Origin of the sequence: Motilimonas thetidivivens (assembly GCF_046452435.1) — a bacterium.
Taxonomy (GTDB): domain Bacteria; phylum Pseudomonadota; class Gammaproteobacteria; order Enterobacterales; family CBDFNC01; genus Motilimonas.
The window spans coordinates 115344-173014 of record NZ_JBKFDK010000004.1; the positions used below are offsets into that span (position 1 = coordinate 115344).

Annotated in this window: 56 protein-coding genes, 12 tRNA genes and 1 riboswitch (2 of these 69 cut by a window edge); of the genes, 26 read left to right on the top strand and 42 right to left on the bottom strand. The window is 44.8% G+C overall.

Features of this window, described 5'->3' with window-relative positions; genetic code table 11:
* The 4 genes from glgC to ACK8OT_RS04780 form a co-directional block, all read left to right on the top strand.
* Positions 1 to 429, top strand: partial view of a glucose-1-phosphate adenylyltransferase gene (gene glgC, locus ACK8OT_RS04765; RefSeq protein ID WP_410195369.1) — the 3' portion only. The gene continues 792 nt to the left of window position 1, outside the view; only the last 429 of its 1221 coding nucleotides appear in the window; the start codon falls outside the window, past its left edge; the stop codon is at positions 427 to 429.
* Between the two features lie 79 nt (positions 430 to 508).
* Complete coding sequence (glgA, locus tag ACK8OT_RS04770; protein WP_410195370.1) at positions 509 to 1978, top strand: glycogen synthase GlgA; 1470 nt, start codon at positions 509 to 511, stop codon at positions 1976 to 1978.
* Positions 1979 to 2072: 94 nt separating this feature from the next.
* Positions 2073 to 2366 (top strand): late competence development ComFB family protein, encoded by a 294-nt coding sequence (locus ACK8OT_RS04775; protein WP_410195371.1) that lies wholly within the window; start codon positions 2073 to 2075, stop codon positions 2364 to 2366.
* A 285-nt stretch (positions 2367 to 2651) separates the two neighbouring features.
* Positions 2652 to 2978 carry an antibiotic biosynthesis monooxygenase family protein gene (locus tag ACK8OT_RS04780; RefSeq protein ID WP_410195372.1) on the top strand — a complete coding sequence of 109 codons (327 nt, stop codon included), beginning with the start codon at positions 2652 to 2654 and terminating at the stop codon, positions 2976 to 2978.
* A gap of 46 nt (positions 2979 to 3024) precedes the next feature.
* On the opposite strand, the gene ACK8OT_RS04785 is transcribed toward ACK8OT_RS04780, so the two are convergent.
* Positions 3025 to 3109 (bottom strand) — tRNA-Leu (locus tag ACK8OT_RS04785).
* A 209-nt stretch (positions 3110 to 3318) separates the two neighbouring features.
* On the opposite strand from ACK8OT_RS04785, the gene ACK8OT_RS04790 reads away from it, so the two are divergent.
* Entirely contained in the window at positions 3319 to 3870 is a 552-nt protein-coding gene (locus ACK8OT_RS04790; protein WP_410195373.1) for an RDD family protein, read from the top strand.
* Positions 3871 to 3927: 57 nt separating this feature from the next.
* Here the strand turns inward: ACK8OT_RS04790 and lptG are convergent, their stop codons facing one another.
* Both lptG and lptF read right to left on the bottom strand, forming a co-directional pair.
* A complete protein-coding gene (gene lptG, locus ACK8OT_RS04795; protein WP_410195374.1) occupies positions 3928 to 4992 on the bottom strand; it encodes an LPS export ABC transporter permease LptG in 1065 nt (354 codons plus the stop codon).
* 2 nt (positions 4993 to 4994) lie between these two features.
* Complete coding sequence (lptF, locus tag ACK8OT_RS04800) at positions 4995 to 6101, bottom strand: LPS export ABC transporter permease LptF (protein WP_410195375.1); 1107 nt, start codon at positions 6099 to 6101, stop codon at positions 4995 to 4997.
* 313 nt (positions 6102 to 6414) lie between these two features.
* On the opposite strand from lptF, the gene pepA reads away from it, so the two are divergent.
* The 4 genes from pepA (at position 6415) to ACK8OT_RS04820 (ending at position 12059) form a co-directional block, all read left to right on the top strand.
* On the top strand, positions 6415 to 7923 hold the full coding sequence (pepA, locus tag ACK8OT_RS04805; RefSeq protein WP_410195376.1) for a leucyl aminopeptidase: 1509 nt from the start codon (positions 6415 to 6417) through the stop codon (positions 7921 to 7923).
* 11 nt (positions 7924 to 7934) lie between these two features.
* Positions 7935 to 8363, top strand: a complete 429-nt coding sequence (locus ACK8OT_RS04810) for a DNA polymerase III subunit chi (protein ID WP_410195377.1) — start codon at positions 7935 to 7937, stop codon at positions 8361 to 8363.
* Between the two features lie 96 nt (positions 8364 to 8459).
* Positions 8460 to 11306, top strand: a complete 2847-nt coding sequence (locus tag ACK8OT_RS04815) for a valine--tRNA ligase (RefSeq protein ID WP_410195378.1) — start codon at positions 8460 to 8462, stop codon at positions 11304 to 11306.
* A 234-nt stretch (positions 11307 to 11540) separates the two neighbouring features.
* A complete protein-coding gene (locus ACK8OT_RS04820) occupies positions 11541 to 12059 on the top strand; it encodes a 2TM domain-containing protein (protein WP_410195379.1) in 519 nt (172 codons plus the stop codon).
* 54 nt (positions 12060 to 12113) lie between these two features.
* Here ACK8OT_RS04820 and yaaA read toward each other — a convergent pair whose 3' ends face one another.
* The 3 genes from yaaA to ACK8OT_RS04835 all read right to left on the bottom strand — a co-directional run bounded on the left by yaaA (position 12114) and on the right by ACK8OT_RS04835 (position 15207).
* Entirely contained in the window at positions 12114 to 12890 is a 777-nt protein-coding gene (gene yaaA / locus ACK8OT_RS04825; protein WP_410195380.1) for a peroxide stress protein YaaA, read from the bottom strand.
* Between the two features lie 104 nt (positions 12891 to 12994).
* Complete coding sequence (locus ACK8OT_RS04830; protein WP_410195381.1) at positions 12995 to 14104, bottom strand: PilT/PilU family type 4a pilus ATPase; 1110 nt, start codon at positions 14102 to 14104, stop codon at positions 12995 to 12997.
* Positions 14105 to 14172: 68 nt separating this feature from the next.
* The gene (locus tag ACK8OT_RS04835; RefSeq protein WP_410195382.1) at positions 14173 to 15207 is read right to left on the bottom strand and encodes a type IV pilus twitching motility protein PilT; all 1035 of its coding nucleotides are present in this window, start codon (positions 15205 to 15207) and stop codon (positions 14173 to 14175) included.
* A 27-nt stretch (positions 15208 to 15234) separates the two neighbouring features.
* Here ACK8OT_RS04835 and ACK8OT_RS04840 point away from each other — a divergent pair, with 27 nt between their 5' ends.
* From ACK8OT_RS04840 to hemW, 7 genes are read left to right on the top strand one after another with little or no spacing between them, the layout of a single operon-like run.
* A complete protein-coding gene (locus ACK8OT_RS04840) occupies positions 15235 to 15942 on the top strand; it encodes a YggS family pyridoxal phosphate-dependent enzyme (RefSeq protein WP_410195383.1) in 708 nt (235 codons plus the stop codon).
* Between the two features lie 40 nt (positions 15943 to 15982).
* Positions 15983 to 16804, top strand: a complete 822-nt coding sequence (gene proC, locus ACK8OT_RS04845; protein ID WP_410195384.1) for a pyrroline-5-carboxylate reductase — start codon at positions 15983 to 15985, stop codon at positions 16802 to 16804.
* A gap of 8 nt (positions 16805 to 16812) precedes the next feature.
* Positions 16813 to 17391, top strand: coding sequence for a YggT family protein (locus tag ACK8OT_RS04850; RefSeq protein WP_410195385.1), 579 nt, complete (start codon positions 16813 to 16815; stop codon positions 17389 to 17391).
* Between the two features lie 6 nt (positions 17392 to 17397).
* Positions 17398 to 17754, top strand: coding sequence for a DUF167 family protein YggU (yggU, locus tag ACK8OT_RS04855; protein WP_410195386.1), 357 nt, complete (start codon positions 17398 to 17400; stop codon positions 17752 to 17754).
* A 40-nt stretch (positions 17755 to 17794) separates the two neighbouring features.
* Positions 17795 to 18244, top strand: a complete 450-nt coding sequence (locus ACK8OT_RS04860; protein WP_410195387.1) for a DUF4426 domain-containing protein — start codon at positions 17795 to 17797, stop codon at positions 18242 to 18244.
* A gap of 16 nt (positions 18245 to 18260) precedes the next feature.
* Positions 18261 to 18866 carry an XTP/dITP diphosphatase gene (locus tag ACK8OT_RS04865; RefSeq protein WP_410195388.1) on the top strand — a complete coding sequence of 202 codons (606 nt, stop codon included), beginning with the start codon at positions 18261 to 18263 and terminating at the stop codon, positions 18864 to 18866.
* The gene (gene hemW / locus ACK8OT_RS04870) at positions 18866 to 20014 is read left to right on the top strand and encodes a radical SAM family heme chaperone HemW (protein ID WP_410195389.1); all 1149 of its coding nucleotides are present in this window, start codon (positions 18866 to 18868) and stop codon (positions 20012 to 20014) included. Before ACK8OT_RS04865 ends, hemW begins: the two co-directional genes overlap by 1 nt.
* A 59-nt stretch (positions 20015 to 20073) precedes the next feature.
* On the opposite strand, the gene ACK8OT_RS04875 is transcribed toward hemW, so the two are convergent.
* Positions 20074 to 21870: a TonB-dependent receptor domain-containing protein gene (locus tag ACK8OT_RS04875; protein WP_410195390.1), complete on the bottom strand. Its 1797-nt coding sequence runs from the start codon at positions 21868 to 21870 to the stop codon at positions 20074 to 20076.
* A 35-nt stretch (positions 21871 to 21905) separates the two neighbouring features.
* Positions 21906 to 22105, bottom strand: a riboswitch (cobalamin riboswitch).
* Positions 22106 to 22348: 243 nt separating this feature from the next.
* Between ACK8OT_RS04875 and ACK8OT_RS04880 the strand changes: the two genes are divergently transcribed.
* The 4 genes from ACK8OT_RS04880 to ACK8OT_RS04895 all read left to right on the top strand — a co-directional run bounded on the left by ACK8OT_RS04880 (position 22349) and on the right by ACK8OT_RS04895 (position 26062).
* A complete protein-coding gene (locus ACK8OT_RS04880; protein WP_410195391.1) occupies positions 22349 to 22675 on the top strand; it encodes a DUF3302 domain-containing protein in 327 nt (108 codons plus the stop codon).
* Complete coding sequence (locus ACK8OT_RS04885) at positions 22675 to 23637, top strand: HlyD family secretion protein (RefSeq protein ID WP_410195392.1); 963 nt, start codon at positions 22675 to 22677, stop codon at positions 23635 to 23637. The genes ACK8OT_RS04880 and ACK8OT_RS04885 overlap by 1 nt, the downstream gene beginning before the upstream one ends.
* Before the next feature lie 40 nt (positions 23638 to 23677).
* Positions 23678 to 24256, top strand: coding sequence for a DNA-J related domain-containing protein (locus tag ACK8OT_RS04890; RefSeq protein WP_410195393.1), 579 nt, complete (start codon positions 23678 to 23680; stop codon positions 24254 to 24256).
* A gap of 168 nt (positions 24257 to 24424) precedes the next feature.
* Positions 24425 to 26062, top strand: coding sequence for a methyl-accepting chemotaxis protein (locus tag ACK8OT_RS04895; RefSeq protein ID WP_410195394.1), 1638 nt, complete (start codon positions 24425 to 24427; stop codon positions 26060 to 26062).
* 151 nt (positions 26063 to 26213) lie between these two features.
* Here ACK8OT_RS04895 and ACK8OT_RS04900 read toward each other — a convergent pair.
* The 9 genes from ACK8OT_RS04900 to ACK8OT_RS04940 all read right to left on the bottom strand — a co-directional run bounded on the left by ACK8OT_RS04900 (position 26214) and on the right by ACK8OT_RS04940 (position 29484).
* Positions 26214 to 26289, bottom strand: a tRNA-Phe gene (locus ACK8OT_RS04900).
* Positions 26290 to 26297: 8 nt separating this feature from the next.
* Positions 26298 to 26373, bottom strand: a tRNA-Thr gene (locus ACK8OT_RS04905).
* Positions 26374 to 26409: 36 nt separating this feature from the next.
* Positions 26410 to 26485: transfer RNA gene (locus ACK8OT_RS04910), tRNA-Phe, on the bottom strand.
* Between the two features lie 8 nt (positions 26486 to 26493).
* Positions 26494 to 26569, bottom strand: a tRNA-Thr gene (locus ACK8OT_RS04915).
* A 35-nt stretch (positions 26570 to 26604) separates the two neighbouring features.
* Positions 26605 to 26680 (bottom strand) — tRNA-Phe (locus tag ACK8OT_RS04920).
* Positions 26681 to 26818: 138 nt separating this feature from the next.
* Positions 26819 to 27958, bottom strand: a complete 1140-nt coding sequence (mltC, locus tag ACK8OT_RS04925) for a membrane-bound lytic murein transglycosylase MltC (protein ID WP_410195395.1) — start codon at positions 27956 to 27958, stop codon at positions 26819 to 26821.
* A 7-nt stretch (positions 27959 to 27965) separates the two neighbouring features.
* Positions 27966 to 28238 carry an oxidative damage protection protein gene (locus tag ACK8OT_RS04930; RefSeq protein WP_410195396.1) on the bottom strand — a complete coding sequence of 91 codons (273 nt, stop codon included), beginning with the start codon at positions 28236 to 28238 and terminating at the stop codon, positions 27966 to 27968.
* A complete protein-coding gene (gene mutY, locus ACK8OT_RS04935; RefSeq protein ID WP_410195397.1) occupies positions 28231 to 29310 on the bottom strand; it encodes an A/G-specific adenine glycosylase in 1080 nt (359 codons plus the stop codon). Before mutY ends, ACK8OT_RS04930 begins: the two co-directional genes overlap by 8 nt.
* A 45-nt stretch (positions 29311 to 29355) precedes the next feature.
* Complete coding sequence (locus tag ACK8OT_RS04940) at positions 29356 to 29484, bottom strand: hypothetical protein (RefSeq protein WP_410195398.1); 129 nt, start codon at positions 29482 to 29484, stop codon at positions 29356 to 29358.
* Between the two features lie 67 nt (positions 29485 to 29551).
* On the opposite strand from ACK8OT_RS04940, the gene trmB reads away from it, so the two are divergent.
* Positions 29552 to 30268 carry a tRNA (guanosine(46)-N7)-methyltransferase TrmB gene (gene trmB, locus ACK8OT_RS04945; protein WP_410195456.1) on the top strand — a complete coding sequence of 239 codons (717 nt, stop codon included), beginning with the start codon at positions 29552 to 29554 and terminating at the stop codon, positions 30266 to 30268.
* Between the two features lie 56 nt (positions 30269 to 30324).
* Here the strand turns inward: trmB and ACK8OT_RS04950 are convergent, their stop codons facing one another.
* Positions 30325 to 30825, bottom strand: coding sequence for a hypothetical protein (locus ACK8OT_RS04950; protein WP_410195399.1), 501 nt, complete (start codon positions 30823 to 30825; stop codon positions 30325 to 30327).
* 97 nt (positions 30826 to 30922) lie between these two features.
* Positions 30923 to 32563: a methyl-accepting chemotaxis protein gene (locus tag ACK8OT_RS04955; RefSeq protein WP_410195400.1), complete on the bottom strand. Its 1641-nt coding sequence runs from the start codon at positions 32561 to 32563 to the stop codon at positions 30923 to 30925.
* Between the two features lie 558 nt (positions 32564 to 33121).
* On the opposite strand from ACK8OT_RS04955, the gene ACK8OT_RS04960 reads away from it, so the two are divergent.
* Positions 33122 to 33973 (top strand): thymidylate synthase, encoded by an 852-nt coding sequence (locus tag ACK8OT_RS04960; RefSeq protein WP_410195401.1) that lies wholly within the window; start codon positions 33122 to 33124, stop codon positions 33971 to 33973.
* 372 nt (positions 33974 to 34345) lie between these two features.
* Here the strand turns inward: ACK8OT_RS04960 and lgt are convergent, their stop codons facing one another.
* The 3 genes from lgt to rppH form a co-directional block, all read right to left on the bottom strand.
* Positions 34346 to 35152: a prolipoprotein diacylglyceryl transferase gene (gene lgt, locus ACK8OT_RS04965; RefSeq protein ID WP_410195402.1), complete on the bottom strand. Its 807-nt coding sequence runs from the start codon at positions 35150 to 35152 to the stop codon at positions 34346 to 34348.
* An 83-nt stretch (positions 35153 to 35235) separates the two neighbouring features.
* Positions 35236 to 37503 (bottom strand): phosphoenolpyruvate--protein phosphotransferase, encoded by a 2268-nt coding sequence (gene ptsP, locus ACK8OT_RS04970; RefSeq protein WP_410195403.1) that lies wholly within the window; start codon positions 37501 to 37503, stop codon positions 35236 to 35238.
* Between the two features lie 19 nt (positions 37504 to 37522).
* Entirely contained in the window at positions 37523 to 38077 is a 555-nt protein-coding gene (gene rppH, locus ACK8OT_RS04975) for an RNA pyrophosphohydrolase (RefSeq protein WP_410195404.1), read from the bottom strand.
* A gap of 830 nt (positions 38078 to 38907) precedes the next feature.
* Between rppH and mutH the strand changes: the two genes are divergently transcribed.
* Together mutH and ACK8OT_RS04985 are read left to right on the top strand one after the other, a co-directional pair.
* Entirely contained in the window at positions 38908 to 39573 is a 666-nt protein-coding gene (gene mutH / locus ACK8OT_RS04980; protein WP_410195405.1) for a DNA mismatch repair endonuclease MutH, read from the top strand.
* Between the two features lie 88 nt (positions 39574 to 39661).
* Positions 39662 to 39988 (top strand): isoamylase early set domain-containing protein, encoded by a 327-nt coding sequence (locus ACK8OT_RS04985; protein ID WP_410195406.1) that lies wholly within the window; start codon positions 39662 to 39664, stop codon positions 39986 to 39988.
* Positions 39989 to 40048: 60 nt separating this feature from the next.
* On the opposite strand, the gene rplS is transcribed toward ACK8OT_RS04985, so the two are convergent.
* The 5 genes from rplS to ffh all read right to left on the bottom strand — a co-directional run bounded on the left by rplS (position 40049) and on the right by ffh (position 43600).
* Positions 40049 to 40402 carry a 50S ribosomal protein L19 gene (gene rplS, locus ACK8OT_RS04990; protein ID WP_410195407.1) on the bottom strand — a complete coding sequence of 118 codons (354 nt, stop codon included), beginning with the start codon at positions 40400 to 40402 and terminating at the stop codon, positions 40049 to 40051.
* Positions 40403 to 40440: 38 nt separating this feature from the next.
* Positions 40441 to 41187, bottom strand: a complete 747-nt coding sequence (gene trmD / locus ACK8OT_RS04995; protein WP_410195408.1) for a tRNA (guanosine(37)-N1)-methyltransferase TrmD — start codon at positions 41185 to 41187, stop codon at positions 40441 to 40443.
* A 21-nt stretch (positions 41188 to 41208) separates the two neighbouring features.
* Positions 41209 to 41736 carry a ribosome maturation factor RimM gene (rimM, locus tag ACK8OT_RS05000; protein ID WP_410195409.1) on the bottom strand — a complete coding sequence of 176 codons (528 nt, stop codon included), beginning with the start codon at positions 41734 to 41736 and terminating at the stop codon, positions 41209 to 41211.
* A gap of 23 nt (positions 41737 to 41759) precedes the next feature.
* Positions 41760 to 42008 (bottom strand): 30S ribosomal protein S16, encoded by a 249-nt coding sequence (gene rpsP / locus ACK8OT_RS05005; RefSeq protein WP_410195410.1) that lies wholly within the window; start codon positions 42006 to 42008, stop codon positions 41760 to 41762.
* 215 nt (positions 42009 to 42223) lie between these two features.
* Entirely contained in the window at positions 42224 to 43600 is a 1377-nt protein-coding gene (gene ffh, locus ACK8OT_RS05010) for a signal recognition particle protein (RefSeq protein ID WP_410195411.1), read from the bottom strand.
* A 216-nt stretch (positions 43601 to 43816) separates the two neighbouring features.
* On the opposite strand from ffh, the gene ACK8OT_RS05015 reads away from it, so the two are divergent.
* Positions 43817 to 44608, top strand: a complete 792-nt coding sequence (locus ACK8OT_RS05015; protein ID WP_410195412.1) for a cytochrome C assembly family protein — start codon at positions 43817 to 43819, stop codon at positions 44606 to 44608.
* Between the two features lie 45 nt (positions 44609 to 44653).
* On the top strand, positions 44654 to 45928 hold the full coding sequence (locus tag ACK8OT_RS05020) for an HlyC/CorC family transporter (protein ID WP_410195413.1): 1275 nt from the start codon (positions 44654 to 44656) through the stop codon (positions 45926 to 45928).
* Between the two features lie 225 nt (positions 45929 to 46153).
* Here the strand turns inward: ACK8OT_RS05020 and luxS are convergent, their stop codons facing one another.
* The 16 genes from luxS to alaS all read right to left on the bottom strand — a co-directional run.
* Entirely contained in the window at positions 46154 to 46663 is a 510-nt protein-coding gene (luxS, locus tag ACK8OT_RS05025) for an S-ribosylhomocysteine lyase (RefSeq protein WP_410195414.1), read from the bottom strand.
* 359 nt (positions 46664 to 47022) lie between these two features.
* Positions 47023 to 47646 carry a transglycosylase SLT domain-containing protein gene (locus ACK8OT_RS05030; protein ID WP_410195415.1) on the bottom strand — a complete coding sequence of 208 codons (624 nt, stop codon included), beginning with the start codon at positions 47644 to 47646 and terminating at the stop codon, positions 47023 to 47025.
* 88 nt (positions 47647 to 47734) lie between these two features.
* On the bottom strand, positions 47735 to 49306 hold the full coding sequence (gene gshA / locus ACK8OT_RS05035; protein ID WP_410195416.1) for a glutamate--cysteine ligase: 1572 nt from the start codon (positions 49304 to 49306) through the stop codon (positions 47735 to 47737).
* 250 nt (positions 49307 to 49556) lie between these two features.
* The gene (locus ACK8OT_RS05040; protein ID WP_410195417.1) at positions 49557 to 49997 is read right to left on the bottom strand and encodes a YqaA family protein; all 441 of its coding nucleotides are present in this window, start codon (positions 49995 to 49997) and stop codon (positions 49557 to 49559) included.
* A 445-nt stretch (positions 49998 to 50442) separates the two neighbouring features.
* Positions 50443 to 51573, bottom strand: a complete 1131-nt coding sequence (locus ACK8OT_RS05045) for a sodium ion-translocating decarboxylase subunit beta (protein ID WP_410195418.1) — start codon at positions 51571 to 51573, stop codon at positions 50443 to 50445.
* A 9-nt stretch (positions 51574 to 51582) separates the two neighbouring features.
* A complete protein-coding gene (gene oadA, locus ACK8OT_RS05050; RefSeq protein ID WP_410195419.1) occupies positions 51583 to 53370 on the bottom strand; it encodes a sodium-extruding oxaloacetate decarboxylase subunit alpha in 1788 nt (595 codons plus the stop codon).
* Between the two features lie 37 nt (positions 53371 to 53407).
* Positions 53408 to 53659 (bottom strand): oxaloacetate decarboxylase subunit gamma, encoded by a 252-nt coding sequence (locus tag ACK8OT_RS05055; protein WP_410195420.1) that lies wholly within the window; start codon positions 53657 to 53659, stop codon positions 53408 to 53410.
* Positions 53660 to 54292: 633 nt separating this feature from the next.
* A tRNA-Arg gene (locus ACK8OT_RS05060) sits at positions 54293 to 54369 on the bottom strand.
* Between the two features lie 40 nt (positions 54370 to 54409).
* A tRNA-Arg gene (locus ACK8OT_RS05065) sits at positions 54410 to 54486 on the bottom strand.
* 60 nt (positions 54487 to 54546) lie between these two features.
* Positions 54547 to 54623, bottom strand: a tRNA-Arg gene (locus ACK8OT_RS05070).
* A 58-nt stretch (positions 54624 to 54681) separates the two neighbouring features.
* Positions 54682 to 54758 (bottom strand) — tRNA-Arg (locus ACK8OT_RS05075).
* A gap of 59 nt (positions 54759 to 54817) precedes the next feature.
* A tRNA-Arg gene (locus ACK8OT_RS05080) sits at positions 54818 to 54894 on the bottom strand.
* A gap of 18 nt (positions 54895 to 54912) precedes the next feature.
* A tRNA-Ser gene (locus ACK8OT_RS05085) sits at positions 54913 to 55005 on the bottom strand.
* Positions 55006 to 55184: 179 nt separating this feature from the next.
* Positions 55185 to 55367 carry a carbon storage regulator CsrA gene (gene csrA, locus ACK8OT_RS05090; RefSeq protein ID WP_233071318.1) on the bottom strand — a complete coding sequence of 61 codons (183 nt, stop codon included), beginning with the start codon at positions 55365 to 55367 and terminating at the stop codon, positions 55185 to 55187.
* 102 nt (positions 55368 to 55469) lie between these two features.
* Positions 55470 to 56702 carry an aspartate kinase gene (locus ACK8OT_RS05095; RefSeq protein WP_410195421.1) on the bottom strand — a complete coding sequence of 411 codons (1233 nt, stop codon included), beginning with the start codon at positions 56700 to 56702 and terminating at the stop codon, positions 55470 to 55472.
* Between the two features lie 13 nt (positions 56703 to 56715).
* Positions 56716 to 57671: the 3' end of an alanine--tRNA ligase gene (gene alaS, locus ACK8OT_RS05100; RefSeq protein WP_410195422.1), read on the bottom strand. It continues 1645 nt past the right edge of the window; only the last 956 of its 2601 coding nucleotides appear in the window; its start codon lies beyond the right edge, outside the window; the stop codon is at positions 56716 to 56718.

Below are 57671 nucleotides of genomic sequence, written 5' to 3' on the forward strand. Positions count from 1 at the left end.
TATTGGCAAGCTCATATGGACTTATTGGAAGAAGAGCCTCCCTTCTCACTTTATAACCGCAAATGGCCGCTGCATACCTACTACCCGCCGCTGCCACCGGCCACCTTCACTGATTCCGATGTTCATGAATCAGAGATCAGTCAATCTTTGGTTTCCGATGGCTGCTATGTTTTAGGCTCAAGGATCCAAAAAAGTGTATTAGGTTTTCGTTGTCACATTCGTGCGGGCTCGCAAATTTCTGGCACCATCATGCTAGGAAATACCAAAGTCGGTGAAAACTGTACTATTCGTAACACCATCATAGATAAGGGCGTTGAAATTGCCCCTGGTACCGTGATTGGTGAGGATTTAGAGTTAGATCGTCGCCGCTTTACCGTATCCGAAGACGGCATAGTCGTGATCCCAAAAGGCGCCAAGGTTGGCTTCTAAAATGTCATAATTAAAGCGGCTCACGAGCCGCTTTTTCAATTACAATAAAAACAAAAGTCGTATCCACAAGGAACCCATTTTGACCAATAATAAACTAAAAATTCTGTTTGTTGCCTCTGAGGTTGAGGGCTTCGCCAAAACAGGAGGCTTAGCGGATGTTGCCAAAGCGCTGCCTTTAGCACTTCATGAAAGGGGCCATGATGTTCGCGTCATGATGCCACTGTATCGCACTGTTAAAGGTGCTGAGCAAGCTGAGTTTGTCTGTAACCAAACCATACGCCCGCAAAGTGGCTTGCCTGAAATTCCTTATACCATCAAACGATTGAAGCAAGGCAATGTGACTGTTTATGGCATAGACAGTGCCCATTATTTTGACCGAGCAGGTTTATACGGTGAAGATGATCACGCCTACAATGATAACGGCGAGCGTTTCGCATTCTTTTCGTTAGCCATCATTCAAAGTTGTGAAGCAATTGATTTTACTCCGGATATTATCCACTGTAATGATTGGCATACGGCACTGGTGCCATTTTTATTAAAAACCCGCTTTCACGATCACGGTCGTTTTGTCCATACCAAAACCGTGTTGACCTGTCACAATGCTGCCTACCAGGGCATCTTTGATAAATCTCAGCTGAAACTAATTCCTGAGATCAACAGCTGTATGGATCATCGTGTTCTTGAGAATTATAGCTATATCAACTATTTGAAAGCAGGGGTTTTATTTGCAGATAAAATCAATGCGGTCAGCCCCAATTACGCCTCAGAGTTACTTACCCCACTGGGCTCTCACGGCATGTCTCATTGTTTTGTTGATCGTATTCGCGACTTTGAAGGTATTATTAATGGCTGTGATTACAATGACTGGAATCCAGAAACGGATCCTCACCTACCACAAAATTATTCTGCCAATGACTTAAGTGGTAAAGCAGTCTGTAAAGCCAAGCTACAACAAGACGTAGGCCTACCCACTGAAAATAAAGCCCTGTTTGGCATGGTCTGTCGTCTTACAGAACAAAAAGGCTTCAATATTTTATTGCCAGCACTTGAAGCATTATTGTTGCACGATGTTCAATTAGTTATTGTCGGTACCGGCGATCCCGCCATTACAGGCCACCTAAAATCACTAGAGCAGCATCACGGCGACAAATTTAGATTCATGAATACCTATAGTGATTATTTATCACATATGGTTGAGGCCGGAGCAGACTTCTTCCTGATGCCGTCACTGTTTGAACCTTGCGGTCTAAATCAGCTGTATAGCCTAGCTTATGGCACCTTGCCAATTGTACGTGGCGTTGGCGGCCTCAAAGATACCGTGAATGACTATGATCAAGACCACGAAAATGGTAATGGCTTTATGTTCTATGAGCCAGAGCCGGTTGACCTTACCAACTTACTGCGTCGAGTATTATTATTATACCTAGAGCAGCCAGATGAGATCGCGCGTTTGCAAAAGCAAGCCATGCTATCTCACTTTTACTGGTCGGAGTCCGTCATCCAGTACGAACGTCTCTATGCCAAGGCATTAGAGCGTTATGCTTTATAGCTCACATGATGGCAAAGGGCTAAGCTTGCTTTAGCCCTTCAAGACAAATTTAGGTATATACTGAATTAACTACTTATCTCTTCTAGGAGACACTATGGCACTGGGCATTGATGTACATAATTTTACCGAAAAATTTGTCAGTGAACGCTTTGCGCAATTAGATCTTTATCGTCGCTTTGATAATGAGTTTTTAGAAGATCTGGCATGTATTGTGCTCAACAAGCTACCGGTTCATTACATTCGCTATGATGTTGACATGTATAACTATATGAAAGATGAAGATAAAGTAGCGTTGAAACAAAAGGTAGAAAAGGCCGTTGATGAGTCCATCGAGTTTTTATTTGATGAAAAGCGGATAAAATTTACCCGAGATGAGCAAGCCGAATAACCTTTCTTAGGCTATACCATCCCCTCAAATGACAACAATATCGCCAATGCAAACAGCGTAAACATTGGCGATATCATTATAAATGGACGCATGGCAGGAACTAACAGCATCACTGGCGCAATCAAGATACATATAGCCATTACCAAATTCATCGCCCACCTCTAAAAAACTAAGATAAAAAACCATAAAGACAAACACTTAGTTTCGTCTATGCTTAAATAAAACAAGTTGAAATACACTTTAATGATAATGATTACCATTAGCAAGTAAAATTTGGAGGTGGTTATGTTTGTTGTCTTATACCAATGGCAATTACGACCGGAGCGGGTTAAAGAATTCAAGGAAGGTTGGAGTGAAATAGTGCATCGTAATATAGAAAAATACGGTGCTCTGGGCTCTATCCTGCACCAAAGCAATGACAATACTTGGTATTCATACAGCCAGTGGACTAGCAAAGCCTGCTGGGAAAGTGCGTTTAATATGGATGACTCTCATCAAGAAGCGCGAAAAAAAATGCTCTCAGCCATTTTAAGAACACATACCCCCATCGCCATGACGCCGGTATTAGACCACCTCGTCAGTGATGAAATGTTAACTCAGCCATATCCATAAAGCAGGCATAAAAAAAGCCCCAACCTAGGTTGGGGCTTTTTAAAATTGGTGCCCGAGGGCGGACTTGAACCGCCACTTCCGAAGAAACCTGATTTTGAATCAGGCGTGTCTACCAATTTCACCACTCGGGCTAAATTTTATTACAGCTGTCGCTGTAGAACTGTTGCCGATTATACTCAAGGCATACACCTTGGCAAGCGCTTTTATACAGATCTCCGCTAGATCTAAATCAAGTGCTCACTAATTCATCAATTTCATATTTTTATGCGTCATTGCACTACTAAAAACCCCATCTTTGGTACAATCCCAACCTATCTTTATTTGCCTGATCAAAACAACCATGAAGAAAAACAAAAAACGTAACGCAGCGGCGAGTGCTGCTCCCCAAGTAAACCCTTTTGTAAATTTACCCTCAGCAGGCCTAGCTAGACGCTTAGGCGCGCTCGTCTATGATAGCTTGGTAGTCGCTGCGGTATTGATGTTTACAGCAGGCTTAGGTGCAGGCGTTGCCATGGTAATAGAAGCCATGGGATTTATCTCAACCCAAGGTTATGTCGATATGGCCGATTACCTAAGTAAAAACCTGGTCTATCAACTCTGGATCTGGTTTATTTTTGTTGGTTTTTATGTGTTTTTTTGGACGCGAGGTGGTCAAACCATTGGCATGCGCGCTTGGCGACTAAGGATTCAAAATGAAGATGGCACGGCCATTAACAAAACTCAAGCCGTGATCCGCCTTGCCACCGCTTGTTGTGGTTTAGGTAACTTATTCGTGCCGTTTAACAAACCCAAACATCGCAGCTTTCAAGACCATTGGGCCGACTGCGAAATGGTGGTGTTAACTAAAGAGCTCAACAATCGCGTGACCATTAAAGGCATCAAGTGGTACTAACGCTTAGTCATTAGTAACAGGGCTGTTGCCCTGTTACTGAGTCAATAATGTGCGGTATTAGCTTTGTCGTTTCAACAGCAATGCTGATAGCACCACAAAGCATAAGCTAGGTGTTATCGCTCCCACTAAAGGCGGCAGATTAAACACCAAACTTACCGGCCCAAACATTTCGTTGGACACATAAAAAGTAAAGCCAACCACTATCCCCATCATCAATCTTGCGCCCATGGTGACGGTACGCAGTGGACCAAAGATAAATGAAATAGCCAACAACATGGTTACCAGCACCGTAAATGGCACCATCACTGCACGCCAAAAGGCTAGCTGATAGCGCGCCGCATCTTGTTTATTGGCCTGCAGGTAATCAATGTAATCCCACAAATTACGCATCGACATATCTTCTGGTTTTATGGTCACCACACTTAACTTGTCAGGTGTTAACCCCGAAACCCACTCTTGTTGAGCAATATGCTCCGCGCTAACCTGCTTGTGGGTGAAAACCATTTTGGTAATGTCATATGCCTGCCATGCTTGATTTTTGTATTCTGCCTGAGCAGCATGTAAAGAATGAGTGAGTTCCAACTCATCATTAAAAACGAACACGCTAACATCATAAAGCTGAGTCTTATTACGCACTTCACCTATGCTGACAAAGTTCTCCCCGTCCTTTGCCCAAACACCATATTGAGAGCTGATAACATCCCCCCCATAGGTAGCCCCTCTCCTTAGCTCTTTTGCAGCCTGCTCCGAGATAGGTGAAACAAACTCGCCCATCACCATCACCAATACCATAATTGGAATGGCGGTTTTCAATACCGCAAAGGCAATTCGTAGCTTAGAAATACCCGCCGCTTGCATCACCACCAACTCACTGCTGCTCGCAAGTGAACCAAGCCCAATCAGCGAGCCAATTAAAGCTGCCATAGGGAAAAACAGCTCAATTTCTTTAGGCATTTTCAACAGCACATAAAGTGCCGCCGTCATCACATCGTAATCCCCTTGCCCGACTTTGCCTAACTGCTCAACGAACTTAATGATGGCACTCAAACCCACTAGCGTCAGTAAACAAAGTAAGGTTGCAGCTATGATAGTGCGGCCAATATAACGATCAAGAATTCCCATGATTAACTCCCTTTTTGACCACTAGCCGCAGCATTACGTTTAAATAAGCGTACAAAATTTATCCGCTCATGAAGGTTTAGATAAATCCCCACCAGCAAGAACGTAATTTGCACCAACCACATACTCATCAGAGGCAAAGAGCCTTCTTCGATACCACTGCGACAAGCACTAAGGAGCAAGAAATAAGATAAGTAAATGAGTAAAGCGGGCAATAACTTAGCATAACGCCCTTGGCGAGGGTTTACCGCCGCCATCGGCACGACAATAAAGGTTAAAATTAAAATCGAAACGGGTAAAGCAATGCGCCATTGCAATTCGACTTGATAGGCTAGTTCATTAGAGTCTAATAATTCTATGGTTGGAATTGTATCCACCTTACGTCGACCATCTTTTGCTTCACGGCTTTCTAACACCATCGAAAAGCTGTCGAAATAGGTAACCTGATAATCTTTAGAGCCGGACATCCCCTCAACGCGCTGGCCGTCATACAGGGTTAATATTTCAGCGCCATCTTGCTCTGTGACCTTACCCGATTTAGCCGATATCACAGAAGGACGAGTCCCTTCTTCTTTAGGCCAATGGGCAGCAAAGATTTTGTTTAGTTGAAACCCTTTTTCGTAATTTTCCACATACACCACACCCGCATCTCCGGGCACCGAGTGAAAACGCCCTTCAACTAGAGTTGCAAGACCCGCATCGGCTTGAGCCGATTCAATCACTTCTCGTTCTTTTTCATTTGCACTAGGCGCAAGGTAAAAGGTAATAGATGCCGCGGCTGCAGCCGTCAAAAAGGCCAAAATCATAGTGGATTTCAATACATTGCGCGGACTATAACCACACGCTGTCATCACCACCATTTCACTTTCTGCATATAACCGACCATGGGCCAGCAACACAGCAATAAATAAGCTAATCGGGATCATTAAAGAGCCCAAAGACGGGAGATTTAACCATAAAATAGTCATCACCAGATCCGCCGGAATATTGCCATTGACCGCATCAGCCAACACGCGCACAAATTTTTGGCTGATAAAAATCAGCAACAAAATAAACAACACCGCAAATTGGGTCTTAACGGTTTCTCGCAACAGATAACGAAACAGAATCACAGCAGTTTCCTAAGAATCATCGGCACTTTTGCCCCAAATAAGCCCATATATTATTAAACTTATTATCCAAAACAGATTAATTAACTCATATCGCTCTACATTCTAAGTAGCGGTAAAGTATCACAAAAATTAGCTGAAATAGGCCAAAACAGGCTAACTAAACTTGTGTTTTTGCTGGCGTGAGCCAGTATTTTAGGTAAACTTATTATTTTTAGCACTTACCAAATTAAACACAATGTTAGGAAGTCGCATCATCAGCTTTATCTAGTATGCGAAAAATAGCAGCTTTTGACCTTATTATGAAGGAGAGTCCATGGAGTTTAGTGTAAAAAGTGGCAGCCCAGAAAAACAACGCAGCGCTTGTATTGTTGTGGGGGTATTCGAGCCGAGGCGCTTAACTCCGGTGGCCGAGCAACTAGATAAGGTCAGCGATGGTTATTTAAGCGCACTTTTACGCCGCGGCGATTTAGAAGGCAAAGCAGGTCAAATGCTGCTATTGCACCATGTACCCAATATGCTTAGCGAGCGTGTGCTATTGGTTGGCTGCGGTAAAGAGCGTGAACTCGACGAGCGTCAATATAAGCAAATCATCCGTAAGACCATCAGCACCCTGAATGAAACCGGCTCGATGGAAGCGGTATGCTTTTTAACCGAGCTGCACGTAAAAGGCCGTGACACCTATTGGAAAGTGCGCCAAGCGGTAGAGGCTGCCGACGATAGCCTGTACACCTTTAACCAGCTAAAAAGCAACCCAGGTGAAACGCGACGCCCACTGCGCAAATTAGTCTTTAATGTACCCACCCGTAAAGAGCTAAGCTTGAGTGAAGCCGCCATTAATCATGGTTTAGCAGTCGCGAAAGGGGTTAAACAATGTAAAGATTTGGGCAACTTACCGCCTAACATCTGCAACCCACAATACCTTGCCGAGCAAGCGCTGCAGTTGGCCGAAAAATACGACACCATCACCACATCTGTGGTTGGCGAAGCCGAGATGGCTGAGCTAGGGATGAATTCCTACCTTGCGGTGGGCCGCGGCTCTCACAATGAATCGAAGATGTCGATCATTGAATACAAGCAAGGTGAAACCAGCGGCAAACCTATTGTTCTAGTCGGTAAAGGTCTCACCTTTGATGCGGGTGGCATTTCCCTAAAACCTGGCGCAGGCATGGACGAAATGAAGTACGACATGGGTGGCGCTGCCAGCGTATTTGGTACCATGGTTGCCCTAGCCAAACTGAACCTGCCAATTCATGTTATCGGCGTGCTAGCCGCTGCTGAAAACATGCCCGATGCCAACGCTTATCGCCCTGGTGATATTTTAACCACCATGTCGGGACAAACCGTTGAAGTGCTCAACACCGATGCCGAAGGCCGTTTGGTATTGTGTGATGCTCTGACCTATGTTGAGCGTTTTGACCCTGAACTGGTGATTGACGTAGCCACCCTCACTGGCGCTTGTGTGGTTGCCTTAGGCCATCATATCTCTGGTCTAATGAGCAACCACAATCCATTAGCCCATGAATTAATCAACGCATCAGAGCAAGCGGGCGACAGAGCTTGGCGTTTACCGATGGGCGATGAATATCAAGAGCAGTTAGAAAGCCCGTTTGCGGATATGGCCAATATCGGCGGCAAATCAGCAGGCACCATCACTGCGGCTTGTTTCTTGTCACGCTTTACCAAAAAGTATCACTGGGCACACCTAGATATCGCGGGCACCGCATGGCGCAGTGGCGGCAAAGATAAAGGCTCAACCGGACGACCTGTGCCCATGTTGACCCAGTTTTTAATTAACAAAAGCGGCGTCAACGTCGAAGAATAATGACTCAAGGGATGTTTTACCTCATGAGTCAAACCAATGAGCCGCAAGTTAACCTTCCGGCTCATTTTGCTTTTGCTTGCCAATTAGCAGCTCATCATTACCAGCAAGGACAAAAGGTTTTTATCGCCACCGATAATCAAGCCGATGCCTTTTTGATTGATGAACACCTTTGGCAGTTTAATGGTGATAGCTTTGTGCCTCACCAACTGACGGGAGAGCCTCCTTTTTATGGTGTCGCCGTCGAAATTGGCTGGCAAAGAGCAAAACAAAGACGACAAGTACTGATTAACTTGCGTACAATAGCACCAGAATTTGCAACCGAGTTTGCACAAGTGGTAGATTTCGTTCCCATAGACGAACTGCTAAAACAGCAAGCACGCCAACGTTATGCCAGATACAAACAATGGGGCATTTCGCTTGCGACGACACAACTAGACTAAATACCGCTGACAGAGATACCTCTCTGACTGAGATTTAACCCGTAATTTAAGCCGGTTACTTAAATTGCACTAATTTGACAGAAGCTGACACTGAATATGGAAAAAACCTATAATCCTCAATCAATTGAGCAAAAACATTACCAAAAATGGGAAGAGCAAGGCTACTTCAAACCCCACGGTGATACCACTAAAGACAGCTACTGTATTATGATCCCGCCGCCAAACGTCACCGGCAGCCTGCACATGGGTCATGCTTTCCAAGATACCATTATGGATACCTTAGTACGCTACCAGCGCATGCAAGGTAAAAATACCCTGTGGCAAGTGGGCACAGACCACGCAGGTATTGCCACCCAAATGGTGGTTGAGCGTAAAATCGCCGCCGAAGAAGGCAAAACCAAAAATGACTACGGCCGTGAAGCCTTTATTGACAAAATTTGGGATTGGAAAGCGGAATCTGGCGGGACTATCACCAAGCAACTACGTCGCCTTGGCGCATCGGTAGACTGGGATCGTGAACGCTTTACCATGGATCCCGGCATGTCTAAAGCGGTGCAAGAAGTCTTTGTAAAATTATTCCAAGAAGATCTTATCTATCGTGGCAAGCGCCTCGTTAACTGGGATCCAAAACTGCACACGGCTATTTCTGATTTAGAAGTAGAAAACAAAGACGTAAAAGGCAACATGTGGCATTTTCGCTACCCATTAGCCGATGGCATCACAACGCCTGACGGCAAAAACTACATAGTCGTTGCCACTACGCGTCCAGAAACCATGCTGGGCGATACCGGTGTTGCGGTTAACCCAGAAGACCCGCGCTACCAAGCCTTGATCGGTAAATTCATCGAATTACCTTTGGTTGGCCGCCGCATCCCTATCGTGGGTGACGAGCATGCCGACATGGAAAAAGGCACAGGTTGTGTAAAAATCACCCCAGCCCACGACTTTAACGACTATGAGGTAGGTAAACGTCATCAACTGCCGATGATCAACATTCTTACCTTCAACGCAGAAATTCGTGACAGCGCCGAAGTGTTTAATACCAACGGCGAAAAATCAGATGCTTACAGCACTGAATTACCAGCGCAATTCCAAGGCCTTGAGCGCTTTGCAGCGCGTAAAGCCATCGTTGCGGCATTTGAAGAGCTTGGTCTGTTAGAAGAAATTAAAGATCACGATTTAACCGTGCCTTATGGCGATCGTGGCGGCGTAGTGATTGAACCTATGCTAACCGACCAATGGTATGTTCGCGTTGCACCGCTAGCCAAAACCGCCACCGAAGCGGTTGAGAATGGCGACATTCAATTTGTGCCAAAACAATACGAAAACATGTATTTCTCTTGGATGCGCGACGTTCAAGACTGGTGTATTTCGCGCCAATTGTGGTGGGGTCACCGCATCCCAGCTTGGTACGACGATCAAGGTAATGTTTATGTGGGTCACGACGAAGCACAAGTGCGCAGCGACAATAACATCGCAGCCGATGTTGCCTTGCGCCAAGATGATGACGTATTAGATACTTGGTTCTCCTCTGCCCTTTGGACCTTCTCAACCTTAGGTTGGCCAGACGACACCGAAGCCCTCAAAACCTTCCACCCAACCGATGTGTTGGTAACCGGTTTTGACATTATCTTCTTCTGGGTAGCGCGCATGATCATGATGACCATGCACTTTATCAAGGACGAAAACGGCAAGCCGCAAGTGCCATTCAAGACGGTTTACGTGACCGGCTTAATCCGTGACGAAAACGGCGATAAAATGTCTAAGTCTAAAGGTAACGTACTGGACCCATTAGACATGATTGACGGTATCGATCTTGAAAGCTTGGTTGAAAAACGTTGTGGCAACATGATGCAGCCTCAGCTGGCAGCTAAGATTGAAAAGAACACCCGCAAGGCCTTCCCAGAAGGCATCGAAACCCATGGTACCGATGCCTTACGTTTCACCCTAGCAGCACTAGCTTCAACGGGCCGTGACATTAACTGGGACATGAAGCGCCTAGAAGGTTACCGCAACTTCTGTAACAAGCTTTGGAACGCCAGTAACTATGTGTTTATGCACACAGAAGATAAAGATCTCACTGGCGTAGCCGAGTTCAGCCTAGCGGATCGCTGGATCCAAGGTCAGTTGCAGCAAACCATCAAAACTTACCGCGATCACCTAGATGCGTACCGTTTTGACCTAGCCGCCAACACCTTATACGACTTTACTTGGAACGAGTTCTGTTCTTGGTATCTCGAGCTAACCAAACCAGTACTGTTTAAAGGTACCCCAGAGCAGCAACGCGGCACCCGTCAAACCTTAGTGGATGTATTAGAAACGCTACTTCGTTTAGCGCATCCTATGCTGCCATACATTACCGAAGAAATTTGGCTACGCGTTAAACCGCTAGCGGGTAAAACCGGCGAGACCATCATGCTAGAGGCCTTCCCTGAAGTGGATGAAAGCAAGCTAGATGCCGACGCCATTGCCGATCTGGAATGGGTTAAGCAAGTGATCTTAGCGGTGCGTAATATCCGTGGTGAAATGGACATCAGTCCGAACCTGCCGCTTAATGCGCTGCTTAAGAATGCGTCGACCGAAGATCAGCGCCGCTTTAACGAAAACCAAAGCTTCTTAAACTCGTTAGCGAAACTTGAAACCGTAACGGTACTTCAAGAAGGTGACACCGCGCCAGCTTCTGTTACTAACCTAGTGGGTAAAATGGAGCTACTTATCCCAATGGCTGGCCTCGTGGACAAAGAAGCTGAATTGGCGCGTCTGGCCAAGCAAGCTGAAAAAGTGGCCAAAGATCTGGACAAGGTTACTGCTAAACTGGGCAACGAGAAGTTCGTAGGCAAAGCGCCACAAGAAGTAATCGCCAAGGAGCAAGCTAAGCAGCAAGAGCTACAAGAAGCGCTCGATAAAATTGAAGCGCAGCAAGCAACGATTGCCGCACTTTAATACCGGCACGCGATTAGCTTTACTTGCTCTATCAAGGCTACCTTAAAGGTAGCCTTTTTTTCGTCCTAATCCCCGCCCCTGTCAACAACCCGACACCCCGCCAAAACAGCTTCAGCCTCCCCATTTAATAAAACATAACCTATTGATCTTTAAAGCTGTCACCTAAGTGTCGGTTGCATGTCGTGGTCAAAACGGTATGCTTTGATAATCTTAGTGGCATGAAAGGAACACAGGATGTCGAAGCCCAATATGATTAAAAGTTACCGCTTAGAAAAAGCATGGTCACAGGAGCAGTTATCGCAGTTTAGTGGCGTGAGTGTACGCACCATACAGCGACTTGAAAAGGGTGGCCAAGGTGCATTAGAAACCTTAAAAGCCATTGCTGCCACATTGGAAGTCGACGTTCAGAAGATACAGCCATCTGCCACTCAAGAGGACAATCCGATGACAGCCAATACAACCCATAATCAAAACACTTCCCAACTCGATCCTGAAGCGGAAAAGTTAGCCGAAGTAAAAAAGGAAGTGAAAGAGCTAAAAGGCTTTTACTCTCATCTAACCACCTATGTTTTGGTGATGGTGCTATTGACTGTTATTAACCTCATTTTCAGCCCAGATTATTTTTGGGTAATTTGGCCCATGTTAGGCTGGGGGATTGGGATAGTGAACCACGCCTTAGGCGTGTTTAATATCTTGCCAAGATTTGGTAAAGACTGGGAGCAAAAGCAAATTGAAAAGCGGATGAAGAAGTAATGTGACGGTTTAATGGGCTCTCAGGCTCCATTAAACTGCCACCCTTAGCTTCAATCAATCTTGACTGTCGCGCTTAAAAACCAACTCATACGGCTTAGAGTCGATGGCTGAAAAGAAATAGCCTTCTAAGTCAAACTGCTTTAGTTGCTCGACCGAGGTGAGTTGGTTTTGAATAATGTAACGCGCCATTAAACCTCTGGCTTTTTTGGCGTAGAAGCTGATTATCTTGTATTGGCCATTTTTATTGTCTTTAAACACTGGGGTCACCAACTTACCATTAAGCTTGTTACGGTTCACCGCTTTAAAGTATTCGTTGGAAGCCAGATTCACCACCAACTCATCGCCCTGCTCGGCTAAGGTTTGATTGATTTTATCTGTGATCAGATCGCCCCAAAACTCATACAGGTTTTTACCTCGCGCATTATCCAGCTTAGTGCCCATTTCAAGACGATAAGGTTGCATGAGATCCAGTGGTTTAAGTAAACCATATAACCCAGACAGCATGCGCAGATGAGATTGAGCAAAATCAAAGTCTTGCTCGCTAAAGCTCGCCGCATCTAAGCCGGCATAAACATCCCCTTTAAACGCCAAAATAGCTTGGCGCGCATTATCAAAACTAAACTCAGGCTGCCACTGCTCAAAACGCGCCGCATTTAATCCCGCCAGCTTGTCACTGATTTTCATTAATTGGGAGATTTGCAGCGGCGTCAATTCACGACAACGCTCAATCAGCTCATGACTATGCTCGATAAACTCGGGTTGAGTATGACGTTCGGTCGCTAATGGCGATTCGTAATCCAATGTTTTGGCAGGAGAAACGAGTACTAACATAACAATTCTCTTTAGTGTAAAAGCAAAAAGCTCAGCATAAACTAGCTGAGCTTTAAAATACCATCTTACCGATGAAGTAAGATTTGTCTATGGCTGGCTACAAACTACATGTCGATAGTGACATCATCCATCATGCCGGTGCCTAGGTTATCACTGCCTTTAAGCTTGATCATTAAGCGCAGGTCATTTGGCGAATCGGCATGAGCGAGGGCTTCAGCGTAACCAATCAGACCTTGCTGGTACAAATTAAACAAGGCTTGGTCAAAGGTATTCATGCCTAGCTCATTAGATTTACCCATAATGTCTTTGAGTTCATGTAACTCACCTTTACGAATAATATCCGATACCAAGGGAGTATTGAGCAGTATTTCAAATGCACCGCGTCGCGAGTTACCGTCTTGAGTTTTGATCAACTGCTGCGCCACGATACAACGCAAGTTAACCGAAAGATCAAACAAGAACTGGCGCTGCATATCTTCAGGCACTAAGTGCAAGATACGATCGAGTGCTTGGTTAGCGTTGTTGGCGTGCAAGGTCGCCATACATAAGTGACCCGTTTCGGCAAAGGCGATGGCAAATTCCATGGTTTCGCGGGTTCGGATCTCACCTAATAAGATAACATCGGGCGCCTGGCGTAATGAGTTTTTCAGCGCCATTTCAAAAGATTCGGTATCTAGGCCCACCTCACGCTGAGTGATAATCGATTTGCCGTGTTGGTGAACAAATTCGATAGGGTCTTCCACCGTAATAATGTGGCCACTGGCATGCATGTTACGATAGCCAATCATCGCGGCCTGTGAAGTCGATTTACCCGAACCGGTTGCCCCCACAAACAGAATTAGGCCACGCTTGGCCATACACACTTCTTTAAGTACTTGTGGCAGGTGTAATTCTTCAAAAGTTGGGATGCGCATCTCGATACGACGGATTACCATGCCCGGCATGTCTTTTTGAAAAAAAGCACTGATACGAAAACGGCCAACTTTATCCACATTAAAGGCAAAGTTAGATTCGCGGCTTTGCTTAAATTCCGCCATTTGCGCTTCGCTCATGGCTTGGCTAGCTAATTCGTAAACATCTGCTTCAGACATGGCGTCTTTGCCTGCAGATTGCAATTGCCCATTCACCTTGATAGCAGGTGGCATGCCAACGGAAATATAAACGTCAGAGCCCTTTAATTTATGCATTGCCGTTAATAACTGGTCCAGTGTCATTCTATCTTTCCTTAACTCCTTAAGATCAATGCGCTGAATCAACAGCGCCCGTTCACTAACCGCCTCGTTTAGAAGGTGTTAGCATCAGCCGCTTTAGCCGCAGCATCGGCTTGAGCCACCTGTCCAGTATTGACTAACTGGCGTAAACACTGGTCAAGGGTTTGCATGCCGTGAGTCATACCGGTTTGGATAACCGAGTACATTTGGGCAATCTTATCTTCACGAATAAGGTTACGAATAGCCGGAATACCTATCATGATTTCATGGGCTGCGACACGGCCACCGCCATTTTTCTTCAATAGGGTCTGCGAAATTACCGCGCGTAAGGATTCCGATAGCATCGAACGCACCATGTCTTTTTCAGCGCCGGGGAACACGTCAACGATACGGTCAATGGTTTTGGCCGCAGAGGTGGTGTGCAAGGTACCAAACACTAAGTGACCCGTTTCGGCCGCGGTCAATGCAAGACGAATGGTTTCAAGGTCACGCATCTCACCCACCAGAATAACGTCGGGGTCTTCACGTAACGCACTGCGTAGCGCAGCATCAAAGCCGTGGGTGTCTTTATGCACTTCACGTTGGTTAATTAGACATTTTTTGTTTTGGTGCACGAATTCGATCGGATCTTCAATGGTCAAAATGTGCTTGTAATCATTTTCATTGATGTAATCTATCATCGCCGCCAAGGTGGTTGATTTACCCGAGCCGGTCGGTCCGGTCACCAACACCAGACCACGTGGAGTTTTCGAGATTTTCTTGAAAATCTCAGGCGCATTTAAATCGTCTAAGGTCAGCACTTCACTTGGGATGGTACGAAATACCGCACCCGCACCGCGGTTTTGGTTAAATGCGTTAACACGAAAACGAGCTAGTTCAGGCACTTCAAATGAAAAGTCGGTTTCTAACTTTTCTTCAAAGTCTTTGCGTTGTTTGTCGTTCATAATGTCATAAATCAAGCTATGAACTTGTTTATGATCCAATGCGGGTAAGTTGATTTTACGTACTTCACCATCAACACGTATCATTGGCGGTACACCTGCAGAAAGGTGTAGATCCGACGCTTTATGTTTTACACTAAACGCCAATAATTCTGTAATATCCATAACCTAAAGATTCCTGTAGTCACTATTATGAGCACTTTAACCAAGCAACTCACTAATGTTTTATCTCAAATTGAGCAAGCCGCTGTGGCTGCTAATCGAGATAGCCATGAAATTAAGCTGCTGGCTGTCAGCAAGACTAAACCAGCAGAGCAAGTTAAGTTGGCTTATGCCGCCGGCCAACGTCGGTTTGGCGAGAACTATGTGCAAGAAGGCATAGAAAAAATTCAAGCCCTACGCCAAGATGCTGATATTGCAGACCCTATCGAATGGCACTTTATCGGCCCGTTGCAATCTAATAAAACCAAATTAGTTGCTGAAAATTTTGACTGGGTGCAAAGCATCGACCGTTTAAAAATAGCACAACGTTTAAGTGATCAGCGCCCTACTGAGCTGCCACCTCTTAACATTTGTTTGCAGGTCAATATTAGCGGAGAAGCCAGTAAGTCGGGAACCACTTTATCTCAAGTTATTGAACTTGCATCACAAGTAAGTGAATTACCGGGCTTAAAACTGCGTGGCATCATGGCAATTCCCGCGCCCAGTGATGATCTACAAGTGTTAAATGACAGCTTTGTCCAATTACATAGGTTATATTTGCAATTACAGCAAACCTACCCCGACATGGATACCCTATCTATGGGCATGAGTGATGACATGAGTGTGGCCATTGCCAATGGCAGCACTATGGTCAGGGTAGGCACAGCGATTTTTGGTGCGCGTGACTACAAAAGTTAAGCGCCGAGGCATAAAACATAAAATGAATAAAGAGATGCAAATGGAACAGAAAAAAATCACCTTTATTGGCGCTGGCAACATGGCAAGCAGTTTAATTGGCGGCCTAGTGCAAGATGGTTATGACAAAAATCTGCTTAGTGCCAGTGATCCCAATGCAGATAATCGCGCTAAGATGGAACAACAATTTGCTATCACCACATTAACCGATAACGCCCAAGCCGTTGCCGCAGCAGACGTGGTGGTATTGGCAGTAAAGCCTCAAATCATGGCCGATGTATGTCAGCATTTGGTTGACCAAGGTGTTGACCTTGCCAATAAGCTATTTATTTCCATCGCAGCGGGTATTTCGGTAGCCAGATTACAAGGCATTTTTGGCTCTGTGCCCGTGGTGCGCACCATGCCAAACACCCCCGCTCTACTGCAACAAGGTATGACAGGATTATTTGCGTCAGAACAAGTGAGCGACAGCGATAAAGCCTTTGCCGGAGATTTAATGGCCGCAGTAGGCAAAATCGTTTGGGTTGAAACCGAGGCACAAATTAATGGCATTATTGCCGCATCAGGCAGCGCGCCGGCGTATTTCTTCTTGTTTATGGAAGCCATGCAACAAACCGCAATTGAAATGGGTTTTAGCCCAGAGCAAGCCCGTTTGCTAGTGCAACAATCGGCATTGGGCAGTGCCCAAATGGTGATTGAAAACCCCGACCTTGATTTAGCCACCTTGCGCACCAATGTTACTTCAAAAGGCGGCACCACGGCCGAAGCGATCCGCACCTTTAACGAACAAGGTTTGTCTGACATTGTAAAACAAGCCATGCACGCCGCTGCCGAACGCGGCGCCGAAATGGAACAACTCTTTTAGGAGGAAAAATGGGCTCTGAACCATTTTATTATTTAATTAATACCCTGTTTGATTTGTATATCTCAGTGGTTATTTTGCGTTTGTGGCTACAATTGGTTAGAGCGGATTTTTACAATCCGTTTTGCCAGTTTGTGGTCAAAGCCACCAACCCATTGCTAAAACCCCTACGCCGAATAATACCGGGCTTTGGTGGTGTTGATGTTGCCAGTATCGTACTGCTGTTGTTGGTTGTGCTGGCTAAGTATACTGTGCTCATGGTTTTTCAGCTAATACCCAAGCCATTGATAATTGAAGCAATGCAAAGTTTGGGGGGCTGGCTACAACTAACAAGCCTAGTGGCACTTAAGAAAATCGGCTACCTGTTGTTTTGGGTATTGGTCATTCGCGCCATCTTAAGTTGGGTCAGCCAAGGTAACAATCCCATTGAATATGTGATGTATCAACTGACCGAACCATTAATGACGCCAGTTAGGCGGGTTCTGCCAGCCATGGGCGGACTGGATCTATCCATCTTAGTCATCTTTATCGCGTTGCAGTTCATTAACATCGCTTTTTACGGAATGTTTCCGCTGTGGAGCCAGATCTAATAGCCCATGGCATCTTCAAAAGAGTTAACCAACTCAAACCCACTTGGCCTCGTCTGTGAGGCCAAGTTTGACCAACGCAATTGTACAATAAGCGCCATCACTCTAAGGCTTTATTTACAGCCCAAAGCTAGCCGCGACGCCTTTGTTGGCCTGCACAACCATGAAATGAAAGTCACAGTGACCGCAGCGCCCGTCGACGGCCAAGCGAATAGTCATCTTGTTAAATTTTTGAGCAAGCAATTCAAAACCGCTAAAAGTCAGATAACCATAGAAAAAGGCGAGCTAAGTCGTCATAAACAAGTCAGAATCGAGCAACCTAAAGTGATCCCAGAGGTGATATTATCGCTAATGGATCATAATTAATTCCAACTTAAGTACCCGTGTAGTATTTCAGGAGCCCCTCATGCATCACCTTAAAGCGCTGGCCTTAAGCCTTTCTACTGCCCTTATGCTATTACTTAGCCCTGCTAGTTTTGCCGAGCAAAAGCAAACCTTTGCCAACCTTGACGTGCACTACATTGCATTTAATTCGACTTTCTTAACCCCCAAAATAGCCAGAGCTTATAAAATCAAGCGCAGTGCCTATAATGCCTTGATTAATATTAGCGTGCTTGATACTCAGCAGCTGGGCAACCCTAGCGTGCCAGCAACCCTGAGCGGCAGCGCCAAAAATTTATTAGGCAATGTAACCCAGCTTGAATTTCGCGAAGTAAAAGAAGGCGATGCCATTTATTATCTCGCCGAGTTGCCCTTTCGCCATGAAGAAACCTTTACCTTTGACATCAAGATCAACAGCCAAGGTAAGAATAACAAACTAAAATTCGTGCAAAAATTCTACGTTGAAGCAGACTAACTTGAAGACAGCCAATATGACCAAACAACTTGTACTTGCCACCGGCAATCTAGGCAAGGTAAAAGAGCTAGCCGACATGCTAGCCCCTTATGATTTAGAAGTGTTGCCACAAAGCCATTTTAACGTCTCTGAAGTGGCCGAAACCGGCACCACCTTTGTTGAAAATGCCATTATCAAGGCGCGCCACGCGGCTTACGTCACCGGCTTACCCGCTATTGCTGACGATTCAGGCCTTGAAGTGGACTTTCTTAAAGGCGCACCGGGCATCTATTCCGCGCGCTTTGCCGGCCCTCACGCCAACGATAAAACCAATATCGACAAACTGCTGCAAGAGCTAGACGGCGTACCAGAATCACAGCGCAGCGCGCGCTTTCATTGTGTGCTGGTGCTAATGGCTCATGCCGATGATCCGACCCCTGTGATTTGTCACGGCACTTGGGAAGGCTTTATTACCACCACGCCTCATGGCGAAAACGGCTTTGGTTACGATCCGGTATTTTTTGTGCCTAGTGAAGGTAAAGTCAGCGCAGAGCTAAGCAAAGAGCGTAAAAATCAGCTCAGTCATCGCGGCAAAGCCTTGCAGCTGCTCAGTACTAAAATCAACAAAAAGCTAGGACAATAATGCTGACCTTGCCTCCTCTTAGCTTATACATACACATACCTTGGTGCGTGCAAAAGTGTCCCTATTGCGATTTTAATTCTCACGGTTTGAAAGGGAAAATCCCTGAAACCGAATACGTTAGCGCTCTGTTAGACGATCTCAAGCTAGAAGCCGATTACGTTCAAGGGCGGCCATTAACCAGTATCTTTATTGGCGGTGGAACTCCTAGCTTATTAAGCGCAGAGGCCATGGCTCGCCTACTGGCGGGTGTGGCAGAGCAGATCCCGTTTGCTGAAAATATCGAAATCACCATGGAAGCCAACCCTGGTACGGTTGAAACGGCGCGCTTTGCCGGATTTATTGACGCAGGGGTTAATCGTATTTCCATCGGCGTACAAAGTTTTCAGCAACCTAAGCTCAATTTGCTCGGCCGGATCCACGGTCAAGATGAGGCAGTGAATGCAGCTAAACTAGCCAAGGCCAGTAAACTCAACAGCTTTAACTTAGATTTAATGCATGGTTTACCGGATCAAAACCTTGACGATGCCTTGTTTGATCTGACCACTGCCATTGAACTGGCGCCGCCACATTTATCTTGGTATCAGCTGACCATAGAGCCCAATACCCAGTTTGCCTCTAAGCCCCCCACCTTGCCCGATGACGACATTCTTTGGGATATCTACGAGCAAGGCCACCAGCGTTTAACCGAGGCGGGTTATCAGCAATATGAGATTTCCGGTTACGCCAAACCCGGCAAACAGTGTCAGCACAATTTAAATTATTGGCGCTTTGGCGATTACCTCGGCATCGGCTGCGGGGCTCATGGCAAAATTACACTAGCGGATGAAAACAAGATTATCCGCACCACTAAGGTCAAACACCCGAGCGGTTATCTCGATCCAGGCAGAGCCTATTTAGATCAGATAAATACTGTCATGCCAGAAGAATTACCGTTTGAGTACATGATGAATCGTTTGCGCCTATTTGAAGCCTTCGATAAGACCGAGTTTACTCAGCGCACCGGACAGCCGTTAAGCTTAATACAAGACGCCATCAATGAGGCTATCGACAAAGGTTTACTGCTTGATCTTGGTCAGCAGTGGCAAGTTAGCCCGCAAGGCCATCGTTACCTTAACGAACTACTTGCTTTATTTATGGAAGACGAATAAAAAAGGGCCCGACTAACAGTCTGGGCCCTTTTTGATTAAGCTAGATTTAGTCTATGAACTTAAAAACGGTAAGTCGCGGTGGCATACACGCTACGCTCAGCCGTATTGTAGTTACGCTTCACTTCGTACTTCTTATCAAAGATATTGGCCACACGTCCACGCAATATCAACCCGTTATTGAAGTAATAACTAGCCGCAAGATCTGCCAAGAAATAGCCTTTGACCTTGTTAGTATTGGCGCCATCATCATATGAATCCCCTTGATATAGGGTATCGAGATCCAGTTGCAGCGCTTGATAGCGGTAATTAATATTCCACTTTGCCAAGTGCATGGCGCGGCGTGGCAAGTACTTATCGGTCGCCTTATCTCTGGCATCGACGTAATCATAAGACAGTAAATGATTCACCTCACCAGTTGCGAAATCCGCTTGGAACTCAATCCCTTTAATCGACGCTTTAGCCACATTTTCTGGCGTATAGTAAGTTGGTGCAGGCCAAATAATTAGGTCATCGATGCGTGAGCCATAAGTCCCCAAACGCAAATCTGCATACTCATAAGCCCATTCAATAGCCAAATCGAAACCCACCGATTCTTCAGGTTTAAGATCTGGGTTGCCCTTGTTCCAAGTTGATTCTGGGTAATATAAATCATTAAAGCTAGGCGCTTTAAATGCTGTGCCTACAGAGCCAATTAAACGAACCTGTGGATGCACTTGAATACCCGAGGCCATTTGCCAAGTAGTGTGACTGCCATAACTTTCATTATCATCGATACGACCACTGGCTTCGAAAGTCAAAGGTGCCAACTGATAATGTACATTGACATATGCTGCCTTATTATCTCGCTCTGTTTTAGCATAAGGTGAGCCGGTGTTGCCCACCTTATCTTGATACCATTCAGCACCACCTGTAAATGTCACTTGCTCCGCCAATGGGGTACTGACTAACCAGTTAGCCAACTGGCGCTGGGTTTTAAACTCACTATTTGAGCCAACCGCCTTGTTTTCACTCTTATCTTGGTTCGCCGCTAAGGTTAATTCCGAGAATAGCTGCTGCCCTTGGTAGCTGAGCTTACCGGCAACATTATAGTTGTCCGTTTCACTGTATGGCCTTTCAGACCAACTACTGTCGTATTCCGCCTTGCCATTTTGCAAGTACCCTTGCAAACTGACTTGCCACTGCTCATTAATATGAGCCCCTAACTCGGCCACCACACTGGTATTACGAAAGCCATCATCATCTTGATCTTGCGGCTCTTTCTGTGAAGAAAAACCATCGCTGTTGTCATGTTTAGCAGCCAACTTAGCCCAAAAGGTTTCGGTTAAGGCCTGAGAGATAGACGTTTCCATGCTCGCATACTCATGAGAGCCGATACTGCCACTCAACGCAACTTCATCATTACCTTGGTAGCTAGTGATGACATTAATCACGCCGCCGATAGCATCGGAGCCATAAATAGTCGCTCGTGGGCCGCGAATGAATTCAATCCGCTCTATACCGGTTAATGGAATTTGACCAAAATCAGCAGAGCCAGTGGTTGCACTGCCAATTCGCACGCCATTAATCAATAACAAGACATGTTTACTTGACGCGCCACGCACAAAAATATCGGTTTGCTGGCCCATGCCACCTTCATTGACCTGAATACCAGGCAAACGACGTAGCACTTGAGCAAAGGATTTAGCTTGAGAAGCTTCAATTTCTTCTTTTTCAATCACGACAACTGGCGCAAGGGCACTAGTCAAAGGTTGATGGGTTCGGTTAGCCGTGATGATCATAGTGTCATCAACAGATTTTGCGAATGCAAGCGGCAAGCACAGCGGCGTCAATGCCACTGCAAGAAGTGTTTTTTTCATTGTTTATAAACCTTAGTCGCGTTAAAACCTAAGCGTCCATCGCTTAGTCGCTGGTCGGTATTCGGACTTAAGAGTTGCCCAAAAAGGGCGCAACATGACGACTTCCCAAAGTACAATCTTCAGTGTCTGAGTTTAACTCTGTCATTTGCTTGCTCTATTACCGCTGCGCGTCAGTTAGGGATTTTCACCCTATTCCCACCAAATTTTGGCTTAAACCAGCGTCGGCGCGCATGCTAAGGAGACGGCGCCGAAAAGTCCAGCATTGTTTTCATTAATAAAGAATTTCAACAATATTTAATTTGGTATATCGCCACTATTTAGGTTTACCCGATTGAATTTAGACTCATTTTAAGCTCAATTACATAAACCACTATCTTCATTGCAATTTTTTTACCTATCATTAGCAAACACTTAACTTCTAACCGTAAAAAAGCATATACTAGCTAACCTCCAACCAAGACAAAATAAGGATCAAACTATGCTTGATTATGTCGCCCTTGGGTTACTGGTATTTGTTGCCATAACTTTCTTTTACGGCATCATTGCCATTCATGATATTCCTTATGAAATATCCAAACACCGCAACCACCCCCATCAAGACGCTATTCATGTTGCAGGCTGGGTTAGCTTGTTTACCTTGCATGTGCTTTGGCCATTTTTATGGATTTGGGCCACCTTGTATCGTGAAGACCGCGGCTGGGGCTTTAGCTCAACGGGTAGAGACAACAAAGTCGAAGAGCTATACCTTAAAATCGACGAGCTAGAAAGCCGTCTTAACCAGCTTGAAAGTCAAGGAGACAAATAATGGATTTACTGTTAATACTGACTTACACCGCCATTTGTGTCGCCGTTTTCAAGATCTTCAAAATCCCACTCAATAAGTGGACAGTCCCGACTGCGGTTCTTGGGGGGATCGTATTAATTGGCACCTTGATCTTTTTGATGAACTACAACCACCCGTATTCGGAAATGACCCGTGAATATTATGTCACCACCCCTGTGGTGCCTGCAGTATCAGGCCAAGTCACCGAAGTCTTGGTTGAGCCTAATACCCCTGTGGCCAAAGGCGACATTTTATTTAAGCTAGATGCAACGCCTTATCAGAGTAAAGTTGATTCTCTTGAAGCTAGATTAAAAAGTGCGAAGGACGACTTAAGTCGCGCCCTTGAATTGAAACAACGTGGCGTGGGTAAACAGCGAGATATCGATGTAGCCCGAGCAAATGTTGATGACATTAAGGCCCAATTAGTACACGCCGTATACCAATTAGAACAAACCGAAGTCAGAGCCATGAACGACGGTTACGTGGTTCAACAAGCGCTCTATCCGGGCATGTTAGCGGTTGCTATGCCACTTCGCCCTGTGATGATATTTGTTAACCAAGAAGGTCAAAATCAATACACGGCTTGGTTTAGACAAAACAGCTTACTACGCTTAAAAGTAGGCTACGAAGCCGAAATTGCTTTTGATGGCATTCCTGGGCGTGTGTTTAAGGCAAAAGTTGATAGGGTTGCACCTGCTATGGTTGAAGGCCAAGTTCAACCATCGGGCACGATTATCTCGCCAGCCACAGCGCCTATGCCAGGTCGAGTTGCGGTGGTATTAACCATTACCGATCCTGAGTTTGAGCAATTTAGTAAACAAATCCCAGGAGGCGCTTTTGGTCAGGCAGCGGTTTACTCCGAGCATTTCCATCATGTTGCGGTAATGCGCAAAATTCTACTGCGCATGTCTTCATGGATGAGCTACTTCTTCCCATTCCATTAATAACAATTCGGCCGCCTTCGGGCGGTCTCAAGGTTTAACAATGGACAATCCGTTAATCGACATTATTTTTGAGCTATTACTTGAGCAAACAGAACCGCTAAAAATCCATGAAATTAGCCAACGTGTGAAGCCATTACAGCAAACTGTGCTGGCAGAGGACAACAACTTACACTTGTACCGGCTCAACTTTTTAATCATGAATGCCCTTTATCAACTGCAGCAACAATTGATTGGGGAATACACGCTCAACATCAGCGCCCTACAGATTGAGTTAATCGCCAATCCAGCAACCACTTTAGACCATGAACTCAGCGCAGCCAGCAGCGACAATTTACGTCGCTTTTATTTGGATTGGCACAACTATCAAGCCTCAGTGGATGAAGTAAACGCACTATTAACGCAATTTTGGCAACAATTTGGACAAGCTAATCAATCGGCTGCACTGACTCGTCAACAAGCTCTCGCGCTATTTCAACTGCCACAAGACGCCTCAATGCAACAGATTAAGCAACGCTGGCGCAAATTGGCACTTAGCTCTCATCCCGATCGCAACGCTCATCCACCTGAATCATTTCAACGCTATCTTGCGGCTTGGCAAGTATTAAAATACAAACACTGATGTATTTCGTGATAGAGCTAGAGCTTTTAGCTGAAAGCAAAATAATTCCTTAAAGAATAGCGCTATCATTCCGATAAGTTTTAGAAACTCAACTATTTATCTTGTTGTTAAGTTTTTCTATCTTTTTTCTGCCGTACCTAGGCATAACATCATCAAGTGAGGTGCATAGTGTTAAACAATCTAAATTTTAGGGTAAAACTGGCCATTCCAGTTGCCTTGGTCACCGTGATATTCGCCATCATATTCACCTACACCCTGATGGCCTTCAATCAACAAGTCGAGTTTAATAATCAATATACTCAAGATGTTCAACCCGTATTGATGGATCTCGATGATGGCTATCGCGATGTCTATCAAGCCACTGCAGCCTTGCAGGGTTTAGTGATAGCCAATGGCAACAAGACGCTAATAGAGAAACAAGTATTTGAGTATAACGACAACGCACCCAAAGCGCGCAAACGCCTATTGTCTTCACAACGCTTGATCGACATGGGCTTTCTGGATCGCGCCCAGCAGAGCCATCTTGATGAATTAGCGAAAAACTTCGATACATGGCTGGCGATGACCAAACCCTACATAGCCACCCCAGAACAAGCGCCTGCTTTATTTGAACAACAGGGCGTTGAATTAGAGCAAGCGTTTGACAAGATGCGCGCTTCTTTAAAACAAGTTCAAGATGCTTTACTTGAGCAAGTAGAAAAAACAGAACAAGAAAAACTAGACGCCATCAGTAGCGCTAAAATGGTGATGGAAGCGGGCGGGATAAGTGCTTTAATTGCGGCCATCGTGCTTACTTGGTTTCTTGGCAAAATCTTAATTGCCCCGGTGCTACGTTTAACCAGTGCGATGAAAAATATTGCTTCAGGAGAGGGCGACCTCACTGCTCGCGTACCGGTTGAAACCCAAGATGAAATTGGCCAACTAGCGGAATCATTTAATACCTTCGTGGAAAAAATTCAGCAAACCATTACCGAAGTGATCATTTCATCCAATGCGGTACGCGCGGAAATGACCAATATCCAATCTATCACCCAAGGTGTGGCTCAAGGTGCTAGCAATCAACAATTTGAAAGCGATGCCGTGGCCACTGCGGTGCATGAGTTAAGCGCCACCAGTGAAACAGTGAGCCAAAACGCCGAAGATGCCGCACACGCCAGCCAAGATGCCGATAATGAAGCGACTAGCGCGAAGCGCATCATTTCAACCACGGTCGTTTCTATTCAGTCTCTTTCTAATGAGCTACAGCAAGCGGCACAAGTCATTAATACCTTAGAGCACGATGTAGGCAACATAGCCTCCATTCTAGACGTGATCCGTGGTATTGCTGACCAAACTAACCTGCTTGCATTAAACGCAGCCATAGAAGCAGCCAGAGCCGGTGAACAAGGCCGAGGCTTTGCCGTTGTTGCCGATGAGGTGAGATCGCTGGCCAGTAAAACCCAAGCCAGCACGGGTGAAATCCAAAATATGATTGAGAAGCTACAAAACGGCGCGAAACAAGCTGTTAGCGTAATGACGTCTAGCCAAGAAAGCGGCCAACAAACAGCGACTCAAGCAAGTGAAGCCGGTGCATCCCTAGACACTATTGTTAATGCCATCGCTATGATTAACGACATCAACATTCAAATCGCCACCGCGGCTAAAGAGCAGAATCACGTCAGTGAAGAGGTCAGCAGCAACGTGCAACGTATCGCAGACAACAGTCATCAGGTGGTTGAGATGGTCGCGAGTGCCGAAAACGCTTGTGAATCTCTCGCCCAACAGTGTGAGAGCCTAGATCAGCTGGTCGCACAATTTAAGGTATAGCCAAAGCTAACTACCGTCAAAAAAGCGCTACGGCGCTTTTTTTATTGCCCGCAATAATTGCCCAGCTTGAGTCACAAAAAAAGAGTGGAAAAAAATCAGAGTCTAAACTTCAGGCATAAAAAAAGGCCTCGCTATTGCGAGGCCTTTAGTATGGTGCCCAGACGCGGAATTGAACCACGGACACGGGGATTTTCAATCCCCTGCTCTACCGACTGAGCTATCTGGGCTAAATAAATGGTGCCGACTACCGGAATCGAACTGGTGACCTACTGATTACAAGTCAGTTGCTCTACCTACTGAGCTAAGTCGGCACGTTAAACTTAATGTCATAAACATTGAGTTTAATATGGTGCCCAGACGCGGAATTGAACCACGGACACGGGGATTTTCAATCCCCTGCTCTACCGACTGAGCTATCTGGGCTAAATAAATGGTGCCGACTACCGGAATCGAACTGGTGACCTACTGATTACAAGTCAGTTGCTCTACCTACTGAGCTAAGTCGGCACGTACTTAACGTGCAACACCTTAAGTTTTAAAAATGGTGCCCAGACGCGGAATTGAACCACGGACACGGGGATTTTCAATCCCCTGCTCTACCGACTGAGCTATCTGGGCAACGGAGCGCTATTAAATAGATTTTGGTTCCAACCGTCAACTGTTTTTTTTAAAATTTCCTGTTCAAACGAACTGTTTGCACAAGCTTTCACCAGTTCGCGCTAAAAAGCAGCAGTTCCGCCACCGAAGGAGATAAACTCAGCCTCGATTTTGATAAAACATTTGCTGGGCTTTATTTACCTTGTATAAATATCGCCGTGACTCGGCCGATGGATGTTGCTGAGTCAGCATTTGGTACACCTGTTGACTGGAACGTTTATTTATTACGTTTGGCGCTTGTTTGCGATCACTGTGAAATGTTTTCAATACATTACCCGCACCACCGTTATAGGCCGAAATAATGGCATAACGTAAAGATTGTGGATCTTGAATGTCTTTCAGGTAGCGTGTTTTTAAAATATGCAAATAGGCCGTGCCGATATCTATGTTGTTTTCAGGATCAAACAAAAATTGTCGTGACGGCTCACCACTGCGTTGTTTTACCTTTTCAAATACATCGCGCCCCGCTGTGGCTGGTACCACTTGCATCAAGCCATAAGCATTGGCATGAGAAACCGCATAAGGGTTAAAGCTACTTTCGGTTTTCATCACCGCGTAAATTAGGCTTTCATCGATATCGTATTTTTTGCTGTATTTTTTCACCAGATGCGCATATTTGTACTCACGTAAGGTTTGATGGTTTTTCACCAAATCAAAGCTGACCGACCACACCTCACCCACTTGGCGATACTCTCTGACCAGTTGCGTTGCCAATAGGTGATCTGCAAAACGTTGCGCACGCCAGCCCCATTTAATCTCTTGCCCCTCTTGATCCACTACTTGCCCCAATAAAAAGGGCTCACCGGCACTCGGGTCGATTTCTTGGGCAGAGAAAATATCAACGGCAGTGGGATCATTGGGGGTGAGTAAGGTAGCAACGATAGCTTGATGCAGATGCTGTTCGGGATTGTCTTTGGCTAAGGTTTCTATGGTGATCACACCATTGTCAAAATCAATCTGAGCACGGCTTTGGTAGTTATCGGTATATTTTACATAGTGTTTACTGCTAGCAAACACACTGTCGTTTTGCCCCCACATCAAATAAACACGATCAGCAAAATGATTGATTAAGCTTTCAAAGCCTTCAACATCTTTGGTTGTTTCACCGGGTGTCTGGCGGTAATAGTCTTGCCGCTGGGCTAAGAATTGATCAACCTCATCTACCACAGGTGTGGGCGGCTCATTACTTGCACACGCTGCCAGCAGCAGCGTTGGCAAGATTAAATAACGGCGATCCATGATAAAACTAAGCAGAGGGAGGAGTATAGCCTTCGATATCTACCTCTTGGCCTTCAAATAAATAATTCACCATTTCAACTTCAAGAAACTTTCTATCCTCGGCATTCATCAAGTTTAATTTTTTCTCGTTAATCAACATGGTTTGTTTCTTTTGCCATTCGGTCCATGCTTGCTTAGAGATATTATCAAACACACGCTTACCTAATTCTCCCGGGATCAATTGAAAATCTAGGCCAGGAAGCTCTTGCTTAAGACGGGCACACATTACGGTTCTAGCCATGGTTATCCTCTATTTTTGCACAAAATTGTAAGGCTGAACTATCGAGCAACTTTTGCGTTGCCGCAGCTAAGCCTATCGTTTGGGGTTGAGCTAAGTTATACCAGAGAGCGTCATTGGCTTCCATTACCTGACGCGGATTCCATAACGAAACATCCACCAGCACCGGGGTAATGTCAAAATGATAATGACTAAAGGTATGGCGAAACTCATCGAGTAACTGAATTTGACATTGCTCGACGCCAAGACGCGCAAGAATTGCCGCTTGCTCGGTATCATCCTCAGCTTGTGGAAAACACCATAACCCACCCCAGATACCCGCTGGAGGCCGTTTTTCTAGCCAAATTTTGTGCCCATCGCGCACCATAATTAAACGCGCACGTTTGATCGGCTGAGTTTTCTTAGGTTTCGAATGGGGGTAAGCCGTTGGCTGATTTTCCGCGAGCGCCTGACAGTCACTGGCAATTGGGCATATCTCGCACTTCGGCTTACTGCGGGTGCAGATGGTTGCTCCCATGTCCATCATGGCCTGATTAAACTGAGTCACGCCTTCACGGGGCGTACAGCGTTCACTGAGTTGCCATAATTGTTGCTCAACCGCTTTTTGGCCAGGCCAACCAACAACAGCCTGATGCCTTGCCAGTACACGTTTAACATTGCCATCTAAAATAGGGTGATATTGGCCAAGTGATAAAGAGAGCACTGCACCTGCGGTGGAGCGTCCAATCCCTGGTAATGCCAACACCTGTTCAAAATCTTGCGGGAACTGACCGTTATAATTATCACGGATCATCTGCGCCGCTTTATGTAAGTTACGTGCCCGGGCGTAATAACCTAACCCACTCCAATGATGCAACACCTCATCTTGATTAGCGTTGGCCAACGCCACCACATCCGGAAACGACTGCATAAATTGATTAAAATAAGGGATAACGGTCGCAACTTGGGTTTGTTGCAACATAATTTCCGACACCCAAACCGAATAGGGGGTTTTAGCTAACTGCCAAGGCAAGGTTTTACGACCATATTGGTCATACCAAGCTAGAATACGATTAGCAAACGCGACATTGTCCAAAACGACTTCTCTTTTTAATTATTTTTTAGGGTACTTGTAACAGCGTCAATCGCTGATCAAGCCAGCAGACTGAGCATTAAGCGCTAAGCATAAACAACACAGATGTTCGACACCAGAGAAACACACTTGCAACAACCTTGCTAAACCTGAAGAAGTTTGGATAATGCGTGCCATTAAACCTATTCCACCAGCGTTTCGTTTAACACTGAGTGCGAAACAAAATGATCAAAAGGTATTTGCCATGAGCGACGACGCGAACAATTCCGAAGCACAACCCAAATCAATGCGAAAAATTCGCAGTTTTGTTAAGCGTGAAGGCCGTATGACGCAGCGCCAAAGCAACGCTAAGGAACAATACTTTCCAACCATGGGCTTAACCTATGAAAAGAAATTATTAGACCTAGAAGCCGTATTTGGCCGCCAAGCGCCACTTGTTATCGAAGTGGGTTTCGGCATGGGGAAATCTTTAGTTGAAATGGCTAAAAACAACCCTGAATACGATTACATCGGCATTGAAGTTCACGGTCCTGGAGTTGGCGCATGTTTAGCAGATGCTGCTGAAGCCGGCATCACTAACCTGCGCGTATTTGAGCACGATGCAGTGGAAGTATTGGCCGATATGATCCCAGACGGCGCCATGTCGACCTTTCAGCTTTATTTCCCTGACCCTTGGCATAAAGCCCGTCATCATAAACGCCGCATTGTACAGCCGGAATTTTTAGCCTGTATCCATCAAAAAATGCGCGATGGCGGTATTATCCATATGGCTACCGACTGGGAAAACTATGCCGAGCACATGCTGGCTGAGTTAACCGAAGCTCCTGGGTTTGAAAATACCTCCCCAACCCAAGACTACGTGCCCCGTCCAGATTGGCGCCCGCTGACTAAGTTTGAAAGTCGCGGCCATCGTTTAGGTCACGGCGTTTGGGATTTGATCTTCAAGCGCGTTGAACTTTAGCCCTCATTACTTGCAGCTAAATTGCTTAGGCTGGACCTTAGGGTCCAGCTAAGTATTCAAGCGACCGATAAGCCATTTTTGGCTCGATTAACTCTACGTCGCCATTGCCAAGCCATTTTGCCAAACAAATAAAGCACACCTAAAATGCCAAAGACTGGTATGACTATAAATGCACCAACGAAGCGATAATATTTGGCAATGATCTCATCGTTATTAACATAATAACCAGACCAATAAGTGTAATCATCAGCGTAATAAGTTAAGTGCAATAGACCATCCTCCTCTTGCTCGAGCGCAAAATGCTCATTATTTGCCAGCTGTCCTTTTAAGCTAATGCTGGTAACAACTTGTCCAGTCTCTCCATCAGGAAAATGAAACAACACGTTATAGCCCGTAGCTGTTTGGTATAACACAGGGAAAGAAATATCTGGTTGCTGCTCGGTCGGAACACTTTTCACACCCAAAAGATAAGGAGCGATAACAAAGGAAAGGTAGAACAAGGCGAAAAATACAATGACACCTCTAAAAAATCGTAAACACCCACGCAACAATGCCATATACCACTCACTCAAAAAAACAGAGGCTAGCAGCTGAAAGAATTCAGCGCTAGCCTCTATGATAAAAACATCAACCGAGATCAACTCAGCATCATAACTAAGCGACTGGACTTAATTGCCGACATTGAAATTGAGCTAATTGTTGATCGAGCTCTTCCGCTTGGTGTTTAAGGGATGTGCTACCCGCGGCCAATTCGGTCAACTCTGAGTTGGTTTGACCCAACTCAAGATGCAAGTCATTAACATTTTTACTCATGGTTTGCGCCACCGTTGCTTGCTCCTCTGCGGCCGCTGCAATTAAGGTGTTGCGATCATTGAGCCTACCAATTTCCTCGGTAATCGCTTTAAATTCATCGCCCACCTTATTGGCTTCCGTTAAGCCTCGCTGCGCAGTATTAACGCTTAAATCCACCAAAGAGACAGCGTCTTGCGCCTGCTGTTTCAACCTATCAATCATTTCAGCAATTTCACCGGTCGCACCTTGGGTACGAAATGCCAGTTGACGTACTTCATCGGCAACTACAGCAAAACCACGCCCATGCTCACCGGCGCGTGCTGACTCAATGGCGGCATTCAAGGCCAATAAATTAGTTTGTTCAGAAATACTGTTAATGGTGTCTACCACTGAATGGATTGCTATCACACCGTTCGAAACATCTTGCACGGCCAAAGAGCATTGTTTCAATTTGTCGCAGACATCATTTATAGCAGCAATTGAGTGGGCTAAACTCGACTCCCCTTGGTGCGATTTATCATCAATGGAATGGGAGTCAGTGGAGGCTTGCATGGCATTTTCAGCCACTTCACTGATGCTACAAACCATTTCTTCCATCGCACTGGCAAGTTGATCTAGCTTATTAAGCTGACTTTGAATCAACTGATTAGTGTGGCCCAAGTTAGTGTCCATTTGTACCGCTGTGGTGGCCACATTGGCGCCATTTTGGGTCTGCTGTTGTAAGATTTCACTCAGCTTTTGCTGACTCAAGTTTAGCGCCTTGGCTAAAAAGGACATTTCGTCTCGGCCTTTTAAATCAACCTGCTCACGTAAATCACCTTGAGATAATTTTTGCATTGCAGCAATAAGGTAATTAACCCGCATGTTTAAATGCTTAGTGACAATGAACACCATTACAATCACAAACAGGGTAACGCAGATAAATGGCACAAAGATTTTCTGATAAATAGAAGCGAGAATGCTTTGTGAACTATCTAGGTAAATCCCAGCGCCTAATACCGGCCCCCCTTGTTCCAGTGGATATAAATAGGTTGCCTTACTAATTTGTTCATCATCACCGGGCTTAGTGTGAGGGTAATGTACCATCATAGGAATACCCGTTTGGCTGGTGCGCACAATAGCTTGGGCTAATGTGCCCCCTTCATCTAATTTTATTTGCTTAAGAGGCTGCCCTTCCTTGCTCGGATCTGGTGGATACACCACATAAGATCCATCTTTACCATCGAGTAAAAATGCATAACCTGAGTTGTCATCTCGCCAACGAGCGGCATAAAGCTGACGTTGCAACATCGCAATATCTTGTGATTCTTGGTGCAACATTTTGCCCAAAGAAGTGACGTGATGCTGCAGCGTTTGATGTTCAATATTGATAACCCCCTCTTTAACACTGGAAGTGGATGACAATGTGCTCATTAACATGGCAATCACCACAATAAGAGACATCAGCATCATAAGGGTAGATAATTTAAATCGGCCGAAAATTTGGGAGGCAATATTTAACATAGCCTGTTACTCCTCATTAGATCCGGTGGAATTCGATTAAATTGGACAGCAACCCAGTACAACACACCTCACATGAATCGCATACTGCAAACCATTCTCGCTTTTCCGCCAAGCTGACAATTCTATTTCGCTAATATCGACTATTCCTTAAGGGATAGCCGCTATCATTAGCTTAGGCAGTCTAGCTAAAAGCACCAAGTATATTCTCGCCTCAAGCCGGTTTCCTCTATGCAAACTGCCAATATTAACAATAAAATCAACAACATTATTGATATAAAAATAATTAATCATATCTGAAAAATATATTGAAACCGGTAACATAAAATCTGGGTTGTTAAGTAGCGCGAGCGCCTTAGCGCAAGCTTGTACCTACAATAGGCGAGCATCAGCTTCAAACAAGTCACATTTTCTTATCCATGCAATCTATACGAAAATGTCACTTGTTTGCGCGATTAATTATATTTCGCCTCCCATGTCTTCGCCTTGTGCGTTAGAAAGGTTACATGCAATGAGGCAGCTGCTAAAATACCAGACCACTTTAGCTGACAGAATAATGCAATGAGACAATATCTAGATTTATGCCAACGTATCGTTGATGAGGGCGTTTGGGTTGATAATAAACGTACCGGCAAACGTTGTTTAACCGTGATCAACGCAGATTTAACCTATGATGTCGCCAAAGGTGAGTTTCCTCTGGTCACCACTCGAAAAAGCTTCTGGAAGTCAGCTATTGCCGAATTACTCGGTTACATTCGCGGATATGATAATGCGGCTGATTTTCGTGCTATCGGTACCAAGACATGGGATGCCAATGCCAATGACAATCCCGATTGGTTAGCCAATCCTTATCGTAAAGGCACAGATGATTGTGGTTTTATCTATGGCAAAGTGGGACGAAACTTCCCAAAACCCGATGGTGGCAGTGTCGATTTACTGCGCCAAATTGTCGATGACTTAAGCCAGGGGATAGATAACCGAGGAGAAATTTATACTTTTTACCACCCCGGTGTATTCCATATGGGCTGCCTGCGCCCTTGCATGTACAGCCATCACTTTTCGCTGTTGGGTGACACCTTGTTTTTAAACAGCACGCAACGCTCTTGTGACGTGCCGCTGGGCTTAAACTTCAATATGGTGCAAGTGTATTTCTTTTTGGCCATCATGGCTCAAATTACTGGTAAGAAGGCAGGTCAAGCCTACCATAAGATAGTTAATGCCCATATTTACGAAGACCAGCTTGAATTGATGCGCGATGTGCAACTTAAACGTGAGCCATATCCGGCGCCTAAACTGATCATCAACCCAAAAATTAAGACGCTAGAAGACCTAGAAACTTGGGTTACCTTGGATGATTTTGAGGTGGTGGATTATCAACATCACGAAGCGATTAAGTATCCCTTCTCGGTATAACCCCTGTAACGATAACCACCAGCTAAGTGAAGTGGTTTCGGGCTGATAAAAAAGGGAGCAAGTGTTGCTCCCTTTTTCTTAACTAACTTCAGCTTGGATCAAGGGTCAGGGCGAGCGCATGAGTGAACAAAATACAATCAACCAAGGGAACAAAGTGGAATTTTGTTATACGAAACGCCCTGAAATCATCCTTGATGGCTTAACTGCCGCACCCCTGCGGCAGATATTCGTCTAAGAAAGCACAACTAAACGCTCAAAATATTCATGCGTTTACCCTGGGTCAAGTGTGTTGCAAATAGATACAGCATGAATAAGTAGCAAAACTGCGTTTTTGCGGATTATTCATACAATATGGCTTATTCAAAGCGCAGGTTAAGCTTTTGCCGACTGAGCGGGTTGCTTGTAAGCCCAGACCATAAAGATCAAACCGGCTATCATCATAGGCAAGGATAACAACTGCCCCATACTCAAACCTAAGGTCAGTAAGCCTAAATGCGCATCTGGCTCACGCGCAAATTCGATAATAAATCTAAAAGTACCGTAGCCGAGTAAGAACAAACCAGAAATAGCGCCTAATGGACGTGGCTTATTGGAATACAAATACAACATGATAAACAACACTACGCCTTCAAGCGCAAACTCATAAAGCTGGGAAGGATGACGCGGGTAAGGCCCTGCCCCTGGAAATATCATTCCCCAAGGTCCATCGGTGACGCGGCCCCATAACTCACCATTAATAAAATTACCAAAGCGCCCCGCCCCTAGACCGACGGGAATTAACGGTGCAATAAAGTCAGCGACCGCAAAAAAGCGTCGATGGGTTTTCTTAGCAAACCACAACATGGCTACTATCACACCTAATAGGCCACCGTGGAACGACATACCGCCTTCCCATATCTTTAATAAATAGAGCGGATTATCTAAGAATTGACTGGTTTGATAAAACAGCACATAGCCCATACGTCCGCCAATGATGACACCGAGGAAGCCATAAAAAAGCACATCGCTGACTTCCTCTTTGGTCCAACCTGAGCCAGGTTTCATGGCCCGACGATTGGCCATCCACATCGCAAATGCGAAGCCAATTAGATACATCACCCCATACCAGCGAACCGCTAGCGGGCCTACACTAAATATGACAGGGTCGATTTGGGGAAAAGACCAGAACGTTTCAGACATGAATGTGTCAACCTTGCAAAAATAAAGTAGCCATTTTGCTATCAAACTAACTCAATAACAAGGGCATAGCTGAATGAGGTTAACTACTTTCCGGCGCGAACTAAACCGCCTAGGCCTTTTTGTTCTAAATATTGGGCAAATAGTTGGCGTACCGCCTTACCTGAATCCAAGGCATAAGCTTGGGTTAACATGGCTTGGAGCTCAGCAATGGCAACATGGCGGATGACGAATTTTATCCGTGCAATATTGTAAGTATTCATACTTAATTTGGTGTAACCCATCGCCATCAGAATCACCGCACCCAGCGGATCGCCCGCTAACTCACCACATAAACTTACCGAAACATGGTGCTGCTTAGCCTGAGTAATAATATGCTGCAGGGCTTGCAGTACTGCCGGGTGGAAGCTATCAAAAATATCTGCGACTTGCGGATTATTACGGTCAACTGCGAGTAAGTACTGAGTTAAATCGTTACTGCCCACCGACCAAAAATCCACCCGCTTAGCAAGCTGAGGTAGAATATACAAGGCTGAAGGGACTTCGAGCATCACCCCTAACTTAGGTTTACGCAGATGCTTACCTTGCGCCTGCGCTTGTTCGTTAATCTCACTCCAAGCCTGATTGATTAATCGAATCGCATCGTCTACTTCGGTGATACCACTGATCATCGGCAGCATAATTTGCAGATTATTCAGGCCGATACTGGCACGCAACATAGCCTTAATTTGCACCAGAAAGATTTCAGGATGATCTAAAGTCAGACGAATACCACGCCAACCTAGGAACGGATTTTCTTCGACAATAGGAAAATAGGGTAACTGCTTATCGCCGCCCACGTCTAAGGTGCGCATGGTCACGGGCTTGGCCGCATAAGTTTGCAAAATACCGCGATAACGTTCGCTCTGCTCCAGCTCGGTGGGAAAGCTTTCGGTCAACATAAACGGTACTTCGGTGCGATACAAGCCAACGCCATCGGCAAATTCATTGATGGCGATTTCAGTATCGGCACTCAAGCCCGCATTCAGCAGCATTTCAATCTTGACGCCATCTTTGGTGACCGCAGGCGCTTCAAGGCAATCACGCATGATGCTGTCTAATTGCTTTTCTTCCGCCAATAAACCTTGGTACTCAAGCAATACGGCCTGTTCAGGAGACACATATAATTCGCCGCTGTAACCATCAAGGATCAATAAACTATGACTCAATTTTTCAATCGGTAACGCCATCCCCATCAAGGCCGGTATGCCTAGCGCTCTTGCTAAAATAGCAGCATGAGAATTGGCAGAGCCTTTAACTGAAACAATACCTTTAAGCTTTTCCTTGGGCACATTGGCTAACATGGTCGCAGTGACTTCTTCAGCTACCAAGATCATTTCATCGGCCATGAGTTTAGGAGGCTCAAGGCCGATAAGGTGATTGATCAAACGCTGACAAACATCTTTGGTATCGGTTGCTCGCTCTTTGAGATAGGGATCAGACATTGCCCCGAACTGCACTATGTAGCCTTCGGCGACGTGTTTCACGGCCGAAGTTGCTTTATGGCCTTGCTTGATACGGGTTTTAATTTCACCCGATAAACTAACCTCTGCCAACATATGCTGATAAACATCAAAGATGGCCAACGCCTCGGCAGGCAGTTGCCCCTTGAGTCGGATCGCTAAGGCTTTTATTTCATCGATACTTTTTGCCAAGGCCGAGTTAAATCTGCCTAGTTCGGCTTCGATATCGTCGGTTTTTTCATCTTGGATCATTTCCAGTGTCACTTGAGGAGTGATCACTTGCGCCTTGGCGATGGCGATGCCCGAGCTACCGGCGATGCCTTTAATCGAGCGAATGTTTTTCTTGTTGCGATTAGGTGCGGCCAAAAAGCCTTTCGACTGCGAATGAGCAATAACATTGGCTAACTGAGTCGCCAAGGTAACCAAAAACGACTCTTCGTTTTTATCAAATTCACGGGCACAACGTTGCTGTACCACCAGCACACCAAGCACTTTACGCTGATGAATAATTGGCGCACCTAGAAAAGCGCGATAATCGTCTTCTTGAACGTCAGGTAAATATTTAAAGCGAGGGTGTATTTGGGCATCGGCAAGGTTGATAGGCTCTTCTTTTTGACCCACTAACCCCACCACCCCTTCATTAAATCCAATATGAATATTGCCAACCGCAGTTTGCGCTAAACCGTCCGTTGCAGCTAAGGTAAAATAGCTCAGCGCATCATGCACCAGATAAACCGAGCAGCAGTCAACTTGCATCACATCTCTGATTTGCACAACAAGAACAGACATCGCCGCTTCCAAGGAATCAGCTTCGTTTACCTTTTCTACGATTTCTCTCAGTTGCGTTAACACAGACTCCCCTTTGACGGCTCTATTTCACTGTTCGGCGCTGTTTCTTATTGAATCGTTTACGTTTCTCTTTACGTTTCTTCACCTCTCCTTCAGGGCGCTGAAAGGGAAGTGCCGCAGGACAAAATTCTTTCATGACACGACGATATACATCACGTTTAAAAGACACAACCTGCCTAACGGGATACCAATAACTCACCCATCGCCAGTCATCAAACTCAGGATGACCACTGGCACTTAAATTGACCTTAGATTCTTTAGTTTGTAATGAGAGTAAAAACCACTTTTGCTTTTGTCCTATGCAAACTGGCTTAGAGTCCCATCTGACTAATCGCTTTGGCAATTTATATTTTAGCCAAGAACGACTGACTGCTAAGATCTTAACTTCATGTTTTTGCAGCCCTACTTCTTCATAGAGCTCACGAAACATAGCTTGCTCCGCGCTTTCACCTTCATTGACTCCGCCTTGCGGAAATTGCCAAGAATGCTGTCCATAACGCTTTGCCCACATTACCTGACCGTTTGAGTTACAGATAATGATGCCTACATTTGGACGATAACCATCGGCATCAATCACTTATGCACCTATCGGGCTTAATCTATCATCATGTGATTCTTTCACATTACCGCAATTGCAGCAATCACGTTACTCATAATGCACCTGCAAACGGGCAATCGCTCACATTTTATGGATAACTTCAAGCAACAACCCAAGTTATTCACATCAATTTTATTATGCCTAATCAGTTTATTCTATTTTCTACACTTTTTCTGTGAATAACTCTGTGTAAATAATGGTATTCAAGGTTCAACACTTAGTGTCGTTATCTAAAGCCTAACGTAAACCCCATTTAAACCAAAAAATAAAACAATAAAAATCAACAAGAAAAAGCAATAAAAATAATGCAACGGTAGATAACTGTATATTAAAACAGGCATGTAAAAACCTGCCTATTTGTGAATAAAACCCGCCGCTCACTTTTTAAACAACACCAAAGTTATACACAAAACACATAACCAAAACGCCCATTTTTGCGCCTACTTGGCTTATAGATCCCATTTCTGGGCAAAAAACAAGGGTTAATTTACCCGTTAAAAGGACATCAAAACAAGTTATCCAAATTTTCTGTGGATAAAGTTGTGAACGGCTATTGGTTTTTCCACTAAAAATAAGAAAAAATCCTTTATCGACGAGAAGTCAAGCTTTAAAAAACACAAAAAACAACCATAAAACAACAACTTAAAATATTTTAACAGATTATTTTTGGCACTATCTTTTTTGCTCACTATTTAACCAATCCACCTCTCCCCTCTCATTTCCGGCTCCGTCTGGATCACGGAGGGGCTTTCATAGTTTTAAAATGATAGTAAAGTGTAGCCATAATTTATGCTCTAACGACCAAGATAATGACACCACCAACTTCAGTTGAACAGCTTATGTCTCGGGCTTATGCCATCGCTGGCTTATCATTAGCAGAACTAGCCCAAGCGGCAAATTGGCCAGTGCCTAACGATCTACGTCGTGACAAAGGCTGGGTTGGACAATTAATTGAATATCACCTTGGTGCCGAGGCAGGTTCAAAACCAGAGCAAGATTTTCCACATCTTGGCATAGAGCTTAAAACAATCCCCATTAATGAGCAGGGCAAGCCATTAGAAACAACCTTTGTTTGTGTTGCTCCGTTACTTGATATTGCTGGTTTAAGCTGGCAAAACAGTAACGTCAGAAACAAGCTTAGCTGTGTGCTATGGCTACCTGTGGAGGGAAGTCGCGATATCCCGGTCGGTTTAAGACGTGTCGGCTCGCCCTTGTTATGGCAGCCAAGTCCTGCCGAAGAAGCTTTGTTACAACAAGACTGGGAAGAGCTAATGGAGCGCATTGCCCTAGGCGATATTGAGCATGTCACCGCCCGTCATGGTCAAGTGCTGCAATTAAGGCCTAAGGCTGCAAATGGTAAAGCGCTCACCGATGCGATAGGGCCCGATGGCCAACGCATCCAAACCCGTCCACGTGGTTTTTATTTGAAGAAAGAATTTACCCGACAAATTTTAGAAAGTTATTTTTTAGTTTAATAATTACTTCACTGATCATTCCAATAATCACTATGATAGGATATTGTTATTTTTATTATTAATGATTGATGCGCCAGAGGAGGTACATATGCCATTAAAGAAACGTTTTCTGAAGTCAAAGCCGCAAGTTAAGGTGACATTTGAATTAGAAAAAGAAACCGCAGCAAACGCCGAAAAAATCTTTCTAATCGGTGAGTTCAATGATTGGTCACCTATCGAATTAGAAAAATTCAAAAATGGTAAGTTCAAAACGACATTAGACCTACCCACAGATGTTCAGCCTGAGTTTGAATTCAAATATAAGTTCATCGGTGTAGACGGTAATGAAGTGTTTGAAAATGAAGTGCAAGCGGATGGTTATCGCAGCAATGAATTTGGCACCGAAAATTCATTATTAAATGTACAGCCTTGTTAGACTGAATATGAGTCCATTTTACAGCAAGAAAAAAGGCTCGCAGTGCGAGCCTTTTCTGTCTTACTTTTTACCAAGCTTCTCTTTAATACGAGCCGCTTTACCAGTACGACCGCGCATGTAGTAAAGCTTAGCTTGACGTACATCACCACGGCGTTTAACTGTAATGCTATCTACAATTGGGCTATGAGTTTGGAATACACGCTCAACGCCTTCACCGCTAGAAATCTTACGAACAGTGAAAGATGAGTGTAAACCACGGTTACGCTTAGCTAGTACGAAACCTTCAAAAGCTTGAAGACGAACTTTGTCACCTTCTTTAACTTTAACTTGAACTACTACTGTATCGCCTGGAGCGAAAGCAGGAATGTCTTGTTTTAACTGCTCGTCTTCGAGCTGTTTAATAATGTTGCTCATTTTTAAACCTCTGCCTAGGTAAACTGATACGGTTGCTGTTACTCAGAGTCACTAAGATATTCAGCTAACAAGCGTGCTTGTTCGTCAGTCAGAGCTAGGTTGTTAATAAGTTCTGGTCGTCGTTCCCAGGTACGGCCTAGCGATTGCTTTAATCGCCATTGGCGGATCTTTTCGTGATTACCACTCAGTAATACTGGTGGCACCGCTAAATCACCCAGCACTTCAGGACGAGTATAATGAGGGCAGTCCAACAGGCCATCGGCAAACGAGTCCTGTTCGGCTGAGGCTGCGCGACCTAAGACACCCGGTACAAAACGTACCACCGCATCTATTAACGTCATCGCGGGCAACTCTCCACCCGTTAGCACATAATCCCCGATCGACCATTCTTCGTCGATGTCGGTTTGAATTATGCGCTCATCTATCCCTTCATAACGTCCTGCCACTAAAATCAAAGCTTGATTTTGTGCCAATTCTTGAACGCCATGTTGGTCAAGTTTTCGTCCTTGAGGAGAAAGATAAATTACCTTCGCCTCTTTACCTGCTGTCTTTGCCGCTGCTTTAGCATCATGAATGGCTTGGCGCAAAGGCTCAACCATCATTAGCATACCAGGGCCGCCACCATAAGGTCTGTCATCAACAGTCTTATGTTTATCGGTAGCGTAGTCCCTTGGATTCCAGCAGTGGAATTCAAGCAGTTGCTGTTTTACAGCCCTACCTGTTACTCCGTGTTCTGTGATCGCCCGAAACATATCCGGGAAGAGGCTAATGACCCCTAACCACATAGAATGACTCCTCGGAGTAACTTAGAATCCTGGATCCCAGTCAACTTCAATAAATTTGTTGGCAATATCCACTTGGATAATTACCTGTTCTTCAAGATACGGAATTAACCGTTCTTTTTTGCCAAAGGCATCTGTTGGGTTAGATTTAACCACCAACACGTCGTTGGATCCGGTTTCCATCATGTCAGCAACCACACCAAGGTCGTAACCTTGCGTCGTTTTTACCTGACATCCCATCAAATCACGCCAATACACTTGGTCATCAAGTTCAGGCAGTTGATCATCACTTACCTGTATCTCTAGACCCACTAAGGCTTGAGCGTCTTCTCTGATGTCAAACCCTTCTACTTTTGCTATCCAAGTTTTGTTGTGACGACGATATTCGGTGACTAGCACCTCACGTTGCCGCCCTTGGTAATCAATAAGCCAAGGTTTGTAATCAAAAATACCTTCAGGATCGTCAGTATAGGAATGGATTTTTAGCCAGCCTTTAATACCGTACACGGCACCAAACTTCCCAACAACAATCTGGTCTGCTTGTTCACTCACTAAATGCCCCTATACCTAGTTGATTAAGCAGCTTTTTTGCTGTCTTTAACTAGCTTAGCAACACGTGCGCTAAGAGAAGCACCTTGAGCAACCCAGTGCTCAATACGCTCGCTGTTTAGGCGAACTGCTTCTTCGTTACCACGAGCTGTAGGGTTAAAGAAACCTACTTTCTCGATGTAACGACCAGTTGAAACGTTGCGGCTGTCAGCTACTACAACCTGATAAAATGGACGCTTTTTCGCGCCGCCACGAGCTAAACGAATGGTAACCATATCGTCCTCATAATTTGTTAAAAACTTCTGAGCCTGAAAGAACTCCAGACTCCCCACTTTGTAGAAAGCCGCAAAATTGTACTCTTATTCTCGTCAAAAGCAACTTATTCCTGCACCTTTAAGGGGCTTTAGCCATTAATCCCATGGCGCAAAAACAAAAGCAGGGAACCAAGTTCCCTGCTTTGTGGTGTTAGTGTGTTCGTTTAAGTAGCGAACTAGAAAGGACCTTTGCCTTTCATCATGCCTGGCGGCATCATACTTTGCATGCGCCCCATCATTTTACGCATGCCACCTTTACCACTCATTTTCTTCATCATTTTTTGCATTTGGGTAAACTGCTTAAGTAGCTTGTTTACTTCTTGGATGCTCGTTCCTGAGCCCGCTGCAATACGGCGTTTGCGTGAGCCTTTAATGATTTCAGGACGCGCACGCTCACCCGGCGTCATGGAGTTAATGATGGCTTCCATTTGAATGGTGAGTTTATCATTAACCTGATCTTTTACCGAGTCAGGCAGCTGACCCATACCCGGTAACTTATCCATCATGCTCATCATGCCGCCCATGCTTTTCATTTGCACGAGCTGTTCGCGAAAGTCTTCTAAATCAAAACCTTTGCCCTTTTGTACCTTCTTGGCCAATTTAGCGGCTTTGTCTTTATCGACTTTTTGTTCAATTTCTTCGATTAAAGAAAGTACATCGCCCATGCCCAAAATACGTGATGCGATACGATCTGGATAGAAAGGCTCAAGGGCATCGGTTTTTTCACCCATACCCATAAACTTAATCGGTTTACCGGTAATTTGGCGAATCGAAAGCGCCGCACCACCGCGAGCATCACCGTCAGCCTTGGTTAATATCACCCCTGTCAGTGGTAATGATTCATTAAATGCCTTGGCTGTGTTTGCAGCATCTTGACCTGTCATGGCATCGACCACAAATAGGGTCTCGATAGGCTTGATGGCCTGATGCAAGTCGATGATCTCTGTCATCATATCTTCGTCTACATGCAAACGACCTGCAGTATCCACGATCACAACATCAATGAACTTCTTACGGGCATGGTCTATTGCCGCATTGGCAATATCAATCGGTTTTTGCGAAATATCACTAGGGAAGAATTCAACCTGAACTTCATTAGCTAAGGTTTCTAACTGTTTAATTGCCGCGGGACGATAAACATCGGCACTGACCACAAGAACAGATTTTTTCTCACGCTCTTTTAAGAACTTAGCTAACTTACCAACCGAAGTGGTTTTACCTGCACCCTGTAAGCCCGCCATTAATAAAATAGCCGGTGGCTGCGCCGCCAAATCCAGTTTTTCGTTGGCTTCACCCATAGCCGCTTCTAGTTCACTTTGAACTATTTTAATGAATACTTGGCCTGGGCTTAGGCTTTTTGTGACTTCCTGACCAACGGCTCTTTCTTTAACCTTAGCCACAAACTCGCGCACTACAGGTAAAGCAACGTCAGCCTCAAGTAAAGCCATTCTTACTTCACGTAAGGTATCTTTAATATTGTCTTCAGTTAATCGGCCACGACCACTGATGTTTTTCAGCGTTCGCGACAATCTATCGGTCAGATTTTCAAACATGGTTTTCTCAGCAAGCTTACTCGAATTGAGGTGATTATACCCATAAGTCACACAATGCAACACTCTAGATCCAAGCTAAGTGCTATCTTAGCTTGTTTTATGGTCACAAAATTCCCCACAAATTGACCAGAGCAAGGCGGAATATGGGTTGTTTTCTTGGCTGCCCTGTTAGTGCAGGTTATACTAGCTGCCTCAACTTAAGGGTAATGATAAGTAATGGAACTGATGTCGATTTTGGCTTTAACTCTTTATGCAGTCGCAACTATTGCCTGCTTAAGCCGCTTATTACATCATCAAGGGCCGAAAAAAGCCTTAGTGTTAGGCTGCGCACTACTTGCCGTGTTATGTCATAGCACTTGGCTATATCGTGATATCTTTATTGCCTCGGGACAAAACTTATCCCTTATGAACGTAGCCGCATTAGTGAGCCTGATCATAGCGTTAGTGCTATCACTGGCTGCCTTTAAAATACGAGTTTGGGTTATTTTGCCCGTAGCATACGGTTTTGCTATGGTTAATCTCGCTGGCGCAACCCTACTACCAACCCACTACATTACCCATTTAGAAACCCATCCCGAAATTGTGGTTCACATTAGTATTGCATTATTGGCATATTCAACCCTGATGATTGCTGGCCTGTTTGCAACCCTGTTGGGGTTTCTTGATTACCAATTGAAACAAAAACGTAAGCCTTTATTTCATCCTGCACTACCACCTCTGATGACGATTGAAAAACAGTTATTTCAACTGATCTTTATCGGCACGATTTTACTTAGCTTATCTTTAGCCAGCGGTTTTATCTTCCTTAATGACATGTTTGCCCAAGGCAAGGCTCATAAGGCTATCTTATCTATCATTGCTTGGTTTTTGTATGTCACACTACTATGGGGCCACTATATTAAGGGCTGGCGTGGTAGACCTGTGATTTACGCCACCGTGATCGGAGCCTTTGTGTTGACCTTAGCCTATTTCGGCAGTCGCTTTGTCAAAGAAATTATTCTAACTTAAACCTTAATCTTCAACTTATTCATATAAACCAAAAGAGGATCCACCTTGGATACCATATCTACCGAAGTATTGTTTGCCATTTTAGGTATTCTTATCTGCATGTCAGCTTACTTCTCTAGTTCCGAAACCGGCATGATGGCCATCAACCGTTACCGACTGCGTCATTTAGCCAAACAAAACCATAAAGCGGCGATCCGCGTAGAAAAGCTGTTACAGCGCCCAGACAAGTTAATTGGCTTGATATTAATTGGTAATAACTTAGTAAACATCTTGGCTTCGGCCATTGCGACCATCATCGGCCAGCGTCTATTCGGAGACGCTGGGATTGCGATTGCGACCGGCGGCTTAACCTTAGCCCTGCTTATTTTTGCCGAAGTTACCCCAAAAACATTGGCCGCCTTATATCCAGAGCGCATAGCATTTCCTAGCTCGCTGCTGCTACGGCCGTTACAAAAATTGTTTACGCCCTTAGTTTGGTTTGTGAATTTTCTTTCTAATGGCTTACTTAAATTACTGCGTATTAACAGTCAAAATTCGGCAGATGAGCATTTATCACCCGAGGAGCTTCGCACCATAGTGCATGAAGCTGGCGGTATGATCCCTAAACGCCACCAAGAGATGTTACTTAGCATCTTAGACCTTGAGCAAGTGGCCGTTGAAGACATCATGACCCCGCGTAACGAAATTGCCGGGATCGACATTAATGATGAGTGGGAAGTGATTTTACGTCAATTAACCCAATCTCCTCATACCCGAGTATTACTCTATCGCGATAATATTGATGACGCTGTAGGCTTTATTCATGCCCGTGATACCTTGCGAATTCTATTAAAAGAGCAGCTGGATAAAACCACCTTGCTACGCAGCGTAAAAGAGCTCTACTTTATTCCAGAGGGCACACCGCTCAACACCCAACTATTGAAGTTTCAACGTCGTAAAGAGCGTATCGGCTTAGTCATTGATGAATATGGTGACATCCAAGGCTTAGTAACGTTGGAAGATTTGCTTGAGGAGATAGTCGGCGACTTCACTACGAGTATGGCGCCTGAAGTCTCTGAAGAAATTCATCAACAAGAAGATGGCAGTTTCTTAGTCGAAGGCAGTATCAGTATTCGAGATCTCAATAAGGAAATGAGTTGGCACTTCCCAACCGATGGCCCTAAAACCTTAAACGGCTTGATCTTAGAATATTTAGAGGAAATTCCCGCCCCCAATATCAGTGTACGCCTGTTCGGTTACCCGATTGAGGTGGTAGAAGTGGAAAATAATATGGTTAAAATTGTGCGCATTATTCCCGATCTCTATCAGAAAAAAGATTAAACGCTTCCATTCTAGATACAAAAAACGGGCTATCGATGAGCCCGTTTTTTATTCATAACTAATTAGTTAACCTCAATTCTGGTTAATGGAGCCAGCCACTAAATATCGTATGAATAAGTAGCAAAACTTCGTTTTCAGGGATGAAAACGCAGAGCGTATAGGGACATATTCACCGCGTTTTTGCGGATTATTCATACGATATAGCTTATCCAAGGCTCAGGTTAGTTACAGCTTATCGAGTAAATCTTTTGGTAACGCTAAGGCCTCATTTTGGTTAACACCTATGCCACGCTCAATTACGTTCTTAGCGATAGCTTTGGCTTCATCCAACGAGTGCATCACATAAGTACCACACTGATATTCATTAAGCTCAGGAATTTCATCTTGGCTTTGTACCGTCAATACGTCTTGCATCGCAGCTAACCAACTATTGGCTACCGTTTGCTCTGATGGCTGACCGATTAGGCTCATATAAAAGCCCGTGCGACACCCCATAGGTGAAACATCGATGATTTCAACGGTATCGCTATTTAAGTGCTTGCGAATAAATCCAGCAAATAAATGCTCTAAAGTGTGAATGCCTTTTTCTGAAAGCAGCTCTTCATTGGGCACACAAAAACGGAGATCAAATACCGTGATCGTATCTTTACCCGGCGTAGTCATGGTTTTTGCAACCCGCACCGCTGGGGCATTCATCTTGGTATGGTCTACGGTAAAACTGTCTAATAATGGCATTGCTCTCTCCTGTAAAATCTTAGCCTGCATCATCTGAGCAGGAAAAGTGTTCTCTGCCTGTAGCCCTAAATAGGGTACAGTAATTTATACCCAAGACACCTCAAAATGCTGGATTCAGAGCCGCTCATTATGTTCAGTTTGAGGCAAAAAGCTGAAGGAATGGCATTCCCTTTCGAGGCTTTTTAACGAAAAAATGAGCATAATGAGCGACTCCCAAAGGGCGAGTTTTGTAGGCTGTTATGCTTTGTTGCTGATTTTCAACGTAGAATAACTATGTCTCAAATCAGCGTCGCGCCTAACAGCCTACAAATTCTCGCTGAACAAGCATTTTGAGGTTACTTGGGTATATTCATTGTGGCCTAACCAAAAAAGGTGCGCCAAAACCAACCTGAGTCCAAATCATCTTGGCACTGCTTAAGTTGTGATGCATAGCGCTTAGAGCGACTATCCACCTTTTTAGCGACCTTGACTAGCCAAGCTTTTTTCTTATAACTGCCCTTACGGTAACCACCCCAACCTTCATGGTAATTAAGGTATTGACCGTATGCGTCCCATTTCGAAATGCCGTTGACTTTATGCGTTTTGGTGGTAAACCACCCCATGAAGTCAATGGCGTCAGCAAAATCATCACGACTCGCCCAGCTATTACCCGTTTCTCGGGTGTAATCTTGCCAAGTCAGGGTTTTCGCTTGGCTATAGCCATATGCACTACTGGCTCGACCAATAGGAATAAACAAAAAATACTCCATCGGCGGCGCGGCATCGTGTTTAAAGCTGCTCTCTTGGTACATCATAGCCATAGGCACATGAATAGGCGTGCCCCACTTTTCTTCCATGTCTTTTGCTGCGGTATACCAGCTGCGCTTCTCTTGAAATATCTCACATAAATTTTCAGGATTTCTTGGCGGTGAAGTACTGCATCCGGAAATAATAGCGATTAAGGCCAACAACAAAAAAAATTTTATGTTTTTCTGCAATTGCATTGAACTCTTTTCCTTTTCAGTTGCCTTACCTAGTGCAAGAATTGTTTTTTTCATTGTTTTCAGGAGCCGGATGGCTCCTGTTTTTTTTTTAAGCTTGCACCAAGTTGGGCGAGAAGTACTGAGTTAAAAACTCATCAAAGCTCAATGTATCGGCCGCCTCTATCTCAGCTTGCTGCTTTTCCGAAGCTAATTTGAAGTCAATAAAATCCTGCTCTGACCAGAATTGATAATCCTGCTCCAACAACACTTGCTGATAGCGTTGCGACAACTGCATCGCAAAATCACCATTATCTAGGCCATTCGCTTTAAGCTTTTCAAGCAACTGTCCAGAAAGCGTTAACTCAGGATCCTCAAAGCTTGGCGCTAGTGCGTTAAGTGCCTTGCTAAAATCTTGCGTATGGTTATCACGATCCAGTATGGCCGCCACTTGCTGCCATTCCCCTAACAGTTTTTCACCCCAAGCAGGAATAGTCATTTCTTCACGGCTAATTTCTAACGTTAATCCCGGTTTACGGCCTTCTAAAACCACCTTGGTAAAGTTAGCTTTATATTCATTACAACGACTTGGATCAAACTCGGCCGAAGGCTTTAATGCGCACCAAGTTAAGAACACATCTAAAAACTGCGATTGCAACGGCGTGATACCCAGAGGTGAAAATGGATTTACATCTAATGAGCGCACCTCAATATATTCAATCCCTCTAGCCGCTAATGCATGACGAGGCTTTTCACCAGCCAATGTCACTCGCTTGGGTCGTATTGGTGCATATAGTTCATTTTCAATTTGTAATGTATTGGCATTGAGTTGCTTATACTCGCCACCTTGCTTAATACCAATGCGGGCAAAGGTATCTGAGTGACTATTGACGGCTTGCTCAACCGAGGCTAGATACTTATCCAAGGAGTTATAGCTAACACATAAATCAGCTTGACTGCTATTGGTGTAGCCTAGATCACTTAAACGTAATGACGTGGCATAAGGTAAATATACCGTACCTTTGCCTAGTTTTTGAAAATCTAACTGGCTGCTTTTACCTTGCAAAAAAGAGCTACACAAAGCAGGGGAAGCACCAAATAGATAAGGAATGACCCAGCCAAAACGATAAAAGTTTCGTACCAAGGCCATGTAGCCTGCTGAGATGGTCTCTTGCTCCGACAACTCGGGCGCAGACTTAATTTGCCAAAACTGGTTAGGCAAAGAAAAGTTATAATGTACCCCAGAGATTATCTGCATCATGCTACCGTAACGATTTTTAAGGCCCTCACGGTACACAGTTTTCATTTTTCCGGTATTAGAAGTGCCATATTGCGCTAGCTGAATGTCTGCTTCATCAGCGCAATAACAAGGCATACTCATTGGCCATAATTGCTGCTGCTCTAGATTTTTTACCGTGTAATGATGAATATCGCTCAGTTGATCAAACAACACTGACGTTGAGGTCGAAACCGGTGTAATAAACTCCAGCAAACTTTCAGCAAAATCTGTGGTGATAGTGGGGTGAGTGAGTGCTTTACCCAGCGCGCTAGGATGCCCAGTTTGAGCCAACTGACCATTCTTTTCAACCCTAAGACTCTCTCGTTCAACACCACGGTTAATACCAGTAAGAACGCCCGGCGTTGCTTTTAATAGTTCAATTTGTTCGTCAAAATTTGAATTCAAGTTTAAACCTTAGTTTATGCTATGTGGTAAACCTTAAAAATGGCTATCACTCATAAACAAACAGAAGAGTCAGATCGCGACACACCGTGCCTAACATGACCGCCTATTAATTAATAGGGGATGAGCACGAGCCAGCCAAAGCAAAAATGCACATTCATATCACTAAGGCGTCAAGTTATAGCCAACATATTGGGGCAATAAGACCATTTTACAAGCCTTTTTTCTAATTGATTCAACAGCCAATATTCAGTTATGCCAAGATCCCTTGAGCCACTAATGCAACCACCACATAACGAATCAACTTTCCTATTAATAACAATGCACTAGACCAGTAAACATTAAGCTTCAACCAGCCCGCAGCGAAACATAAGGCATCACCAATAATAGGTAACCAGCTAAATAATAGGCAAAATACACCATAGTTTCGAACTTGCAGGATCCCTTTGCTGTGTTGCGATTGTAAATTTTTACTGTAGCGTCTAGCCCAGTAGCCCATGGCATAGGTTACTAAGCCACCTAAGGTATTCCCGAGTGTGGCGACCAGGATAATATTCGAGATTGGATAACGTTGATCGAGCACCATCACACTGAGTAAGGCTTCTGAGCCTGCCGGCAATATGGTTGCAGCAATCAAGCTAGTCGCAAACAATCCCCATAAAGAAGTGCCATAATAAAAAAAACTTTCGATCATCGCTTCGACATCGCGTTACTGGATACGGTCGTTAATGGAGCAAAGCAAATTATATAAGTCCACATAATGCTTCTACTCGTATCACTAGAAATGGTTGGCGGGAGTGTAGCAAATTTGTAAGATAGACGGCAGTAGTCGATTTGGCTTATACCCAAGATACCTAGTTTTTCGCACTAAAAGGAGAGCATAAATGGCGAGGATGTTTCTAATCCCTTTAGTATTGTCTTTACTGTGGTGGGTATTTTTACAAATGAATGGGCTATCTATTCGCCAGGGGGCTAAAGGGTTCTATTTGATTATGGGTTTATCCACTTTTTTCATTGGCTTTTTTAGTTTGATGATTTATCTCACTCGGTGAATGTAACAACTTACTTCTTACTAGAACGATAGATCAAAAAAGGTGGCCTAGGCCACCTTCTATACACGATTGTGTTATTGTTTAAGCTTAACCAACTAGAGCAAGTAACACACCCGCCGCAACCGCGCTACCTAGTACACCAGCAACATTCGGTCCCATCGCATGCATTAACAAGAAGTTTTGTGGATTAGCCTCAAGACCAACCTTGTTAACTACACGAGCCGCCATTGGCACAGCTGAAACCCCTGCAGCGCCCAGTAATGGGTTAACCTTACCACCAGACATCTTACTCATCACTTTAGCCATCATCACACCAGAGGCAGTACCGATAGCAAATGCCACCGCACCTAACACCAAGATACCTAAGGTTTCTAGTGTTAAGAAGTACTTAGCAGACAGCTTAGAGCCAACAGCTAGACCTAAGAAAATGGTCACTGTGTTAATGATTTCATTCTGTGCTGCGTTACTTAAGCGATCAACGACACCCGACTCACGCATTAAGTTACCCAAACAGAACATACCAACAAGTGGCGTAGCCGCTGGTAACAATAAGATACAAGCACCCAGTACCAATAATGGGAACAAGATCTTCTCGCGCTTACTCACAGGACGAAGCTGATCCATCTTAATGGCACGCTCTTCTTTGGTGGTCAGCGCACGCATAATAGGCGGCTGAATCAAAGGCACTAATGCCATATAAGAGTATGCCGCAACCGCAATGGCACCCAGAAGGTGTGGCGCTAACTTGGAGGCGAGGAAGATAGCCGTTGGCCCATCAGCCCCCCCGATAATCGCAATCGCCGAAGCGTCTTGTAAGCTGAACTCAAAACCAGGTATGACATTAAGGGCAATTGCGCCAAATAAGGTAGCAAAGATACCAAATTGAGCCGCCGCTCCTAAAAACAGCATTTTAGGGTTAGCGATTAATGCACCGAAATCTGTCATCGCACCGACACCCATGAAAATCAAGAGTGGGAACACGCCAGAATCAATACCGATGTGGTAAACATAGTAAAGCAAGCCACCTTCATCATTTAAACCCGCGTTAGGAATATTGGCGAGGATTGCGCCAAAACCAATAGGCAATAATAAAAGTGGTTCAAATTTACGAACAATCGCTAGATATAAAAGCAATACACCTACCGCCATCATAACAAGCTGTTTCCACTCGAAATGATAGATACCAGTGTCGTGCCATAGGGTTAATAAACCTTCCACTGCAACTCCTTATGCCAGCGCAAGCAGGGCATCGCCAACTGCAACTGAATCGCCTTCACTAACGTACACGGTTTGCACCACGCCTGATTTAGCCGCGCGAACTTCTGTTTCCATCTTCATCGCTTCCATAATCAATAGTACGTCGCCTTCATTTACTTGACTGCCTTGCTGAGCGACCACTTTAAAAATGGTACCTGACAAAGGAGAAGTCACATCCTCAGCAGGTCCTGCAGCAGGAGCTGGTGATGGCGCAGAAGCACCCGCATTGATGTTAACCGGAGCACCGCCAATTGGAGTGATAGCTTCAATACTGCCCGCAGGCCCCACTTCAACATTAAATACCTGACCATCGACTTTCACTGCGTAGGTTTCTGGCTCAGTTTTCGCTGCTGCAGGTTTAACATCATCAGCACTTGGCACAGGCTCAAAGGCAGCTGGGTTATCACGGTTTTCTAGGAACTTGAGGCCAACTTGTGGGAATAAAGCATAGATTAATGCGTCATCCACTTCGTTCTCGGCTACTTTAATGCCTTTCTCTTGTGCTTTTTGTTTGAACTCAGCAGTCAAAGAGGCAAGCTCTGGCTCTAGTAGATCGGCTGGACGACAAGTAATGACTTCTGCGCCATCAAGTACACGTTGTTGTAACTCAGCGTTTACCGGTGCAGGTGTTGCGCCGTATTCGCCTTTTAATACGCCAGCCGTTTCTTTGGTGATATTTTTGTAGCGCTCACCCATCAGCACGTTGATCACCGCTTGGGTTCCAACAATTTGCGAGGTAGGTGTTACAAGTGGGATAAAGCCAAGATCTTCACGTACACGTGGGATTTCTTTTAGTACTTCATCTAGACGGTCGCCCGCGCCTTGCTCTTTAAGCTGGTTTTCCATGTTGGTTAACATGCCACCTGGCACTTGAGCAATAAGGATACGGGAATCAACGCCTTTTAATGCACCTTCAAACTTAGCGTATTTCTTACGAACTTCACGAAAGTAAGAGGCAATATCTTCAAGAGCCGCTAGATCAAGGCCGGTATCGCGCTCAGTACCTTCAACAATAGAAACGATAGTTTCAGTTGGTGAATGACCGTAAGTCATACTCATAGAAGAGATAGCGGTATCAAGGATATCAATACCCGCGTCAATGGCTTTTTGCTGTGTAGCAATGCTTAAACCAGTCGTTGCGTGACAGTGCAGCGCTAGCGGCAAATCAACACTGGCTTTAATTTTACTTACAAGCTCTTCGGCAACATATGGCTTCAACAGACCGGCCATATCCTTAATACAAATAGAGTGCGCACCCATGTCCTGTAGGCGCTTCGCCATGTCGACCCAAGCGTCAACCGTATGAACTTCACTGGTTGTGTAAGAAATAGTGCCTTGTGCATGAGCACCAACGTTCACTGCAGCTTTAACCGCTGTTTGAAAGTTTCTAACGTCGTTCATGGCATCAAAAATACGGAAGACATCAACCCCGTTGGCATGTGCACGTTCAACAAACTTTTCTACAACGTCATCCGCATAGTGACGATAGCCGAGCAAGTTCTGACCACGTAACAACATTTGATGCTTAGTATTAGGCATAGCTTGTTTGAGCTTACGAATACGCTCCCAAGGATCTTCACCTAGGTAACGAATACACGAATCAAATGTTGCGCCGCCCCAGGTCTCTAAAGACCAAAAGCCCATTTTGTCGAGTTTCTCTGCGATAGGCAGCATATCTTCAATTCGCATGCGAGTCGCAAACAGCGACTGATGCGCATCGCGCAATACCACTTCAGTAATAGCGAGAGGCTTAGACATGACGTTGTGCTCCTTTTATAAGTCTTGTAGAACCAAGTTACTTGTTGTCACGGTACTGCTGTACCGCACTTGTAATGGCTGCTATTAATTTGGGATCTAAGGTGTTGCTCACCGGCTGTTGGGTTGGCTGCTGATTAGGCTTTTTGGTCGCTGCAGGAGGAATATCTGCAGGACAATATTTAGCCGTTGTTTGAACAACAATAACTAATAGGCCAAGAAACAAGAATACTGAAATCATACCAACCAGCATTAAGTTTCCAGCTTCAAATAACAGAGTTGTAATATCCATAATTTATTACGTCCATCCGGGCCTAAACAATAATTCGTAAGCATTATTACTGAGGCCTATAAAAAGTCAAACCCAAGATGAATAAATATTCACAATTAGGTCGTTTTTATATTTTTATAATCGTTAGGTCTAGCTCAATTTCATTCAAATAAATGAAAAAATATGCACTACCTACACTCACACTATCGCGCTAAGTTGTTTAATACTTAGTAAAAATGGCTTAATTTAAGCCGAAAAATAGTTTGAGTAACTTTACACAAAAGTCCCTTAGTCTACTGATTTTGGGCGATTATTAAACCCCCTACCAGTCAAAAGCGCACTAATTAAGGCATTAACACTATAAAGCTCACAGATTTAAGTAATATAAATCAGCTAATCAACACAATTCAGGAGGATGTATCACATGGCTAAGTTATTCAGAATCTTTACGGTATTTACGACCACAACACTAAGACCCAGTATCTAAGCACTGATGGCAAAAATGAATATTTATTAAAAGTGCAACAACAAAGACACAAGCTCAAATAAAATATTTAACAGAAGATTAACAATAGATACAGAATAGATATTCAACAGGGAGATTCATTGACATCGCTAACATAAGGTTAACAAGTTACAACTGAATTTGGAAAGTGGCGCGCATGGAAGGAGTCGAACCTCCGACCGCCTGGTTCGTAGCCAGGTACTCTATCCAGCTGAGCTACATGCGCGTTGGAATGATTATTTTGTTGCTAGATGAAACAAAGAAGGTGGCGCGCATGGAAGGAGTCGAACCTCCGACCGCCTGGTTCGTAGCCAGGTACTCTATCCAGCTGAGCTACATGCGCGTCGTAAATGTTTTATCTGATTTCTCAGATCTTGCACTTACTAACTGTAAGTAGAAGAAGTGGCGCGCATGGAAGGAGTCGAACCTCCGACCGCCTGGTTCGTAGCCAGGTACTCTATCCAGCTGAGCTACATGCGCGTCATAAATGTTTTACCTGATTTCGCAGGTCTTGAACTTACTAATGTAAGAAAAGAAGTGGCGCGCATGGAAGGAGTCGAACCTCCGACCGCCTGGTTCGTAGCCAGGTACTCTATCCAGCTGAGCTACATGCGCGTCATAAATGTTTTACCTGATTGCGCAGGTCTTGCACTTACTAATGTAAGTAGAAGAAGTGGCGCGCATGGAAGGAGTCGAACCTCCGACCGCCTGGTTCGTAGCCAGGTACTCTATCCAGCTGAGCTACATGCGCGTCATACCAAAACATAAATGGCGGTGAAGGAGGGATTTGAACCCTCGATGGGGCTACAAACCCCATACTCCCTTAGCAGGGGAGCGCCTTCGGCCACTCGGCCACCTCACCGTTCTGGTGGCGCACATATTACCTTCAGTCGGAAATATGTCAAACAATTTTTAATAAAAGCGTACTGTTCGAACAGTTCTTAATCAAGTGCCATCTGGTGTGAGAACTTTAAGATAATATCTTGATATAGATGCTGCAAAAGTAACAAAGGAGCCACTGGCTCCTTTATCAAATTAGGGTTAGAAAGAATCAGAGCCCTTTTCTGCTTGAATTCGCATGTAGATCTCTTCGCGGTGCACAGAGACTTCTTTTGGCGCATTAACACCGATACGAACTTGGTTACCTTTTACTCCTAGAACAGTCACTGTCACTTCGTCACCGATCATTAACGTTTCACCTACACGACGAGTCAAAATTAGCATATACAGCTCCTTGTTTCCGTTTTCTGTTTTGTTGGATTCTATTATCCATATATCAACCAAAAAGGTAATACCTAATATCCGATAGGATATTAGGGTTTTCGCCTACTTACCTGCTTCAGGCTCTGCATCTAAACCAAATGCAGTGTGTAATGAACGCACAGCTAGTTCTAGATACTTCTCGTCAATCAAAACAGAAACTTTAATTTCAGATGTAGAGATCTGATGCATGTTAATGTTTTCACGGCCAAGCACCTCAAACATAGTTTTAGCTACGCCTGGGTGATTCCACATCCCCACACCAACAATAGATACTTTAGCAATGTGATCATCACCTTGCACGTTTTTAGCACCAACCTCGGTAGCAACTTGGTTCAACAGCTCAGTGGCACGACGGTAATCATCACGATGAACAGTGAAGGTGAAGTCAGCTTTACCGTCACCTAGCGTGTTTTGCACTATCATATCAATGTCGATACCCGCTTCACCGATAGGTGAAAGCACGCGTGCCGCCATCGCTGGCTCATCAGGTACACCACAGATAGTTAAACGTGCTTCGTCGCGGTTAAAAGCAATACCTGATACTACAGGAGATTCCATGTTTACTTCCTCATAACTGATTAAAGTGCCTGAGCCTTCTTTAAAACTTGATAGTACACGCAACGGTACACTGTATTTACCTGCAAATTCTACCGAGCGGATCTGTAGAACCTTCGCACCTAAGCTAGCCATTTCTAGCATTTCTTCAAACGTAATGGTTTCTAAGCGTCTTGCTTGTGGCACCATCCGTGGATCCGTGGTGTAAACCCCGTCCACATCGGTATAGATTTGACACTCATCCGCTTTTAATGCCGCAGCTACCGCTACCGCAGAGGTATCAGAGCCACCTCGACCTAGCGTCGTAATGTTGTTGAACTCATCGCGGCCTTGGAAGCCAGCGACCACAACCACTTTACCTTCAGCTAGGTGTTTTTTGAGGTTCTCAGTTTCAACATCCAAGATCCGCGCTTTGCTGTAACTCGAATCGGTTTTCATACGCATTTGGTCGCCAGTCATCGAGACCGCATCCACGCCAGCTTTTTGTAGCGCAATGGCTAGCAAGGCTATCGTCACTTGCTCACCGGTAGACACCAACACATCCATTTCACGACGGCTAGCATCTAAGTCTAGCTCTTTTGCCATACCGATTAAGCGGTTGGTTTCACCCGACATTGCAGATACAACGACGACCACATCATGACCTTCAGCTTTGGTGCGTTTTACCCGCTCAGCCACGGCTTCAATACGCTCTAACGTACCGACTGATGTACCACCATATTTTTGAACAATTACACCCACGTACTATTCCTTTTTATAGACGTTGCTCTAACCAAGGTTGAACAGATTTCAATGCATCAGGTAAAGCGGCAACATCCGAGCCACCTGCTTGGGCCATATCTGGACGACCACCACCTTTACCACCAACTTGTTGTGCCACCATATTGACTAACTCGCCGGCTTTAACCTTGCCTGTTAGATCTTTAGTAACACCTGCAATTAGGCTCACTTTACCTTCCCCTGACGTTGCCAAGAAAACAATGCCTGACTGCAGTTTGTTTTTCAGCTCATCAACCGATGAGCGAAGAGCCTTAGCTTCAATGCCATCTAAATGCGCAATAACAACACGGACCCCATTAATATCAACCGCTTGACCAATCAAGTTTGAACCAGCCTGACTCGCCATTTTCGCTTTAAGTTGTTCTAGCTCTTTCTCTAGCGATTTTGAGCGATCCAACACTTGGCGTACTTTAGCGCTAATGGTGAATTGGTCACCCTTAACCAGATCAAGTGTTTGTTGAATTTGTTCACCTAGGCTGTGAATAAAATCAATAGCCGCCGGTCCCGATACCGCCTCAATACGACGCACGCCAGCTGCGATACCACCTTCTGAAATGATTTTGAAAAAGCCAATGTCACCGGTGCGCTTGGCATGGGTACCACCACAAAGCTCGGTTGAAAAGTCGCCCATTTGCACAACACGAACCATTTCGTCGTATTTTTCACCAAACAGAGCCATCGCACCTGAAGCCTTAGCTTCTTCAATGTTCATCACCTTAGTAATGACTTCAAAGTTGTTGCGGATAGCTTTATTTACTAAGAATTCAACCTGACGGATAGATTCTATGGTCATGGCTTCAAAATGTGAAAAGTCAAAACGGAGCTTTTCCGCATCAACCAAAGAGCCTTTTTGCGAGATGTGCTCACCTAAGGTATGACGAAGCGCAGCATGTAATAAATGTGTTACCGAGTGGTTTAGCGCAATCGCTT

Coding starts and splice junctions, on each gene's coding strand:
- ACK8OT_RS04835 (WP_410195382.1), bottom strand. CDS start 15,207: ATGGATATTACAGAATTATTGGCGTTTAGTGTAAAACATAAAGCGTCG.
- ACK8OT_RS04885 (WP_410195392.1), top strand. CDS start 22,675: ATGGATTTACTGTTAATACTGACTTACACCGCCATTTGTGTCGCCGTT.
- ACK8OT_RS05040 (WP_410195417.1), bottom strand. CDS start 49,997: ATGATCGAAAGTTTTTTTTATTATGGCACTTCTTTATGGGGATTGTTT.
- ACK8OT_RS04780 (WP_410195372.1), top strand. CDS start 2,652: ATGTTTGTTGTCTTATACCAATGGCAATTACGACCGGAGCGGGTTAAA.
- yggU (WP_410195386.1), top strand. CDS start 17,398: ATGGCATCTTCAAAAGAGTTAACCAACTCAAACCCACTTGGCCTCGTC.
- ACK8OT_RS04950 (WP_410195399.1), bottom strand. CDS start 30,825: ATGGCATTGTTGCGTGGGTGTTTACGATTTTTTAGAGGTGTCATTGTA.
- ACK8OT_RS04985 (WP_410195406.1), top strand. CDS start 39,662: ATGCCATTAAAGAAACGTTTTCTGAAGTCAAAGCCGCAAGTTAAGGTG.
- pepA (WP_410195376.1), top strand. CDS start 6,415: ATGGAGTTTAGTGTAAAAAGTGGCAGCCCAGAAAAACAACGCAGCGCT.
- ACK8OT_RS04880 (WP_410195391.1), top strand. CDS start 22,349: ATGCTTGATTATGTCGCCCTTGGGTTACTGGTATTTGTTGCCATAACT.
- ACK8OT_RS05015 (WP_410195412.1), top strand. CDS start 43,817: ATGGAACTGATGTCGATTTTGGCTTTAACTCTTTATGCAGTCGCAACT.
- ACK8OT_RS04830 (WP_410195381.1), bottom strand. CDS start 14,104: ATGACACTGGACCAGTTATTAACGGCAATGCATAAATTAAAGGGCTCT.
- luxS (WP_410195414.1), bottom strand. CDS start 46,663: ATGCCATTATTAGACAGTTTTACCGTAGACCATACCAAGATGAATGCC.
- rpsP (WP_410195410.1), bottom strand. CDS start 42,008: ATGGTTACCATTCGTTTAGCTCGTGGCGGCGCGAAAAAGCGTCCATTT.
- ACK8OT_RS04775 (WP_410195371.1), top strand. CDS start 2,073: ATGGCACTGGGCATTGATGTACATAATTTTACCGAAAAATTTGTCAGT.
- ACK8OT_RS04865 (WP_410195388.1), top strand. CDS start 18,261: ATGACCAAACAACTTGTACTTGCCACCGGCAATCTAGGCAAGGTAAAA.
- ACK8OT_RS04930 (WP_410195396.1), bottom strand. CDS start 28,238: ATGGCTAGAACCGTAATGTGTGCCCGTCTTAAGCAAGAGCTTCCTGGC.
- ffh (WP_410195411.1), bottom strand. CDS start 43,600: ATGTTTGAAAATCTGACCGATAGATTGTCGCGAACGCTGAAAAACATC.
- ACK8OT_RS04810 (WP_410195377.1), top strand. CDS start 7,935: ATGTTTTACCTCATGAGTCAAACCAATGAGCCGCAAGTTAACCTTCCG.
- ACK8OT_RS04860 (WP_410195387.1), top strand. CDS start 17,795: ATGCATCACCTTAAAGCGCTGGCCTTAAGCCTTTCTACTGCCCTTATG.
- rplS (WP_410195407.1), bottom strand. CDS start 40,402: ATGAGCAACATTATTAAACAGCTCGAAGACGAGCAGTTAAAACAAGAC.
- ACK8OT_RS04875 (WP_410195390.1), bottom strand. CDS start 21,870: ATGAAAAAAACACTTCTTGCAGTGGCATTGACGCCGCTGTGCTTGCCG.
- ACK8OT_RS04820 (WP_410195379.1), top strand. CDS start 11,541: ATGTCGAAGCCCAATATGATTAAAAGTTACCGCTTAGAAAAAGCATGG.
- ACK8OT_RS04960 (WP_410195401.1), top strand. CDS start 33,122: ATGAGACAATATCTAGATTTATGCCAACGTATCGTTGATGAGGGCGTT.
- proC (WP_410195384.1), top strand. CDS start 15,983: ATGGAACAGAAAAAAATCACCTTTATTGGCGCTGGCAACATGGCAAGC.
- ACK8OT_RS04790 (WP_410195373.1), top strand. CDS start 3,319: ATGAAGAAAAACAAAAAACGTAACGCAGCGGCGAGTGCTGCTCCCCAA.
- ACK8OT_RS04850 (WP_410195385.1), top strand. CDS start 16,813: ATGGGCTCTGAACCATTTTATTATTTAATTAATACCCTGTTTGATTTG.
- mutH (WP_410195405.1), top strand. CDS start 38,908: ATGACACCACCAACTTCAGTTGAACAGCTTATGTCTCGGGCTTATGCC.
- yaaA (WP_410195380.1), bottom strand. CDS start 12,890: ATGTTAGTACTCGTTTCTCCTGCCAAAACATTGGATTACGAATCGCCA.
- ACK8OT_RS05030 (WP_410195415.1), bottom strand. CDS start 47,646: ATGCAATTGCAGAAAAACATAAAATTTTTTTTGTTGTTGGCCTTAATC.
- mltC (WP_410195395.1), bottom strand. CDS start 27,958: ATGGATCGCCGTTATTTAATCTTGCCAACGCTGCTGCTGGCAGCGTGT.
- hemW (WP_410195389.1), top strand. CDS start 18,866: ATGCTGACCTTGCCTCCTCTTAGCTTATACATACACATACCTTGGTGC.
- oadA (WP_410195419.1), bottom strand. CDS start 53,370: ATGTCTAAGCCTCTCGCTATTACTGAAGTGGTATTGCGCGATGCGCAT.
- csrA (WP_233071318.1), bottom strand. CDS start 55,367: ATGCTAATTTTGACTCGTCGTGTAGGTGAAACGTTAATGATCGGTGAC.
- lptG (WP_410195374.1), bottom strand. CDS start 4,992: ATGGGAATTCTTGATCGTTATATTGGCCGCACTATCATAGCTGCAACC.
- ACK8OT_RS04840 (WP_410195383.1), top strand. CDS start 15,235: ATGAGCACTTTAACCAAGCAACTCACTAATGTTTTATCTCAAATTGAG.
- ACK8OT_RS05055 (WP_410195420.1), bottom strand. CDS start 53,659: ATGGATATTACAACTCTGTTATTTGAAGCTGGAAACTTAATGCTGGTT.
- ACK8OT_RS04940 (WP_410195398.1), bottom strand. CDS start 29,484: ATGGCACGCATTATCCAAACTTCTTCAGGTTTAGCAAGGTTGTTGCAA.
- lgt (WP_410195402.1), bottom strand. CDS start 35,152: ATGTCTGAAACGTTCTGGTCTTTTCCCCAAATCGACCCTGTCATATTT.
- ACK8OT_RS04890 (WP_410195393.1), top strand. CDS start 23,678: ATGGACAATCCGTTAATCGACATTATTTTTGAGCTATTACTTGAGCAA.
- ACK8OT_RS04815 (WP_410195378.1), top strand. CDS start 8,460: ATGGAAAAAACCTATAATCCTCAATCAATTGAGCAAAAACATTACCAA.
- ACK8OT_RS04955 (WP_410195400.1), bottom strand. CDS start 32,563: ATGTTAAATATTGCCTCCCAAATTTTCGGCCGATTTAAATTATCTACC.
- trmD (WP_410195408.1), bottom strand. CDS start 41,187: ATGTGGTTAGGGGTCATTAGCCTCTTCCCGGATATGTTTCGGGCGATC.
- trmB (WP_410195456.1), top strand. CDS start 29,552: ATGAGCGACGACGCGAACAATTCCGAAGCACAACCCAAATCAATGCGA.